This is a genomic window from Bifidobacterium sp. ESL0798 (assembly GCF_029395415.1).
Lineage (GTDB): Bacteria > Actinomycetota > Actinomycetes > Actinomycetales > Bifidobacteriaceae > Bifidobacterium.
This window is the reverse complement of record NZ_CP113914.1, coordinates 346,027-403,697: the sequence shown is the minus strand read 5'-3', so window position 1 is coordinate 403,697 and position 57,671 is coordinate 346,027. Positions and strand designations below refer to the sequence as shown.

Here is a 57,671-nt window from a genome sequence, read left to right as displayed (position 1 = left end):
AGTATCGGGCAACTTATTGATTCAACTACGCTTTATGCGCTTTTCACACTTCAGGAAAGCGGAGCGAGGTCCAGCGGAACGCCGGGGCCCATCGTCGAGGTGAGTGTCGCCTTGGAGATGTAGCGGCCCTTCACGGTGGAAGGACGCAGACGCTTGATCTCTGCGGCCACAGCCTGGAAGTTCTCTTCCAGAGCCTTCTGATCGAAGGACTTCTTGCCGATGATGAACGACAGGTTGCCGTTCTTGTCGACGCGGAACTCGATCTTGCCGCCCTTGATGTCCTTGACAGCCTTGGCCACATCCATGGTCACGGTGCCGGTCTTCGGGTTCGGCATGAGGCCACGAGGGCCGAGCACGCGGCCTAAACGGCCGACCTTGCCCATCATGTCGGGGGTTGCGACCACGGCATCAAAGTCGAGGAAGCCGCCCTGCACCTTGGCGACCATGTCGTCGTCACCGACCATGTCGGCTCCGGCTTCGGCTGCTTCGGTGGCCTTCGGGCCACGTGCGAACACGAGGACCGTTGCGGTCTTGCCGGTGCCGTTCGGGAGGTTGACCACGCCACGGACCAGCTGGTCCGCCTTGCGAGGGTCGACGCCCAGGCGATAGGTGGCTTCGATGGTCTCATCGAAACCGCGTGCAGGCATGCTCTTCAGCAGAGCGATTGCCTCGGAAGCGGTGTACAGATTGCTGCCGTCGACCTTTTCGGCCGATTCACGATATTTCTTGGAATGTTTGTTAGCCATCTGTTTGCCTCCCTCAGCCTTCGACCGTGATGCCCATCGAACGGGCGGTGCCCGCGATGATCTTCATTCCGGCCTCGACGTCACGAGCGGACAGATCGGCCATCTTGGTCTCGGCGATCTCACGGACCTGTGCCGAGGTGACAGTTCCGACCTTGTGGGTCAGCGGGTTGTCGGTGCCCTTCTTCAAACCAGCGGCCTTGAGCAGAAGTGCTGCGGCCGGCGGGGTCTTCAGAACGTAATCGAACGAGCGATCCTCGTAGACGGTGATTTCGACAGGAACAACCTGTCCCATCTTGTCTTTCGTCGCTTCGTTGTAGGACTTGCAGAAGTCCATGATGTTGACGCCATGCGAACCGAGAGCAGGACCGAGCGGCGGCGCAGGATTGGCCTTGCCGGCCTCAATCTGCAGCTTGATCAGCGCAGTGACCTTTTTTCCAGCCATAGAAATGGCTCCTTTTCATTGTCCGTGCGGTACTTACGGTCGCCCACGACACCCTGCGATATATCGAAAAACCTTGGTATATCAAGTGTCACGGGTCTCCTCCCGCAACTGATATTGCTTCTGCTGTGCTAGCGGGTCTCCCCTCCAGACACAAGCTTTCTTATTATCCCAAGTAAGCCCGACAATAACGATGCTGATTCAGTAATCATTATTACTCAAATCAGTAACAACAACCCTGATACAACGATGCCGCAGATCTTGCGACCTGCGGCATCATACTTAACAACTCAATGAATCGAAATCAGACAATCTTCTCGACTTGGCTGAAACCGAGCTCGACCGGCGTGTCACGGCCGAAGATGGAAACCAGCACGGTGAGCTTCTGCGTAGTGGGCTCGACGTCGGAAACCGCACCGGCCATCGTGGCGAATGGTCCGTCGATGACGGTGACCTGATCGCCGACCTTGTAGGAGACTTCGACCGTACGCTTCTTGGCAGCGGCAGGCTTGTCGCCCGCCTCCTTGAGCGCCTCGGAAGCAATCATCGGGGCCATCATCTTGACGACGTCCTTGCGGCTCAAGGGTGCAGGATCCTTGGTGGGTCCCACGAATCCGGTGACGCCTTCCGTCTCGCGGACGATACGGCGAGCGTTCTCGTCAGGCCACATGCGGATGAGCACATAACCGGGCACACGCACGCGGGTGACAACTTTCTTGCCTTTGTCGGTATGCTTCTCGACTTCTTCCATCGGCACTTCAATCTGGAAGATCTGGTCTTCAAGGCCGAAGCTCTGGATACGGGACTCGACGTTGGCCTTCACGCGCTTTTCATAGCCCGAATAAGTATGAAGTACATACCACTTTCCGTCCAGACCGCGCAAGCTCTTGGAGAATTCCTTGACAGCCTTGGCACCGGCATCGTCAGCATCCTCGCCTTCAGCAGTAGCCGCTGTGTCAGCATCCGCTTTGCTATCCGTGTCATCGGTTGCTTCGGCAGCGCCTTCAGCCACCTCAGAACCTTCAGTGGAAACCACGTCTGCGGAATCGTCGGAAGCCTTTTCGGTTTCTCCCGCGTTCTCGATACCGGCAACGGCGTCAACGGCCGCGCTATCAACGCTGGAAGCCGCCGCAGCCTGATCGCCGTCCGGCAAATCAGGCAACGCATCCAAGCCCTCGAGATTTACTTCATTATCCATGCTTTTAGTCACCTTTAAAATTGTCTACGCTCAGCCAAAGATCCAAAGAGTCAATTTGCCGAGACCAAAATCCATACCCGTGACGAGAGCCATCAGCAGCACCACAAAGATAAACACTGCAACCGACCAGCCGGCCAGCTCTTTGGCAGTAGGCGTGACAACCTTACGCAGCTCGTCGATAACCTGCTTGATGAACAAACCGATACGCATGAAAATGTTCGGCTTGACGCTCTCTTCAGACTCTTGTGCCTTCGCCATATCCGTCCTTCGTTCGGCTTGTGATTACTTGGCAGGGAAGGCGGGACTCGAACCCACAACCTACGGTTTTGGAGACCGTTGCGCTACCAATTGCGCCACTTCCCTAGGTGAACTCTGTCTACGATACTCGAAGCACGAGACCACGTGGCATAAACCGCCGAAAAAACAGTGTAGCCTTTTTTCGTGGTTTCGTCCACTCCTCGTGTCGCAGCAAGACCAATTGTGCCGCACCCAAAGAAGGTCCTGGTCCGCCTAATCTCGGGTAGCCATTCAGATTTTCAACTGATCTCACGTAAAACGATATGATTTCAGCCAACCCATTGCTTGAAACGGCGCATGCCCTCAGCCAAGTCATCATCGTCAAGCGCATACGAGAAACGCAGGAAACCGGGAGCGCCGAACCCTTCTCCGGGAACGGCTGCGACGTGGGCTTCGTCGAGCAACAACCCAGCCAGATCGGAAGAGGTCTTGGCGACGCTTCCGCTCTTGCCAAGCGGGCGATTGAGCAGCGCAGTGACATCGGCGAACGCATAGAACGCACCTTTGGGAGTGCGACAGGTCACCCCGTCGACGGCGTTGAGACCGGCGACGATGGCCTTGCGACGCTTGTCGAACGCCTTGCGCATCATGGCGACCGCGTCAAGCGAACCGGAAACCGCCGTAAACGCTGCCTGCTGGCAGACGTCGGCGACATTGGAGGTCATGTGGCCCTGTAGCTTGGCGGCGGCCTTGGCCACCGGAACCGAACCGATGAGCCAGCCGACACGCCAACCGGTCATGGCGTAGGTCTTGGCCACACCGTTCAAAACGATGAGCTGGTCGCGGACTTCCGGCACCACGGCGCCGATGTACGCGGTCTTCTCGCCGTCGTACGTGAGGTGTTCGTAGATTTCGTCGCTCAGGATCCAGATGTGATGCTCTAAAGCCCACTGCCCCACGGCCCGCAACGTTTCTTCGCCCCAAACCGCACCTGTCGGATTCGAAGGGGTGTTGATGAAGATGGCCTTGGTACGTGGGGTGCGCGCGGCCTCAAGCGCCTCGACGGTTGGTTCGAATCCGTTCTCCGCACCGCTGAAAACGATGACCGGCTTGCCGCCGGCAAGTTTCACGGCCTCGGGATAGGTGGTCCAATAGGGGGCAGGAATAATGACTTCGTCGCCGGGATTGACAATGATCTGGAGCGCCTCATACACGGCCTGCTTGCCGCCATTGGTCACTACTACCTGGTCGGGCGAAACCTCATAGCCAGAATCGCGCAACGTCTTCTCGGCGATGGCCTTTCGCAACTGCGGCAGGCCCGGGGTCGGAGTGTAACGATGGTTCTTCGGATCGCGGCATGCCGCGGCGGCCGCCTCGACGACGTAATCGGGAGTCGGGAAATTCGGCTCGCCCGCACCATAACTGATGACATTGACGCCCGCGGCCTTCATCGCCTTCGCCTTGGAATCCACGGCCAGCGTGGCGCTCGGTGCCACGGAATTCACACGATCACTCAACGTCTGCCACTCTGCCATTTTTATCTCCCACGTTTCTCGGTATGTTTTCCCACCACCAGACTAGACCGCTGTGGCGAATTGGTGTATCCGATAGACAAAAACTGAGACGAGAAATGGGAAGGATTACAGCAAGACCAGATTATCGCGGTGAACCAAAGGATGGGCGTATTCCTCGCCGAGCAGGCGCCTGAGCTGGGAGGTGTCGCGGCCGAGAGTGTGCGGAATCTCATCGGAATCGAAACTGGAGAGGCCTTTGGCGATATGATTGCCTTCTTCGTCGTCGATCCAAACGGGGTCGCCGGAGGAAAACTCGCCGTGGACTTCAAGTACGCCGGCGGCAAGCAGGCTGGCCTTGCCTCCGAGCACCGCTTTGATTGCGCCTTTGTCACCAACCAGCGAACCGCGCGGATTCGCGGCAAAACCAATCCACAGGCGGCGTGAGGAATCGCGGTGAGCGGCCGGTGCGAAGGCCGTTCCGGTCGGCTTGCCACCCAACGCATCGGCCACATTCCCCGCGCTGGTCAACACCACGGGGATTCCGGAGCTGACCGCTATCCGTGCCGCCTCGAGCTTGGTCACCATACCGCCACTGCCCACTCCGGACGAGCTGCCACCCACGGAAACCTCGTCCAGGATCTCATCGACGTCTGGCACGAAACCGACCCGTCTGGCATTTGGCTTGGAAGGCGGAGCAGTGTACAGGCCGTCGATGTCAGTGAGCAGGACCAAGGCGTCCGCACGTACCAGATTGGCCACCAGCGTGGAAAGTCGATCGTTGTCGCCGAAACGAATCTCATTGGTCGCCAACGCATCGTTTTCGTTGACAATCGGCACCACGTCAAGGTCGAGCAGCCGGCGCAACGTGCGCTGTGCGTTACGATAACGCGAAGCGTGCATCGTATCGTCGCCAGTCAGCAGAATCTGACCGACACGGACACCGAAACGCGCGAAACCCGTCTCATAATGCTGCATCAGGATGCCCTGCCCAACCGACGCCGCCGCCTGCTGGGTCGAAACATCCTTGGGCCGCGTCGAAAAACCCAACGGTCCGAATCCGGTGGCAATGGCGCCAGAAGACACCAGGACCACGCGCGTGCCCTTGCTGGCCGCATGGCCAATACCTCGACCAATGCGTCGACCTTGCCTGTGTCAAGATGGCCGGAAGACTTGGTCAGCGAGCTGGAACCGACCTTGACCACCACGGTCCGCGCGTTCGCCACCGCAGCTCGTACCTTTGCTTCCGTCTGCATTCCGGTCTCCGACATTTCAGCCACGCTTCGTTATCATCTTTCCATTACCACTCAAAAACCGCCGTATGAAGCTTATTTTTCAGTGGTTTCCTGCTCATCGAAATCGTCGTCGCCGTGGCCACCGAGAATCGCGTGCTCGTCGTGCCGATCGTCGTCAACGCTCGGATCGGCCCAGTGACCGGCCGTTCGTTCCTGACGCATCGCCTCGCGCACGGCGGTTTTGGCGTCCATCATCTCGTGATACTGGCGACGGCGTTCGGCGTTGGTGCGGCGACGGACACGGTTGCCGTCGGATCCGTCATCGAGACGCAGATCCTTGCCACGGGCACCCAATTGGGCACCATCCAGCATTTCCGCGCCGGCGGCGATGGTCGGATCCCAATCGAAAGCGACCGCATTCTCGCCCTTGCCGATGCGTACCTCGTCGCCGGGCTTGGCTCCATGGCGACGCAGCTCGTCCTCGACACCCAAGCCGGCCAGACGGTCGGCGAGATAGCCCACGGCCTCGTCGTTGTCGAAATTGGTCTGACGCACCCAACGTTCCGGCTTCGCACCGGTGACGGTGAACCACACCGCTCCCCTGCGGTTGCTTTCGCGCTCGACGGCGAAATCAAGCGAGGTGCCACGCTCGTCATCGGCACGACGGCGACGACGCGCCGGCTGCTCCAACGGCTTGATGACCACACGCTCTTCGTCGCGCTCGGCTTCTTCGCGGGCCAGCTTTGCGCGCAGCTCGGTCACCATCTTGCCCAGAGCGTAACCGAGTTCCTTCAAGCCCTCGTGCGATGCGGTGGAGACGATGAAGGTCTTCAGCCCCAACTTCTCGAACTCCGGGCGCACGAATTCCGCGAGTTCCTTGGCCTCAGGCACGTCGGCCTTGTTGAGGACGATGACGCGCGGGCGTTCGGGAATCGGGATGACGCCAAGCGGCAGTTTGAGCTTGGCGGCATACTTCGCCAGTTCGTCTTCCAAGGCGTGATAGTCGGAAATCGGATCACGGTCCGGCTCCAACGTGGCGCAATCGATGACGTGCGCGATGATTTCGGTGCGCTCGATATGGCGCAGGAACTCGAGGCCGAGCCCCTTGCCCTCCGAGGCTCCGGGAATCAGACCCGGCACGTCAGCGATGGTATAGCGGTATTCCTCGAGCTTCACCACACCGAGGTTCGGTACGAGCGTGGTGAACGGATAATCAGCGATCTTCGGTTTCGCAGCGCTCATCGCGGCGATCAGGCTGGATTTGCCTGCGGAGGGGAAGCCCACCAACGCCACGTCGGCGATGGATTTGAGCTCCAGAATCACGTCGCGTTCCTCACCCGGTTCACCGAGCAACGCGAATCCGGGGGCACGACGTGTCTTGTTGGCCAGCGCGGCGTTGCCCAAACCGCCCATGCCGCCCGCAGCGGCGACGAACCGGTCACCGGCATGACGCAGATCAGCCAGCTCGCGGCCGGGGTGCTTGGCCTTGCCCTGCGCACCTTTGGCCTCGAAAATCACGGTTCCCGGCGGGACCGGCAGCACTACGTCGGCGCCTTTCGAGCCGTCTTTGGTGTCGCCCAATCCCATCGTGCCGCTCTCGGCCCTGCGATGCGGGACGAAACGATAGTCGAGCAGGTTGTTCGCGTTCGCGTCGGCCACGAAGATGACGGAACCGCCGTCCCCGCCGTTGCCGCCGTTCGGCCCGGCCAGCGGCTTGTACTTCTCGCGCTTAACGCCTGCGGACCCGTTGCCGCCGTCGCCGCCCTTGACATGGACGGTCACTCTATCTACAAAGTCTGTCATAGTTCCTTACCTTACCGATGGGTATTCATCTTCGCATACCCCCGGCGACGAACCTGGGGAATTATCGTTTTGGGCAAAAAGCCAAGCGATAACCCGATACGCCATAAACGCATTACATCTTGAAGTCTTCGAAGCGATTGCTTGATGCACGCCCATTGCCGCTTGGACCGCCGACACACCGTCAATAATCCTACCAACAATCAAAAAGGCCGCACCCCCTCTGGAGATACGACCTATTGATGAAAAAGCTACTTAGCTTGGCTTCTCACTCGGCGACTACGTCGACAACCTTGCGATCGCGGCGAACGCCGAACTTCACGTTGCCGTCGGACAGCGCGAACAAGGTGTGATCCTTGCCGGTGCCGACGTTCTGGCCGGCGTGGAACTTGGTGCCACGCTGACGAACGATGATGTTGCCGGCGACGACAGCCTCGCCACCAAACTTCTTGACGCCAAGGTATTGCGCGCTCGAATCGCGACCGTTGCGGGAAGCGGATGCGCCCTTCTTATGTGCCATTGTCTGTTCCTTTCAGGCTTTGATTGCTCTTACGCTACCGAAATCAGGCGATTGCCGTGATCTTGACAACGGAAAGCGGCTGACGATGACCCTTGCGACGGGCGACACCAGTCTTGTTCTTGAACTTCTGAATGTTGATCTTCGGACCCTTGGCCTCATCGTCAACGACTTCAGCCTTGACGGAAACCTTGGCAAGATCCTTGGCGTTCAGCGTCACCTTGGCGCCATCGACCACGAGCGCGACCGGGAATTCCACGGTATCGCCCTTCTTCGCATTGAGACGGTTAACCAGGATAACGTCACCGACCTCGACCTTTTCCTGATGGCCACCGGCCTTCACAATCGCGTACATATCTCGTTCCTTGCTATTTCGAAAGCTAAACTGCCCAGCACGTCTTCGACTTCCACGGCCAGACACCAGTCTTTTAGAGTACACCGACCCACGTACTAACGTCAATCCATACTAACGGTATGTCCCTACGTTGCACGTGGCCTGGGGTGTTGTGTTCCCAATTTCACAAAAGACAAGTGAAAGCGAAACCGGGAACGTAGCTTTATTACCGTATTATTTCAGCGTAATTTCAGCTTTTGTCGGCCGAAGAATCAGCAGAAGATTCGGAAGACGAATCAGCAGACGAATCCGAATCGGACCCTTCTTCCTTTTCCTCGTCGTTGGCCGCCACCGCAGCCGCGGCGATCTGCGCGAGTTTGGCCTTGACCGCCGGGCTGGAACCCTTCGGCGCCTGCACCTCGGGAGTACTGCCGTGGCCGTGTTTGTTGGTGTGGACGAACGGGTCGCCACCCTTCATCGCATATGGATCGGCGAAATCTGCGGAAATCGTGGGCTCGTCATGGAGGATGAAGCCGCGGCCCTTGCAGGTCGGGCACTCCTCGCTGAACGCTTCCACCAAGCCCTGGCCGATGCGCTTGCGGGTCATCTGCACAAGCCCAAGCGAGGTGACCTCGGCGACCTGATGCTTGGTGCGGTCGCGCGCGAGGCACTCGACCAGACGGCGCAGCACGAGGTCGCGGTTGGCGGGCATCACCATGTCGACGTAATCGATCATGATCATGCCGCCGATGTCGCGCAGACGCAGCTGACGGGCGATTTCCTCGCTCGCCTCGAGATTGCAGCGGGTGACCGTCTCCTCAAGCGACTTGCCCTTGCCGATGAACCGGCCGGTGTTGACGTCGATGGTAGTCATGGCCTCAGTGCGGTCGATGACGATCGAACCGCCGCTCGGGAGGTAGACCTGCCGTTCCATGCCCTTGCGAAGCTGGGAGTCGATCTGCCACTTATCGAACACGTCCTTGCCCTGATGCTCCTCGGGATCCCACTTTTCGAGGCGATCTTTAAGGTCGGGAGCCATAGTGTCGAGGTATTCCTCGATGCGTTCGTAGACGGTGTCGCCTTCGACGATAAGCTTGGAGAAATCATCGTTGAAGATGTCGCGCACCACGCGGATGGCGACGTCGGGCTCGCCCTGCAGGAGCTTGGCGCGCTTGCCGTTGTGATAGAGCTTGCGCTTGTCCTCGATCTTCTGCCACTGGCGCTTGAGGTTCTCGAGGTCCTTCTTCAGCGCGTCCTCGCTGGCCCCTTCGGCCGCGGTGCGGATGATGACGCCCATATCCTTCGGGGCGATCTTGGAAACGATGGACTTCAGGCGACCGCGTTCACGCTCGGGCAGCTTACGGCTCACGCCGGTCATGCCGCCGGAGGGAACGAGCACGAGGAAACGACCTGCAAGCGTAACCTGCGAGGTCAGACGCGCGCCCTTGTGACCGATCGGGTCCTTGGTGACCTGTACGAGCACCGGATCGCCGGACTTGAAGGCGAGTTCGATGCGGCGCGGCTGGCCTTCCAGACGCGTGGCATCCCAATTGACCTCACCGGCGTAAAGCACGCCGTTGCGCGGCTGGCCGATGTCGACGAACGCGGCCTCCATGCTGGGTAGCACGTTCTGCACGCGGCCCAGGTAGATATTGCCGACAGTGGCGACCTCCTGGATATCGGAGACATAATGCTCGACGAGCACGTTGTCTTCGATTACGGAAATCTGGGTATGCTGGCCACGCTCGCGCACGACCATCAAGCGGTCGACGTTCTCGCGGCGGGCGAGGAAGTCCTGCTCAATCAGCTGGTTCTGGCGGCTGCGTTCACGTCGGTTGTCGCGGCGACGTTGCTTCTTGGCCTCGAGACGCGTGGAACCTTCGATGTCGGTGATTTCGTCGATATACTGCTGCTTGCGGCTGCGACGCGAGGTGGAGCGCGATGACGAATCGCGAGCGCTTTCGCTATCGTCACCCTTGGAGCCACGGTGACGACGGCGGCGACGGGTCAGCGGCTGCTCGGCGTTGTCCTCGTCGGATTCGCGCCTGCGACGGCGTGTCTCGCCACGACTCGACGAATCTTCATCGCGCTCGCCGCGTGAGCCACGAGAGCGACTACTGCGGCTTTCGTTCTCGTCTTCCTCATCCTCGTCATCATCACGCTCACTGCGACCGGAACCGCGTCCACTTCGAGTACGACGCGAACTGCGCTCGTTTGAACGTTCACTGCCTCGCCCTCGGCGCGAACGCGCTTCGGACTGTTCGGCTTCAACGTCATCAATCGGACGATAGATGATGTCATCGTCTTCGAGGTCTTCCTCAATCTGCTCAACCTCGTCGGCGGCATGACGCTCTTCGGCATTGAGCCTACGACGGCGATGCGTGCGGCGCTCGGTGCGCTCGGCAGCTTCCTCATCATAAATATCGTCATCAATATCCGACCGGCGCGAACGACGGGAAACACGCGGGGAATTCTCATGGTCATCCTCGTAATCGCGATTGCGACCATTGGCTTTGCCGCGTCTTGAACTTGACCGGCCCCGACGCTCTTCCCGTTCTTCGTCCAAACGGTCATCGTCACGCTCAGCACCACGCCGCGAACGGTTGCCACGCCCGGAACGACGCGATCCGCTCTCGCCATCCTCACCATCCGCAGCTGCGCGGGAACGAGAACGCCGGCGAGGCGCTTCGCTTTCCCCATCATCCTCACCCACGCCGGGAAGCACAGGCTCCTGGAAAAGCAACGACGTCATCGGGCGAGGAGTGTGACGACTTTCGTGACCTTTGGGCAGTCCTTCGACGGCGTCAATGACACGATCCTCGGCAGTTTCGATGCCGGTTTGCGTTTTGGGTTCACCGGATGACACGGAATCGGCAGACCTGGTACGTGACCTTGCACCGCTCGCGCGGCGGCTACGGCTTGAGGAAGGAGCTTCGTTCGATCCATCCTCGGATTCTCCGCTTCTTGTATTTCTCCTGCGCGTTTGCGACTCCTCGTTCGAGTCTTCATCGCTACGAACACGACTACGTGTACGGGTTCTTCTCGTGCCGGATGCCGAAGTCGCGCCGCCACGCGAAGAAGAGACCGTTCCGCTGGCCCTCGTGCCTGGCGCTTCTACGCGTGCACCGGTTCCGTTTTCGTCGGGATTTTCCTCGTCTTTTGCCGATTTGGCGCTTTCGCGTTCCTCGACTTTCAACGCGACGTCGGCACCGGCGGCACCGGCACCACGAACTACACGACGACGAACCGTACGACGACGCGTCGCGGGCTCGTTATCCGCGGATGAGGACGAAGAAGGTAAATTGGTATCATTTTGTGTGGCGTCATCGGCTTGACCGACCCCGCCTCGGGTTACTCTGGGCACAATGCTCCTTGTCGACATGCTGCAACATGTCGGCTCTCTGGCCGTCTACGGCTCTCACACCACGCTCTCACCGCGGCCACGCAACAGTTGCGTTCGTAGTCGGCAATCTAAAAGTCATTACGTTCGTCACGGCGGACACCGGCACTCGCGGATTAGCACGCGAGGGGATCAACGCCATCGGAATTCGGCAACTTGCAGAATCACCAACCTTTATTATACGTCCATCGCGCGTCAATAGGACGCAAACCACGTAAATTGCCCGCGAAGCCTCCACCAAACAATCGATTGACCCGCTAACGCAACCAATCCTCAAGGATGTCGGTAAGCAACACGAGTTGGCTTTCCGGAATCTGTTCATCGGCCTTGTGCGCCAAAAGCGGGGAGCCGGCGCCGAGGTTGACGGCCGGGACGCCGATGGACGAGAAACGGGCGACATCGGTCCACCCGAGTTTGGCCTGCGGGGCAAGTCCCGTTTTCTGCTCGACCAAATCGGCCAGAGATCGCGCCAACGGAGCGTCCATGCCGGGACGTGCCGACGGCGATTCGTCCTTCATCTCGATATCGAAACCTTCGAACATGCCGCCGGTGGCCCTGTGCTCGCCGTTGCCCATCTCGGCCCCGGCATCGGTCCCCATCATCAACGCCTTGGCGGCCGGCAGATCCTTGTCAGGCGCGAAACGATAGTTGACGTGGATGCGGCACTCGTCGGGAATGACGTTGGTGCCTTTGCCGCCGGAGATAAGGGTGGCGTTGACGCCTTCGCGGTAGGTCAAGCCGTCCACCTCGACATCCTGCGGCACGTAGGCGGCGAGCCGGCCGAGGACTTCGGCGGCCTTGTGAATCGCGTTCTCCCCCATCCAGGCGCGGGCGGAATGCGCGGCGACACCGTGGGTGACCACGTCGAAACGCATGGTGCCGTTGCACCCGCCTTCGATGCCGCAATCGGTGGGTTCGCCGATGATGGCGAAATCGCCTTGTATCCAGTCGGGATGGGCACGCGCCACCTTGCCAAGGCCGTTCTTTTCGGCGACGACCTCCTCGTGGTCATAGAAAACGTAGGTCAGGTCATATTTCGGCGCGGTCATCGTGGCCGCAAGATAGAGCATCACCGCGTCGCTGGCCTTCATATCCGTCGCTCCGCGGCCGAACATCACGCGCTGGCCGGGATTCGCGCTCGCCACGTCGTCTCGGATACGCTTGTCCCCCGGCTCAAGCCAAAGCGGTGGGAAATTGTCGATGACAGGAACCGTGTCGAGGTGGCCGGCAAGCACGACCCGTTGCCCTCGCCCAAGCGAGGTGGACGCGACCACCGTATCGCCCAAACGATGAACGGTCAGATGCGACTGCTCGCGGAAGAACGCCTCGACCTCATCCGCGAGCGCCGTCTCGTCGTCGGAAACGGAATACGACCCCATCAATTCCTCGAACAGCCCATCCAGCGCGGCCTCGCGCGTGGATCCCTGCTTTATCATCAGACTCATGGTTTTATCCTAGCGAACCGGCGGCGAGATTTCACACATCCGCCAAATCCGGGACACGACCAGCATTCTCTAATTGTCAGCCCCCGATTGCGAAATCAAATAGATTCCCTACCGTTTGCCAAATTTTGTTTGATGTCGTCGGCCTATAATGTCCTCAAAATATATCGAACGATGGTTCCCTGCTGATTATGTTCTTGAGACGGGTCTTCACAAATCGCCGATCATGAGATTATATTAAGGAGGGCATGGTTTATGTAGGCCGCAGCCAAGGGAGAGAGATTCATGGGTTTGCTGAGCGCGATGCAGGGATTTGTGGTCATCGCCGTCATCATCGGAACCGGCTACGTGGCGGCGCGTTTCAACATCGGCGGCCCGAGCGCGCAGATGGTTCTGAACCGTTACGCGTTCTTCGTCACCAACCCGTTTTTGATGTTCGCAATCCTTTCCAAGGAACCGATTCTCGAAATCTTCCATCCTTCGATCATCGTTGCGTTCTTCTCCGCGCTGGCCGTGGGCTTGCTGTTTCTAATCCTGAACAAATTCTTCTATCACATGGGACCGGCCGACGCGACGGTTGGCGCGCTCAACTCGCTGTACCTGAACTCCAATAACATCGGCCTGCCGATCGCCACCTACATTTTGGGAAATGGGGCGCTGGTGGCACCGATCCTGGTGATGCAGCAGGCGATTTTCACGCCCATCGCGCTGACGGTCCTGGACTACACGACCACCGGCAAGATGTCGGTGAAGAAGGCGCTGATGCAGCCGCTGCATCAACCGCTGCTGATCGGCTCGCTGGGCGGCATCCTCGTCGCGGCCATCACCGCATGGATCGGCTACTACCCCATTCCGAAATTCATCTACGACCCGGTCAACATGATCGGACAGGCCGCGATTCCGATGATCCTGATGGCGTTCGGCATGTCGCTGCGCGGCACCAAACCGATGCAGAACAAGAGCTCGCGTTCCGCGGTCATCGGGGTGACGATCTTGAAGAACGTGGTGATGCCGTTCATCGCCTTCCTCATCGCCAAGTTCATCATGGGATTCACCGGCAAAGTGCTTTACGCCTGCGTCGTGCTCGCGGCGCTGCCGGCCGGCCAGAACGTCTACAATTACGCGGCCCGCTACAACGTCGGCATGACCTTCGCCCGCGACGGTGTGCTGATTTCCACGATTTCCAGCCCCATCATCATAGCCCTCATCGCCGCACTGTTGAGCTGAAAACCGTTACTTATTGCGATAATCGTTAGCCAGAATGTTGAGACGCCCGACGAAATGCGGCCAGTCAGCGTTCATCGCGGTCAACAGCTTGCGGTCGGGCACCTCGCCGACCGGAATCCACGCAATCTCCATGCTTTCGTCGTCGTTGGGGTGCGGGTTGACCTCATGCCCCGGCTTCTCGAAGGCGAAAACCGTGGTGTAGGCCCACGGGCCGTGCTCCTCACGATGCGTGCCGACAACCTCAATGTCCTCCGGGGTGATGTTGGCCTCCTCGTAACTTTCGCGCAACGCACCCTCGATCGGGCTCTCGCCGTCCGCGAGCGCACCGCCGGGAATGCCCCAAGTGCCGCCTTCCGCGCTCCACATCGCACGATGCTGCATGACAATATCGGTGACTTCGCCGGTTTCCTGGCTACGCCGGGCGAGCAACACGCCGGCGGCACCGTTCAGTCCCCAATGGCGACGTCCGCAGGCGCACTGTACCCAGCCATCGCCGGGCTGGTGAACGTTGTCTTTCGGCGGCACGATTGACGCGGCCTGCGCCTCGGCATCGGACTGCGTTTTGGCGGCCGCGGCCTTTGCCTTAGTCCTTGCAGATAGTGATGGCTCACCTGTATCAATATTCTCGGTATTCGGTTTCGTTTTTGTTGATGACGTTTCGATATCGTTATCAGCATTTTCGCCATTTAACGATACCGAAACCGCATCATTCTGCACTTTCAAGCCATCCGCAACTTGCGACGCAGCCTGCGATTGCATTCTTGTTGCAGCCACCTTGCCAAGACCGGTATTCCAAAGATCCGTCCACGCCACGCCCATACTCACGACCATGCGGCGTAGCAACGGCAGACTCAGACCGAGCACGCCGCTCGGGTCGCCCTCGACACCGTCGATGAAAGCGCCGCCGAGCCCCTCCAACGTAAAGCATCCCGCCACTTCCAACGGCTCGCCGGACGCGATGTACGCCTCGATATCTTGGTCGGAATAATCGCCGAAACGCACTATGGCGTGGCTGGATTCAAGCTTCTGCCGGCCGGTGGCGAAATCGATCAGGCAATGGCCGGTCCACAACTCGCCCGACTTGCCACGCATCGCACTCAGCCGTTCGCGGGCGACTTCCGGGGTGTGCGGCTTGCCCAGCGCAACACCCTCGAAAAGGAACATGGAATCGCAGCCGATGATCAGCGGGCCGACCTCGGCCACAGCGAATCCGGGATGCTCAGCCAACGCCTGCTTCATCGGCTTGGCTTCGACAGGCACTTCGACCGCTGAAAAATCGCGGGTCAGCGTTGTTATATCACCGTTTGCGGGTTTCGCCGTACCGGCATTGCGCCCGGCGTTATCATCGTTCCCCTCGGCTTCAAGAGGATAGGCGGTCATCTGCTCGCCGCTGGCACCGAGTGCGGCAGCGGCAACCTGCCGATAGGCCTGATAGACGCTCTGCGCCTTGGCCCGCGCCAGAATCATCACGCGCTGCTCGCAGCTCAAATCCTCGACGGCCACCCCACGAGCCTTCGCCTCGGCGGCCACCGCTGCAGGTTCATCAACATGCGAGACGTGGATGGTCGGGCTAATGCCGGCGGCATTGAGTACATTGCGCCGTGACGGCGACTGCGAGGCGAGAACCAAGGGAATCGACATAACACTCCAAACATTTCACCGGCCACAGCCGGCAGAAGAACAGATCTACGTCTAGCCTACCCAATTCCCGCGCCACGCGTCAGCGCGACTCGAGCTCGACCTGAACGCCTTGGGGGCTGACGGGAAGATGGAGAACGCGCCAGTGACCGCTCGAGAGCTGGGCGGCGGCGATCTCGTCGATCTGCGCCGATGCGTCGCCATAGTGGAGCACCAACACGCACGGGCCGGCTCCGGAGACTGCGGCGGCGAAACCATGCGCGCGCAGTGTCTCGATCAGCTTCCACGACGGTTGCATCAATCCCTTGCGATAGGGCTGGTGAAGCCTGTCTTGCGTGGCGGCGAACAGCAGGGCGTTGGAACGCGAGGCAACGGTGGGATTATCGATATTATCAGAAACCGATAGATTATCATTTGCCGATTGGCTGACGGAATCGTTGACAAGGCTCATCGGATTCATCGCAGCTGGGAGCAGCGCGACCCGCGAGATGTTGAAGACCGCATCCTTGTATGGCAGCTTCTGCGGCAGGGCCTCGCGCGCCTTTTGCGTGGAAAGCTCGAAATCGGGAACGAAGACGGCAGCGGTCATGGCGCTGGAGACCGGATAGTTGACGGTATGGAATCCGGCACGCAGCGGTTCGCCACCGGGAATACCTACGCTCCCGACACCTTCTGCGGTTTGAAAATTCCACGAAACCGTAAGCCCGCCGTAAACCGCGGGAGCCACGTTGTCGGGATGGCCTTCCATCGAGGCGGCCAGCTGGAAAACCGTTTCGCGGTTGAAATCGGCGTCTCCCTGAGCGAAAGCGGCCGCAGCGGCGATGCCTGCGACAATGGCTTCAGCGGACGAACCCATGCCACGAGCCTGCGGGATATTGTTGTGCGCCTCAAGGGTGAAGCCGAAACGCCATAGGCCGAACGCCTCGCAGGCACGTCGGAAAGCCGAGACTACCAGATGCGTCTCATCGCGGGGCAGCGTGTCCTCGCCCTCGCCGTGGATGATTACCTTCGCGGCGGTATCTGAAAAATCGACCCCATTGCATTGGCCGGCCTGACTATTTGGGTTATTCAGATTATCGACTGGCTCATTTTCATTGATAGTAAATGTGAGCTCGTCGTGATAATCCAGCGCCAGGCCGACAGTGTCGAAGCCGGAACCGAGATTCGCACTCGTGGCGGGCACACGGACCTTGACCTGCCGAACTTTCGGCGCCATTCCTGCCATATCCGTCTCCTTGCCTCGCGTCTAACGACTATTACCAACTGATAGCAACAGGATAACGCTGACCTTACGAAACCGAACCTTACATCTCGCGCAAAATCGAGGGCTCGCCGATGACGAAGTCGAACTTGCAGACATCCTCCACCGTTTCGCGCAGCTTGGTTTCGTTGCACTGGTGGGTCACCACGCGCAGGGTCTGCTGCTCGCCCGAATAGCCGGGGTCGTGCGGGGTCGGCTTCAGGTCCTGATTGATGCCGTTGATGGAGACGTTGTGGTCGGCGAAGGTCTTGGAGATCGCGGCAAGGATACCCGGGCGGTCGCAAATACGGAAACGCACGGCGAACGCGGCGCGGGAGGCGTTCAACGGGGCTTTGGGCAGATTCTGGTACATCGAAATCTGCGGACCGGTGCCGCCTTGGACGATATGACGGGCAACAGTGACGATATCGCCCATAACCGCCGAAGCGGTGGGCGCACCACCGGCGCCGCGACCGTAGAACATCAGGTCATCGGCCGCCTGCGCGTGCACGAACGCCGCGTTATAGCTGCCGTGCACGCTGGCGAGCGGATGATTGTCGGGGATGAGCGCCGGGTAGACGCGTGCGGACACGCCATGTTCACCGTTGACCACGACGGCAAGCAGCTTGATGACCTTGTGCTCGGCCCGTGCCAGCGCGATGTCATCGGCGGTGATGTTGGTGATGCCCTCCGTCGTGACGTCATCGATGCTCACCGGCGTATGGAACGCAAGAGACGCTACGATGGCCGCCTTGTTCGCCGCGTCCTCGCCTTCGATGTCACCGGTCGGATCGGCTTCGGCGTAGCCTTTGGCCTGTGCGTCCTTCAACGCCACCTCGAAATCGAGGCCCTTGGTGGTCATCTGGTCAAGAATGTAGTTGGTGGTGCCGTTGAGAATGCCCAGAACGCTGGTGACCTTGTCGCCGACCAGCGATTCACGCAACGGGCGGACCAGCGGAATCGCACCGCCGACGGCTGCCTCGAAGTAGATATCGACGCCGTCCTCCTCGGCGGTGCGATAGATTTCCGGACCGTATTTCGCCAGCAGCGCCTTGTTCGCGGTGACCACGGAAGCGCCGCTTTCGAGGGCCTTCAACACGAGCGTTCGCGCGGGCTCAAGGCCGCCGATCAGCTCGACCAGAATGTCGCTGTGACTGGCAACATATGTGGTGTCTGTGGTGAGCAGTGTTTTGTCGATCCAGGGAAAGTCGACCTTCTCGGGTTCGCGGCAGGCTATGCCGGAAATCTCGAACGGCTGGCCCATCCGTTGCTGAAGTTCGTTCTTCTGTTCCGAAAGAATCCTGGCGACTTCAGAACCGACGGTTCCCACGCCCAAAAGACCCACACGAATCGGAGTCGAGCTGTCGTGAATGCCTTTGCGTAGAACTTCAGCCTCGCTGCCATCGTCCTGCGCTTGCTGCCGCGACGAACCTTCCACCTGACCCATGCTCTCTCCCGTTTCAACCACTTTTATTACATCGCACTTGTATAGACTTACCAATCCTAGGAAATGAATTCGACAGCGATGAAAGACAAATATTGTCAGCTCACGTCGAGGGCGAGCAGATCCTGGATGGTCTGGCGACGGAGCATAAGGTGGGCGTCTTTACTGCTGACGGCGATCACGGCGGGAATCAGGGCCTGATTGTAATTGCTGGCCATCGTACGGCCGTAAGCGCCGGTGACCGGGATGGCGAGGATGTCGCCACGCTTGAGATCGCGCGGCAGGCGGCATTCGTGAACGAGGATGTCGCCGGACTCGCAGTGCATGCCGACCACTCGGGCGAGCATGGAATCCTTGAGGTTGCCGTTTTCGTCCTTTTCGCCGCCACTATCGCGGTTGGCGAGCAGGGCCGTGTAATCCGCACCGTAGAGCGCCGGACGGATGTTGTCGCTCATGCCGCCGTCGACCGAAACGTAGGTGCGTTCGGCGATGGGATTGCCGGCTTGGTCTTTCGTGCCTTTCGGCAACGTCACACGCTTGATGGTGCCGACACGGTAGAGCGTGACGCCTGCGGGGGCGACGATCCAGCGGCCGGGCTCGAAGGAAATGACCGGGGCGGGCATGCCCAGCGCCTTGTTGATCGAAGTGACGGCCTGGGCCAGCCTGCCAAGCTCGACGTCGATGTCCATGGAATCCTCGGCATCGGTGTAAGCCACGGAGTAGCCGCCACCCAAATCGACCTCGGGCAGGGTGTAGGCGTCGGTGGCGTAGAAGGTCTTACGTAAGAGCATCATGCGTCGCGCGGCTTCGATGAACGCGTTGGCGTCGTGGATCTGGGAGCCGATATGCGAATGGATGCCGACCAGCTCGAGGTCGTCCTGGCGCTGGTAGATGTCTTTGAGCACCGCGAGCGCCGGCCCGTCCGCCACGGCGTTCATCGCTTCGGCCAGTTCGCGTTCGGTGTCGGAAACCTTGACATGGCTCATATCGTAGGGGTATTTGATCGAGTAATCTAGCTCGTTGCCACTTGCACAATCAGCGGTATTCTGGGCACTATCACCTACAGTCGCGCCGCCAAGCTTGGCAAGAATATCAAGTATTTCGGATCCGACGCCGGCCGGCAGCAGCGGAACGCCGAATTTCTGGTCTTCGTGCGCGGTGGAGATGTATTCGTGACCGCCGGCGTGGATGCCGGAGGTGACGCGCAGCATGACGCGGGCACGCTTGCCGAGACGGTGCGCGATAGCGGCGATGCGTGCGGGTTCATCGGCCGAGTCGACGACGATTTTCGAGAATCCTTCGCGCACGGCCAGCTCGATCTCCTCGTCGGACTTGTTGTTGCCGTGCAGCACAAGCCGGCGCCCAGGCACCCCTGCGGCAAGGGCGATCTCGATCTCCCCCATCGAGCAGGTGTCGACGGACATGCCGGCTTGGGTGACGATGCGCACGACCTCCTTGGAGAGGAACGCCTTGCCCGCGAAGCTGACGTGGGTGGTCGAGGTGTTGAACGCGTCGGCGGCGGCACGCACGAATTTACGCGCACGGGCACGCACTTCGTCGGTATCGATCAGGTAGAGCGGCGAGCCGAACTCGTCGAGCAACGATGCGGCGCTGTGCCCGTGGAAAGTCAGTTCGCCGTCGCCATTGAACGCTGTCGCTTCCGGCCAAATCGGAGTGATGCCCATAATTTCGTCCCCTCTATTCTTCGTCTGTCACGCAATTTTCAAGCTGTACCTAACGATACCGAAACGCGGTGAAAATGGTGGAATCATCTCAACACAGTGATGTACCTATTGAGCTCGCACAGAGATCAGTCCAAAATTGCAATATCTCGTGTAGCCGACAGGGCCAACGACAAGCTCACTCACCCATTGCAAATCTGCATGGCTACGCCATCTTGCATGATTGCGAACCCATGCTTTTGATAGAACGCCGCGTTCTTGCTTTCCTCCGGCATGACTTCGATGTAGAAATAATCCGCATACCGTTGCTTGACCATCTCAACCATGTGGCCGGCGATGCCTCTGCCTTGATATTCGGGATCGACCAGGACGTAATGCATATAGGCCATCATCGCCCCGTCATCCAAAACGCGTACCAGCCCGGCAAGCCGATCGCCGTCCCACGCGGAAAATACCGTGGAGGAACCCATTAAGGCCTTGTACAAACGTTCCGGATACTTTCCGGAAACCCAGCCGACAGAGAGGAAAAGACGCTCGACCTGCGCTTGCGTGAAACATTTCTCATCCGTAAATCTGATGTCTCCGTCGACCATATTCTCTCCTCTGATTTGCCCTATCGCCTATTGACTTGTAGACAATGATAAATAATGCATAAAAAAATCGGTCACATCATCCCATAACGAGAGACGCGACCGATTCGCCATATTTATCAATCACATCTTGTCGGGCGCGGTGACGCCGAGCATCGCCAGGCCGGAGGCGATGACGCGCTGGACAGCATCATTCAATTGCAAACGAGCTGCGGCACGGGCCGGTTCCGGGCACTTGGCGACGCGCGCGGCCTCGTCCATCTTGCGCTCATCCAAGCCGGTCAGATCCATCGGCACCACGCGCTCGAGGTTGTACCACTTGTGGTACGTGCCGGCGAGCGACTCGAGGTAGTGCGCGATCTTGTGCGGGGCGCGCAGGTCGCCGGCATCGGTGACGACGGACGGCCACTGGGCCAGCGAGCCCAGCACTTCGCCGTCGGCAGGAGTGTCGAGCAACGACAGATCGGCAGCGCTGGCGTCGATTTTCGCGGCTTGCGCGTTGCGATCGACGTTGCAGCTACGGGCGTGCGCGTACTGGACGTAATAGACCGGGTTCTCGTTGGTGTGCGAGGCGAGCACATCAAGGTCGATGTCAACGCTGGTGTTGTAGTCGGTACGGGCCAACGAATAACGCGCGGCGTCCACACCCACGGCCTCCACGAGGTCATCGATGGTGACGACGTTGCCGGCGCGCTTGGACATACGCACGGCCTTGCCGTCCTTCATCACGTTGACCATCTGGCCGATGAGAATCTGCATGTTGACGTTTTGCTTGTCGCCGAACGCGGCGCACATCGCCATCATGCGGCCGATATAGCCGTGGTGGTCGGCACCGAGCATGTAGATGGCCACGTCGGCAGGGTTGATCTCACGGTGGCGCTTGTCGTAGTAGTAGGCGATGTCGGCGGCGAAGTAGGCATACTCGCCGTTGGACTTGATAATGACGCGGTCCTTGTCGTCGCCGTGCTTGGTCGAGGCGAACCAGGTGGCCCCGTCCTTTTCGTAGATGTCGCCGTGGTCGCGCAGCCAGGCGATGGCCTTTTCGACGGCGCCGTCCTGATAAAGGCTGTTCTCATGGAACCAGACGTCGTAGTTGACGCGGAAATCCTTCATCGACTGCTGGATCTCGGCGAACATCATCGGCACCGCGCGCTTGCGGAACTCCTCGCGCTGCTCGGAATCGCCCTCGCCGAGCGCATTGCCGTCCTTGTCCTTGCCGCCGTCGACGCGGGGCAAGGCGAGCACATCGACGCCGTCGGCCTTCGCTTCGGCGATCACACGGTCGGCAATCTCGTTGATATACGTGCCTTTGTAGCCATCGGCCGGGGTTTCCTCACCGTGGGCCGCAGCCACCAGCGACTTGGCGAAGCGATTGATCTGCTCGCCGTGGTCATTGAAGTAGTATTCGCGCACGACCTTGGCGCCGTTGGCCTCGAGCACGCGGGCCATGGAGTCGCCGGTCGCCGCCCAGCGCACGCCGCCGATGTGAATCGGGCCGGTCGGGTTCGCGGAGACGAATTCGAGGTTCAGGGTCTTGCCGGCCAAGTGGTCGTTCAGGCCGAACTTGGTGGAATGTACAGTTTTCGCAGTGGTTGCGGTATCGGTATCGCTATCCTTGCCCTTCCAGACCTCGACGCCCTTATCGACGGGATCGACGTCGAGAGACTGGTCCAGGATCTGCGAGACTACGGCGGCAGCGGAAGCGGAATCAAGCGTGATGTTGATGAAGCCGGGCCCGGCCACCTCAACGGAGGCGATGCCGTCGGCGTCACGCAGCTTGGCGGCGAACGCCTCGGCCAGGTCGCGCGGTTTCATACCGGCCTTCTTGGCCAGCTGCATCGCCACGTTCGACGACCAGTCGCCGTGTGCACGGTCTTTCGGCCGCATCACGGCCAGCTTCTCGACCGGCGGCACCAGCTCGGCTGTCAGATCGCCGGCTTGGCCGGCCTCAACCAGCCCATGTGCAATATCAGAAATAAGTTCACTCAACGCTTCAGGATTCATGCACCTCAGTCTAGCGTGTCTCGGCAACCTTCTGAGTCTCGACCAAATAACTCGAGCCTTATCGAAGGAATCGAAATTTTATATTGATTGCTACTTTGCAAATCCCCACTTTATTAATTTTGAGAATTTGAAACGGTACTACGGAAAGTTTCACTTATACTTGCAACTCTCCGTTTCATATCTGAAGCCCATCGTTAATTATAAAAGACTAAGAAACATTATAAAACTAAGTGCACTTTAGCGAATCTGTGGGCCCGATGGGATTCGAACCCACGACCTTCTGCTCCGGAGGCAGACGCTCTATCCAGCTGAGCTACGGACCCAAACAACAACTCAAAGCATAGCACCGTAGCCGACCAACGGCGTGGCATAAAGAATCACGTTTATACACAGGCAAGTGCACGATGCCGCCATTTCGTCTAGACTTGGACTATGGCCCCTGAAATGAACGACTTCGAATTCGATCGGCGGTTCTTCTGCCGTCAGATGCCCGAGGAACTGGACGATGGCAGCGCGCCGACCCTTATCGTGCAAAGTTACTACGTTCACTCTGATAACTATGCGTTGCGCGTGCGTCTGTCGAGCCGGAAAACCCGTATCGAAATGAACGACGACACCGACGCGATGGCCGCGCTCGACCGATACCGCGACGATTTCACTGAAGCCAGCGTCACCGTCAAAGGCCCATCCGTGGGCGGCACGCGTTATGAGGCGGAGCGCGAAATCGACGTCAACATCGCCGCGGAGCTGATCAAACGCGGCGGGGAGGTCATCATCAAGAACCGTTTCGCCGCGTGGATCGGCGAGGACGGCTGGGACATCGATGTGTTCGGCGGGTCCAACGCGCCACTTGTGGTGGCCGAAGCCAAGCGCAGCCGGCCGGTGACGAACCTGATCATCCCCGATTTCTGCGTCACCGAAATCACCGACCAAGTGCGTTTCTCCAACGATGGACTTGCCAGCAGGCCATTTGCGAGCTGGAACGGGGACTTCGATCGTGAGCTGGCCGAACAAGGTCCCCATTTCGAGCAGATCTACGGCCGCAACCGGCACGAATCATCGACTTCTGAAGCAACCTTCTGACGGCAGCTTCGCAAACATTCACACTAATGAAAAGTAAGGTGCACTTTTCTAGCGGTAACGTCAGAAAAGTGCACTCTGCCGAATCAGGAATAGCCAGTCTCAGTACATCAGCGTCGAGAGGCGACGGCGGGCGGCCTTGAGGCGCGGGTCGTCGGGCTCGGGGATGACGAAGTACTCGAGCAGGCGCTTGCGCACCGGCTCCAGGTCGGCCTTGTGGCCGGCGGCGAGGAAGTCCAGAAGACGCGAGAACGCATCCTCGATCTGACCGCCGATCATGTCGACATCGGCTACGGCAAGCTGCGCATCCACATCTTCAGGATGCTCGGCCGCGGCGGCACGTACCTCTCGCACGTCAGCGCTGCCAGAACGGGCCAGCAGCAAGGCCTTGGAACGTTCGCGGGCGGCCAAGGTATCGTTCGGGTTGGCTTCGAGCACTTGAGCATAGGCCTCGGCGGCACCGGCGTAGTCGCCGTCGGCCGCAAGCTGATGAGCCTGCTGGTGCTCAGGCGGGACCTGCTCGGCCGCATCCGCTCCGCCTTCGCCAGCAGCGGCAGCATCGGCGTCAGGATCGCCAGAATACGGCGCCGTTCCGGTAACCCCGGCCTTCTGGGCCAACTGCACGATCTGCGGCAGCAGGGTGTCGGTGATCTGCGTCAGTTCCTCGCTACTCGGCAGCCCCTCGAGAATCGGCATGGGCCGCCCGCCGATAAGCGCGAACAACGCCGGCGCACCCTTGATCTGGAAGGCTTGGGCGATACCCGGCTCCGCATTGATGTCGATGCGGGCAAGTTGCAGCTGGCCCTTCATGGCATTGACGGTATCCCCGAGCTTCTTGGCCATGGCAAACAGGCGATCGTCGGTGGAAATCCACAGCAAGAGCACCACCGGATAGGTGGCGGAAGTCTGTAATACAGCCTGGAATGTGGACTCGGTAACGTCGATGACATAACCACCCGCGCTCGGTGCGCCGCCTGCCTGGCCCGGTTCAGACTGCACCTGATGCTTAATCGAACTCAAATCGACCGCGCCCGCCAAGGAAATGCCCGGATTCGTCTGGGGCTTATTTGCTGCTGCCAAAAGTGCCTTCTTTCTTGCTGCGTCGGCTCGACACAGGAATCGCTATCTGCCCGATATGCATATAAGCACAAGTCTAATCTACCTGTCGCCCGACCCGCAGAGTGCTGCTTTGTCTGTCGGCGGACCATAGGAATAAAGAAAATCGCGGCAATAAAGGAAACAAAGCGATGCCGATAATTATCCGATTGTAATCATCTGGCTACGATTCTCCAACTATCTTCCGCGCAACCCGACAAGCGCAACAAGAGCCAGAATCGACGGCCTAGAGCGCTTCGACCTTGATCGGCTGACGTTCGGCGCCTACCGCGACCACCTTTTTACCCGATTTGGCTGGAGGAACATAAAAAGCCAGAATGTTGACATACGTCACCTTCATGGTGCCGGTGGCCTTGCCTTGGCCGAATAACGCGCGCTCCGCGTCGCTGGCAGGCTGCGATTCACGGCCCTCACCGGCGATGCGTGTCCATTCCGAATTGATCTGCGAGACCACCAGGTCGCCGCCTTCGCTTGAACGCATCACCGCGATTCCGTTTTTAATCGGCATGAAAGCCTGAGTCTGCGTGCCATGGTTGCGTTCCATGCCCTGCTGGACCGTTGCGGACAATTTGTCAAGATCGTCACGGAAATAATCGTTGTTGAATTTCGACGCGAACTTGCTCTGCTGCCCGTGCGTCAAAACGTCCGCATACTCATCCACCGCCTGTTGCGGGGTCATCGACAATCCGGAATCATCCGGCGTCCCCATATTGGCACCGATCGAGGGGATGGCGAATTCCGGAAGCTTCGCGCCCTGGAAGAGTCTCACCACGCCCCACAGTTTGTAATTGGTTCGCGGGCTACGCTGCGTCATCACCAAAAGCCGCTTGGACTGCTGGTCCTGGGTCGTGGTGGTGATCGAGAACACCGAACGCGGCCAACCCGACTGGGTGGGAATGATCGTCTGAGCGATGTCCTTCGGAATAGTGGCCTTGGGATCGATCGCACCGGTTGCCTGGGCAATCGACAGCTCGCTGGTACGCACTTCAAGGGCCGGGCCGGTCACCCGCGCCGATAGTCCGTCCGGGCTTTTGGCGTTGTCCGAAGCGTCAAGAACGTCCAGCGTCGCCTTGCGTATCGCCTTTTCCTGCGCTTCGGTGATATCCGGTGTCTGGGTCGACGATTCGGCCCCCTGCGGCTTCGGGGGCCGCTCGCCGCACGCGGCAACGCCGACCAGAGTGGCTGCAGCGATCGCCACGGCGGTCAATGCTCTCAACAGTTTCTTCGTACTCATTCCGTTTCCCCGTCCCCATGCGCATTTGACGCTTCGCCGGTTGCTTCCGAATCGGCCTGGGCGGGCCCGGCCTCGCCGTTCGTCGTATCGTCGTTCGTATCACTGCTCGTCGTATCGCCGTCTGACGTTTCGGAAGAGAAACGAGCGAAATAGTCACGGAGATCGGCCGCCGAAATCACCGTGGTCTCGGCCTGCGCGTGGTCCTTGTCGATTAATTCGTCAGCGCTTGAGGCCGTGCGGGCCTCGCCATTTTGAGTGTTTGCATGTTCGGCGTTGCCGGATTCGGAGTCGCCCTCCTGATGCTCAAGCGACACGGCCACGCTGGCAGTTCTGAAGTCGGCATCCTTTTCTTCATGGCCATTGGCATTGTTGGCGTCATCTCGATCACCAGCATCGTTGCGCTTGTCGCTGCCATCGCGATTATCGGCACTATTGGCACTACGGAGATGATCATCACTGGTATCACTGGCCGCGGCATGCCGCGAATGCCTGCCTACCGAAGCCGACGACGCAGTGGCATCCGATTCGGATTCCTGTTCCGGTTTGCCGCGGTGCCGGGCGAAACGGCTCATGTCTTGATGATTTTCATCAGCATCTGCAGCATCAGCATCTTCGTGCGCCTGCGTGAAAGCCGCATCCGTGGCAGCCGGCTCGCTGGAATCTTCCGTTTCGGAACTCTGAGGTTGGTCAGTTTCAGTTTCAGTTTCGCCGGTTTGTCCGGCGGATGGGCCGTCAAGAACCTGATGAGAATCGGACGCGGCTTCTTCTGCGGTATCCGTGGTATCCGTTTCGCCTTCAGCGTCTTCGTCCGTGTCGTTGCTCATCTGCATATCGGCCACAAGATTGCGTCTGGTCGGGTCGATGATGCTGGGTGCCGAGACCTCGGCGTCCGAATTCCCGTCTCCTGTACCGGCAGATAGCAGCGATCCGTTACTCGCCGCACCAGCCCCGCTATCTTCAGCCGAGGACGAGGCCCCAGAACCCGCGAGATCGGAAGGTTGAATCTTATGAGACGGACGATGGTTATGGCTCGAGTGCACCAGACTTCTGCGGAGCACGGCGATGCTTCCGGTCATCGCCTCGGAAATCGAAACTTCTTCGGCCTTCGCCTTCTTGCGCCTCTCACGACGCTTCGCACGCTTGCGCTTGAACGATTCGTTGGCCATGATCGCGAAAAGCGAGGCGGATAATATGGTCAGCACCACGCACACGCCGGACGCGACGAAGAACGGCACCGCATGATTGGGAACACGATCGCGCAACCAATGCATGGTGATGGTGACGCTCGGCCGCGCCGATTTCCTCGCAGACGCGCCCATGTCGACGACCATCACCTGATCGCTTCTCACGTCATTGAGGTTCAGCTTCATCGCGGAATCGCCGCACTTCACGCTCGTCCACATATCCGAATTCTTGAAAGCGATCTCGTCGCCGCCTGCCACGGTCTCGATCTTGGGCCCCATAGCGGTTTTGGTGGAGAGCCTCTTCCAATCATCCAGACCGGTCACTCGTACGTATTGCTGACCGGCGATCCAGCCGGTGGCGTCTTTGGCGTTGCCCAAGGCCACGCAAGTCTGCGCTGCGGATTTTGCTGTTTTGGTTTTATGGGACTTTGTTGCTTGGGCTTTATCGGATTTGGCTGAGGCCTGTGCCCGGTCGCCGTGAGCGCTCACTTCTATATTGACGGATTTGGCGAGTAGGTTCAACATCCCGGAATCGGTGACAACGTAACGGGCTCCGGAGATCGAGGTGGTCGCACTGACCTCACGCGCAGGTTTCCAAACCGTCATGTTCAAGGCGCCCAAGACGATGAACAACACCGCGAGAAGGCCGAAAATCGGCGCGACAACGCCACGCATGATCACCGCGTGTTTAGTCGGCTTTGCGTTGTGTTTAGTCTTTTTATCCTGTTCTGAAGTCATATTGCCTTATATTCTACAAGGTCTATCCGATAGAATTCTGTGAACGATTATCACAGTATTACATCATTGTATACAGAGTAAATCACACTTTTAGGCCCGATTCTGTGATTTACTCTGTAAGCTCACGACGGATACAAAGCAAATCACACTTTTGAGCCGAATTCTGTGATTTACTCTGCATCGCAGGGACAGCTGCAGAAAAAAACACATCTCCAACACGGCCAATCACCATCAGCCAGCCAGCGATATCCGCTCAGCCATCTCCGACTATGCGCTAAATCAAGGTTCAGGGCTAATGTGGTGAGCCATGAGCAACAAACACACCCGAACTTTCGGCCGCATTCTCGCCGCAACCTGCGCCATCGCCCTGTCATTCGGCTTGGCAGCTTGCGAATCAAACAGCGGCAACAGCAAATCCTCAGACACCTCTGCCGGCACACAGATGGCCGGCGTCAAGGCAACCGGTGCGCTTGGCAAAAAGCCGAAAATCACCTTCCATACCCCGATGAGCGTGGTCAACAATTCCTATGTCGTGCTGCAAAAAGGCAACGGCCCGGCCATTCAAAAAAACAATCATGTCTGCATCCAGGGCATCGCATTGAACGCCAAGGACGGCAGCGAGATGATGAGCACCTGGGAGAAGAACACACCCGACTGCTCGATGGTGATGAACGAGGACGGTACGGGCAAAACCTATTACAACGTGCTCAAAGACCAGAAGATCAACTCGACCGTCGCTTTCGGCATCAATGACCACAACAAGAACAGCACCTCATACATCATGGCGATCACCCTCGTCTCGCAATCCAAGCCGATAACGCGGGCCGAAGGCACCAAGGTGACGGACGTTCCCGCGAACCTGCCGAAAGTGACGCTCGGTGAAAAAGGTGCACCTTCCATCGATTTCAACGGTTACAAACCAGGCAACGACCTCGTCGTCCAGCCGCTGATCAAGGGCAAGGGCAAGAAGGTGGCCGCCACCGACACCATCGATGCGCATTACACCGGCTGGGTGATGGACAAGGACGGCAAGCCGTCGAAGTTCGATTCCTCGTGGGATCGCGGCAAGTCCTCGCAATTCTCGCTGCAGCAGGTCGTCGATGGTTGGAAGAAGGGCCTTGCCGGACAGACGGTCGGCTCGCAGGTGCTGTTGGTCGTTCCCCCGGATTTGGGTTACGGCAAGACCGCACAGGCCAAGATTCCCGCCAATTCGACGCTCTACTTCGTGGTCGATATACTCTACGATTACGGGCAAATGCAAGGCCAGCAGTGATTTGGTTGCAGGAATCCGACAATTAAATCAGGACAGAAATTCCCGGACATTCGCCATTGTATGTTGTCCGGGAATTTTGTATCTTGCCTCACTCCATACAGATTTCGCTTTGGGGGCTATAGACCAAACCCCGGTTATACCAACTCTTTTGGCCCGCAACCCGATTCGGCCGAATTAGATAGACAGATAAACTGCAACAAGACCCCAGAAACAGAACATCGAATTAAAAGTCCGGCACGTTTTTATTTAGTGCTGATTTTCATCAGAACAAGCGCAGACTGTCGTCATCGGTGCCCTTCATGTCCTCGTAATCGAGGATAAGGCAATCAAAACCGCGCTCGGTGGCCAGGACACGAGCCTGCGGGGTGATGGTCTGGGCGGCGAACATACCGCGGACCGGGGCGAGCAACGGATCTTTGTTGAGCAGTTTTACGTAACGAGTGAGCTGTTCGACACCATCGATACCGCCATGACGCTTGATTTCGATGGCTACGTGCTGGCCGTTGCCGTCGATGGCCATGATATCGACCGGGCCGACGGGCGTAGGAAATTCGCGGCGCACCAGTTTCGCGCCCTTGCCGATCCGCTCGATCTGAGCCGCCAGATAATACTGAAGATGATCTTCCACGCCGTCCTTGATGAGCCCCGGGTCCTCCCCCAAATCGTAGGTCTCGTCGGAATAGACGTGCTGCACCGTCACTTCTAGGACGTCGGTCGATTTCTGCGAGGCGACACGAAAGACCTTTTCGGGCAATGGTTCGGCATTCGCATCGGCATCGATATCGGTTTGAACAGAATCCTTCGCGGCGATGTCATCTTCCGCCCCTGGCACTGTTCCGACATTTTCCTCTTGACTTGACGACACCATTACATCGTCTCTGTTGTTCGTTTCGGGTTCCGGGGTCACCTCACGGATGCTGCAAGGCGCGGCCATCCAGTTGAGCGGCTTGTAGGAACCGAGCTCGGAAAAGATCAGCAGGCTCTGGTCGGCCTTGATCATGAGCACACGCTTGGCCATGGGCAATGAGGCGTTGAGGCGCCCGGAATAGACGGCAGAGCAGTCAGCAACAATAATTCGCACGTTGGCTACCTTACCCGAGCCTCTGGGCGAAACCCGGAAGTTCGACTCATCATAACCCGAGGAAACATTCGGTTACCTTTTGGACAAGTCACTCATCAGGCAGCGAAGGGATAGCAAAAGTGGAGGCATCGAATGTATCGATGTCTCCACTTTATTGACGAAAGTTGCCGACAAACAGCCCATTGGCCAATCAGTCGTTGGTTGCCGTCGGATCCTTCTTGGTGTCCACGCCGGTTTCCACGGCGACGGTCAGAGAGTTGGAATCGAACGACGCGAATCCGTCGGTCACCTCGAAGCTGTGACGGTTGCCGTCAACGTCAATGGCCGAAACCGTGCCCTTGTCGATAACCGTCAGAATCGGCTCGTGGTCGGGCAGAAGACCCATACCACCCTCGCTGGCGGGGATGGAAACGGACTTCGCGACGCCGCTCCACAAGGGACGGTCGGAAGCGACGATATTCACCTTCATCGTGGAGCCAGCCATCACGCATATTCCTTCTGCATGTCGTGCCACTTGTGCTCGAGGTCATCGATACCGCCGATGCCGCTGAACGCCTGCTCGGGCACGTCGTCATACTTGCCGTCGCAGATGCGCTTGAACGCCTCGACCGTCTCGTCAGCCTTGACATAGGAGCCTTCCAAGCCGGTGAATTTCTTCGCGACATAGAAGTTCTGGCCCAGGAACTGCTGGATCTTACGGGCGCGGTTGACGGTGGTCTTGTCTTCCTCACCGAGCTCGTCGATGCCGATCAGGGCGATGATGTCCTGAAGTTCCTTGTTGCGCTGCAGAATCGCCTTGACGCGGTTCGCGGTGTCGTAGTGTTCCTGGCCCACGTAGCGCGGATCGAGGATTCGCGAGGTGGACGACAGCGGGTCGACGGCCGGGTAGATGCCCTGGGAAGCGATGTCACGAGAGAGCTCGGTGGTCGCATCCAAATGGGCGAAGGTAGTGGCCGGGGCCGGATCGGTGTAATCGTCGGCAGGCACGTAGATGGCCTGCAACGAGGTGATCGAGTGGCCACGGGTCGAGGTGATGCGCTCCTGCAGTGAGCCCATCTCATCGGCCAGATTCGGCTGATAGCCCACAGCAGACGGCATACGCCCGAGCAGCGTGGAGACCTCGGAACCCGCCTGCGTGAAGCGGAAGATGTTGTCGATGAAGAGCAACACGTCCTGGTTCTCGACGTCGCGGAAGTACTCGGCCATCGTCAGAGCGGTCAGCGGCACGCGAAGACGCGTCCCCGGGGGCTCATCCATCTGGCCGAAGACCAACGCGGTCTTCTCCAAAACGCCTGCGTCGCCCATCTCGCCAATCAGGTCGTTGCCCTCGCGGGTACGTTCGCCGACGCCTGCGAATACGGAGACACCGCCGTGGTTCTGCGCCACACGCTGAATCATCTCCTGAATCAGCACGGTCTTGCCGACGCCTGCGCCGCCGAAGAGGCCGATCTTGCCGCCCTCGACGTACGGGGTCAGCAAATCGATGACCTTGATGCCCGTCTCGAACATCTTGGTGCGGCTCTCGAGCTGGTCGAAGGCCGGCGGATTGCGATGGATGGACCACCGCTGCTTGATCTCGATATGCTCGTCGGGCTTTGCGTTCAGGATATTGCCCGTGACATCGAATACATGTCCCTTGGTCACGTCGCCGACCGGCACCTCGATGGGGCCGCCCGTATCGGTGACCGTCGCACCGCGCACGAGGCCATCGGTAGGCTTCAAAGCGACGGCACGCACCGTGGAATCACCGATCTGCTGCTCGACCTCAAGGGTGATCTCCTTGACGGTCTCGCCTTCGGTGTCTCCCTCGTTGCCGATCTTGACTTTCAGGGCATTGTAGATGTCGGGCAGGTGCCCCGCCGGAAACTCGGCGTCGATCACTGAACCCTGGACGCGCGTCACACGTCCGGCATTCAGATCGTTCGCCTTGTCGGCGGAGGTCGCGCTGGACTGAGCCGTTGACTCGTTTTGTGCCATAAGCGTTCCTACTCTTCCTCTTTGTTCAGCGCATCTGCGCTGCTGATTATCTCAGTAAGTTCCTGGGTGATCGAAGCCTGACGCGAAGCATTGAGCTGGTGCGTAAGGGTATCGATCAGGTTGTTGGCGTTGTCGGTCGCTGTGTGCATGGCGTTCTGTCGGCATGCCGTCTCGGAGGCGGCCGCGGTCAACAGGCATTCATGGATACGCGACTGCACATACTTCGGCAGAATCGCATCCAGGACCTTGTCGACGTTCGGCTCAAACGTATAGAGCGGCGACAGCTGATCGCTTTTCGCCACCGATGTCACATCCCCGGCTTCCGTAGCCGCCGAAGAATCGGCCTGCCCGTTTCCGGACTTAACGTCATCGGCGGGTTGAGCCGCGGCATTGGCATCAGGCTTGCGATCGTCGCTTCTGACCAGTTCGACCGGCAGCATGCGCAGCACACGAACCTTCTGCACCACCATGTTCACAAATTCCGTGAAGACGATATACAGCTCGGAAACACCGCCCTGCGCAGCCGTTTTCATATAGTCGTCCAACAGCCGGTTGGCGATTTCCCTGGCGGTATCCGCGCCCGGCTGATCGGTGTTGCCTTCCCACGTCGCCGCGATCTGGCGATTGCGGTATTGGTAGTAGGAAACCCCACGACGGCCATAAACGTACAGCAGAGGTTGCTTGCCCGCTTCGTCGAGGCGAGCGAGCAACGATTCCGTCTCGCGGATGATCGACGAGGTATAGGCACCGGCCATACCGCGATCCGACGTCAAGGCGAGAACGGCGACCCGAGGGTTGTGTTCCGTAGACTTGACAATCGGATGATCGATATCGGTATGTGCGGCCAGCGCCTGGACGGCATCGAAAATCGCGTCGCTATATGGCTTCGCGTTGAGCGCCACAGTACGAGCCTTGGCGATATGCGAAGAAGCGATCATCTCCTGTGCGTTGAAGATCTTGCCCAACGACGTGGTGGAGGTGATGCGTGATTTCAATCCGAGTTGCGAAGCCATGGGTTACTTATCACCCGCCACAATCTTTTCCTGCTCAATCTTGGTAGGAGTGGTGGCGACCGGCGACTTTACGACCAAAGGCTTGCCGGCCTTGGTCACATAGTTCTCACGGTATTTCTCGACAGCCGCATCCAGAGCCTTCTCCGTGTCAGCGGTGAAGTTCTCGGTGTCACGAATCGTCTTGAGGATGTCGGTGTTGTGCTCGAGATAATCCAACAGACCGTGCTCGAAAGGCAGCACGTCGACGATTTCCAGATCATCGAGCTTGCCGTGGGTGCCGGCCCACACGGAGACGACCTCCTGCTCCATCGAATACGGAGAGAACTGCGGCTGCTTCAACAGCTCGGTCAGGCGCGCGCCACGTGTCAACTGCGCCTTGGAAGCCGCATCCAGATCGGAGGCGAACATCGCGAAGGACTGCAACGAACGGTACTGCGCCAGCGAAATCTTCAGCGTGCCGGAAACCTTTTTCAATGCCTTGGTCTGGGCCGCGCCACCGACGCGGGAGACCGAGATGCCGACGTCCACTGCGGGGCGCTGGTTGGCATTGAACAGGTCGGACTGCAGGAAGATCTGGCCGTCGGTGATGGAAATGACGTTCGTCGGGATGTAGGCGGACACGTCGTTCGCCTTCGTCTCCACAATCGGCAGACCGGTCATCGAACCGCCGCCAAGGTCGTCGGAGAGCTTGGCGCAACGTTCGAGCAGACGGGAATGCAGATAGAAGACATCGCCCGGGTAGGCCTCACGCCCCGGCGGGCGACGCAGCAGCAGGGAAATCGAACGGTAGGCCTCGGCCTGCTTCGACAGATCGTCGAAGACGATGAGGACGTGCTTGCCGTGATACATCCAGTGCTGACCGATGGCCGAGCCGGTGTAGGGGGCAATGTACTTGAAACCTGCGGAATCGGAAGCCGGGCTGGCCACGATGGTGGTGTATTCCATGGCACCGGCCTCTTCGAGGCTCTGACGCACGGAGGCGATGGTGGAGCCCTTCTGGCCTACGGCCACATAGATGCAGCGTACCTGCTTCTTCGGGTCACCGCTCTCCCAGTTGCTCTTCTGGTTCAAAATCGCATCGATCGCGATGGCCGTCTTGCCGGTCTGGCGATCGCCGATGATGAGCTGGCGCTGACCACGGCCGATCGGTGTCATCGCGTCAATGGCCTTCAACCCCGTGGAAAGCGGTTCCACAACGGGTTGACGATGCATCACATCCGGGGCCTGCGCCTCGAGAATCCTGCGGCCTTCGCTTTTGATTTCACCCAAGCCATCGATCGGTTTGCCCAGAGGGTCAACCGTACGCCCGAGGTAGCCGTCGCCGACCGGCACGGAAAGCACCTCTCCGGTGCGCCGTACCTCCTGGCCTTCCTCGACACCTGCGAAGTCGCCGAGGATAACCACGCCGATCTCGCGGGGATCAAGGTTGAAAGCCAGGCCGAGCGTGCCGTCTTCGAACGTCAGCAGCTCGTTGGCCATGCAACCAGGCAGTCCCGTTACATGCGCGATGCCATCGCCGGCCGTCGCGACAAACCCCACCTCTTGGGTGGGAGTGTCACTGGGCTTGTACGAATCGACGAAATCGTCGAGGGCCTTTCGCACACTCGCAGGATCAATGGTAAGTTCTGCCATGATCACTCCTTATTGATTAATTTGTTGACTGATAAGTCTTGGTACAGGTGCCGTTTGAAGCACCTTGTTGTTTTCTCGATGTCCGGCGTACCGCTCACATCTCCGTACTCACTTTTCGGCGTAGCTGCAACAGCTGAGCGGCAACGGTGTTATCCGTGACGTCCGCCCCGATCTGCACGCGCATCCCGCCCAAAACCGAGGGGTCGACCGATGAATTGATATGCACCGGACGGCCAAGCCTGGCCGAGTAGATTGCGGCGAGCCGCTTGATCTGGGTCTTGTTCAACGGCGTGGCCGTGGTGACGGTGACCATCGATTCGCCCATATGATGGGTGAATTTGGCGATAAGCCACTCAAGAGTCACCAGGAAGCGACGATGACGCGGATTGGCAACGGCATGTTCGGCCAATCTCATGGTCACCTTGTTGAGCTTCGAATCGGCGAAAACCGCGTGCAAAAGGTCCAGACGCGCCTTGGCCGGTGCAAATTCGTCGGAAAGCTTGGAACGCAGCACCGACATCTTGAGCAACGCGGAACGCATTTCCGCCAATTCGATGGAGACCGCAAGTGTGCTGTCGGTCGCATCGGCGTAATACATCATCCCGTCGACGGCAAAGTCCTCAACAGCGTTGGCGATATCACGAACCCGGCTCCAATTGCGCGAGACCAGATCATCGAGAATCTCCACCGTCAAAGGATCGGCCTGATCGGCAAGAATGGCCTTGACAAGTGCCTGCTTGTCGGCAGTGGGCCGGGAAGGGTCGGTAAGTGAACGCTCCACCTGTGCATCGTGGTCGAGCAGATTGGTAACGACGAACAGCTCCTCGCCGATTCGCCACGCGCCCTCCCCCTTGTCCTTCAATTTCGGAGCCAGGGAATCACGCGAAGTGCGATCAGCGCTGAGTGACGCTTCTCCTCGCATTGCTCACCTCACCTTCTTTGGATGAATACTGTTTCAAATCCATGTGCCGCAACATATTCCGATGGTTGACGGAACATATCACTTCGTACTGTCTGTTTTCTTGTCGAGATCGTCAATCATGCCGTCGAGCATGTTGGTCTGCACGTCGCTGTCCTCGAGCTTGGCGCCCAGAATCTTGCCGGCGAGAGCCGTGGCCAATGTGCCGACCTCGCTCTTCAGCGTCACCATCGCCTGCTGTTGCTGCGAGGCTATCGAACGCTGGGCGTTCGCGGTGATCTGCTCGGCTTCCTTGTCCGCACGGGTGTGGGCGTCGGAAATGATCTTCGTCGCTTCGCCGCGGGCGTTGTCGGTGATCTTGGAGGCATCGACACGGGCATGGTTGAGCTGGTCCTCATACTTTTTCTTGGCCAAGTCCGCATCTTCCTTGGCTTTTTTGGCCTTGGCGATGTTGCCTTCGATCTTTTCGGCACGTTCGTCGAAAATGGCGTTGAACTTCGGCATGAAGAATTTGTAGAAGAACACGGCGACTATGGCAAGAATGATCAGGGACCATACGATGTCATAGACCTTCGGAATAAACAGATCAATACCGCCGTCTGCAAGTGTCACCATGAAGTCCTCCTTTCACGTTTTGTTGCTGTTTGTACTTTCTTGCCAAGTTATGAGACTACTTGATAAGCAGAGCCACGAAGCCGAGCAGGCCGAGAACCTCGACCAGTGCCAAGCCGATGAACATGATCATCTGGATCTTGCCGCTGACTTCGGGCTGACGTGCCGTGGACTCCATGGCCTTGCCGAAGAGAATGCCCAGACCGAGGCCAGGACCCAATGTCGCCAGACCGTAGCCGATAACGCTCAGGTTGCCAGAAACCGCTGCGAGAGTGATGATATCCATTTGTTTTCCTTTCTAACGGGATGGATTCACGTTAAAAACTTGAATTCTTTTTGTCACGTTTTGTTGTTGGACTATCGAGGGCCTCTCACTCGTCCGGATAACTCAGGTTGATATAGACCGTTGCAAGAATCGAGAAGACGTAAGCCTGCAGGAACGCTACGAACACTTCGAAAAGCGTCATTACGATGCCACCGAGGAACCATGCGGCGCCCACGGGAATGCCGACCATCTTGTTGGCGGACTCGATCATCCAGAACTGGGCGAACGCCAGGCAGGTAGCGACCGTAAGGTGGCCGGAAATCATGTTGGCGAAAAGTCGAATCGTCAGCGACGCCGGGCGGATGATGACCAACTCGAGCAGCTGAATCGGAGCCAGAAGGATGTAGACCGGCCACGGCACTCCGGGGGTGAAGCATTCATCGCGGATGTAGCCCCAAAGTCCCTTTTCACGGCACGCAGTGACCCAATACTGCACCAATACCCAGATGGCAAAGACCAACGGCATGGTGATGGTGGCCGTCGCGGCCATGTTGGCCCCGGGGATGACACCGAAAAGGTTGAAGAAGAAAATCGTGAAGAACAGAGTGGTGATCATCGGCACGTAACGCTTGCCACGCAACTCGCCCATGGTCTCGTAGACCACGCTGTTGCGTACGAAGTCCATGCCGAATTCGATCAGACCCTGCCAACGGCCGGGAATGAGCTTGGCACGGGCCGCGGTCAGGCCCAAAATGATGAGCAAGAGAATCGTAGCGACGATGCGGATGAGAATGATGCGATTGATAGCAAATGGCGTGCCCTGGAAAAGGATTTCCGGAGGCAGGAAGTCGTTGACACCCGGCAAATCCGCACCGGACGCCGACGCCAACACCATATTCGCGCCAACAGCTTCGATCATGTGCCCTCCCCGATTTATCTTGAGGCTACCAGTCTATTCCATCTAAAGGAAATGAAAGTGTCGCGTTCCACAAATCGGTGCAAATTGCTGACAATCTCACTTCTCGGGTCTTCTGTGACAAGAAATTATGCTGAATTTGACACACTCGGCACGATTCTCGACTTTGAATGACCGGTGATGATTGTACGTCGCTTTTGCGAAAAATTGTAAATCAGGTCACAATTACGGCCAATACCAGTATTTACGGATAATCATTAACATCAATAGACAGTTTGATGTCGAGATATTTCAGCCTTTAACTGCGTTGGGGATAAGGCCATATCCGTCATTTTCAAGCGGTTTGAAACAATCGTTACGCGGAGCACCGGGCTCGTGCCGAATGGAGCGGTCGGTACCCAATTTCTTCTCTGCGCGAAGTTCGGGAACCTCTTTGAGATCGTACGGCGTGGTTTCGTAGACCCAGTTGAGCCAGTTGCGCCAAAGCAGATTCGCATGGGCCCGCCACGAGAACAGCGGTTCCATCGTGGGGTCGTCGTGTGGGAAGTAGTTGGCCGGGAAGGGCACGTTCGTCAGGCCTTTGGCCTTGTCGCGCTCGTATTCGTCACGCAACGTGTATTTGCCGTATTCCCAGTGACCGAGCACGAAGACCTCGGAAAAATCGCGTGCCGCGATGAGTCCCGAGCCGGCCTGTGGCCCCCAGGTGAGCACCTGCAGGTCTGGATTCTTCGCGATATCGTCCTCGTTCATACCGGCGACACGCGAATGCGGCTGCAGCGAAATCTCGTCGAATCCGTTGGTGATGAAGCAATACTCATCCTGCAGATATTGCGGGAACACGCCGAAAAGCTTTTCCCTGAAATTTTGCTTGCGGATCCCGTAACGGTAGTTGAGGCCGGCCATCGCGCCCCAACACAGATACATCGTCGAGAAAACATGGGTCTGCGCCCAATCGAGAATCTGCTTCAACTCGTCCCAGTAATCGACCTGTGCGAAATCCAGCTGCTCCACCGGCGCGCCCGTGACCACCAAGCCGTCATAATAATTGTCTTTGAACGAGTCGAAGTTCTCATAGAACTTGAGCAGGTGATCGGCGCTGACGTGAGTGGACTCATGGGTCGAGGTCTTCATGAAATCGATGTCGACCTGCAGCGGGGACTTGGAAACCAGGCGCAGCAACTGCGTTTCCGTCTCGATTTTCTTGGGCATGAGGTTGAGAATGACCAACTTGAGGGGACGGATTTTCTGCCGTTCCGCTTCAGGCTTTTCGATGGCGAAGATCCGTTCGCTCTCGAGTATTTCACGCGCAGGCAGTCCACTGGCAATCTTGATAGGCATGGTTCCATTATGGCCGCACTTCTGCCCAGTTTCTGCCCTGACAGCAAAAAACTCGCCGAAGATTTGACATTTGCGTCATTATCCGTAATGTAGATAACTGCTGTCTTAAACAGCCGTCGCGGGGTGGAGCAGTTCGGTAGCTCGCTGGGCTCATAACCCAGAGGTCTCAGGTTCAAATCCTGACCCCGCTACCAATAGCCCAGAATCTCAACGATTCCGGGCTTAATTATTTTTTGAATGAGGTAAATAGCAGCGTAACAATCAGCGATAGATGCGTCGGGATATCTGACGTGGGTGTGGAATTCGTTCCAGTCGACGCCGGTGCCGATGCCGGGCTCGTAGCCCAGAATCTCAACGATTCCGGGCTTAATTATTTTTTGAATGAGGTAAATAGCAGCGTAACAATCAGCGATAGATTTATAAGATCGGGTTATAGGCCATTTCGTGGTGTTTTAGAATCCGTTTTCTAGTCGGTAGCGTTGGGGTATCTGGTCGGGGTGTGGAATTCGTTCCATTCGACGCTGGTGCCGATACCTGGCTCGTCGCCGGTCCTTGCCTCGTCCCGCGTCCCCGCTTCCTTAGCCCGTTCGGCCTTCCGTCTGGCATGCCCGAGGTAGCCGTCGAGCGCCGCCGCGAGATCGGGGCGTGGACTGCGCATGTAGCATTTCCATTCGCACGCGCGCATCATGTGGTGCCGGGGCATGCCGCGGTGGTCGTCGAGCACGCGCTTGACGGGCGCGTTGATGCCGCCCTTCGAGGCGGTCGGTGTCGCGGGGCACGGGCCCTCCGGCCAGGAGCTCGGGATCGGTATGAGCGAACAGGCTCCCGTCCCGGAACAGCCTTTCGAGCCTCTTGTAGCAGAGGCGGAGCCGCTCGTGCGTCCACCGCCACTTCCTTCCCGCCGCGCGCGAGGGGTCCTGCCTGGCGGTGGTGCGTTCGCTGACCATGCCCCTCCACCGCTGGTACCACGCGTTGAGCGTCTCGCCCCGCCTCGCCGCATCCTCGGCCGTGCGCACCCCGAACAGCCGGGACGACAGCTTCCGCAGCTCCCTGGCGGCCTGGGTCCCGGGTCTGTGGGTGAGGTCGCGGTTCGTGTCGCGGTGCACGTGCACCAGGCAGCGCTGCAAACGGGTTTCCGGCCACTCCGCGCCGGCCGCAGCCGTCATGCCGTGCATCCCGTCTCTGACCAGCACGTCCGGGGCCGGCACCCCATAGAACAGGGCACGGTACTCGGCTATCGACTCGTGGGCGCACCAGCGGATACGGGCCACCAGGCCCGTCGTGCCGTCCATGAGCACCAACAGGCACCGGCCGTTGACGTACGTGCCGTCCTCTCCAGGACATGGCTCTTCGCCCCGGGCAATGGGGATCACGGGGCGACCTTCCAGCACCACCGGCGGCCGCGGCGAAAGGAACGGCCCTCCTCGGCCAGGGTATGACCGCCCAAAAGGCGCGTGACGAACGAATCAAGCTGCCGCAGCATCACGCGCCGGCCCCTGGGGTCGCGGCAGACGCTGTTGACCGAGCATTCCGGGCAGCGCCACAGCTGCGCGCCGGCCCCGGTCCTGCCGTGCCGTATCATCTGCCCGCCGCAGCGCGGGCACCGTTTCGCTTTCTTCGATCTCGTCCTCACACGGTTCAGGACTACCGGAAAAGCCCCCTAAAAACACGGGGAAAAATAACGGCACGAAACACCTACTCCCACAAGGCCAACCCCCGATCTTAAGCACCACATTCTGGCCTATAACCCGGCCATCGACCACGCCAAGGCCGTCAGCAAGGACCCGAACACCAAGAACCGATAGCCTTCAAACCTTCGAAAAGGGAGCGGCACAGCGGATCAAGTCCGTTGCGTTGCTCCCTTTTCTTTTCAACGACTGTTTCTGAGTGTTCCATAAACGGTCGTTTACGGAACAAGTCCGATCCATCCCGGTTCCGACCAAGTTTGTTACGCTTTGGACGTACCATAACCCATACCGTATTCAATGTCCGATATAATGGAAGTGTAACGGGTTTCGGTACGAAAGGATTCGAAATGCTGATCGGATACGCCAGGGTCTCCACGCTGGAGCAGAACGAAGACCTCCAGGTGGACGCGCTCAAGAAAGCAGGCTGCGAGAAGATATACACCGACCATGCCAGCGGCGCGAAGGAGCACCGGCCTCAGCTCGACGAGATGCTCAGAGCGCTTCGCAAGGGCGACACCGTCATCGTCTGGAAGCTCGACCGCATGGGCCGCAGCCTCCAGAACCTCGTCACCCTCATGAACAAGTTCAACGACATGGGCGTGGGGTTCAAAAGCCTGACCGAGAACATCGACGCGACCACCTCGGGCGGGATGCTCGTCTACAACATCTTCGCGGCCATGGCCCAGTTCGAACGTGATCTGATCCGCGAGCGCACCAACGCGGGCCTCCAGGCCGCCAGACGTCGAGGCAGGAAAGGCGGGCGCAAGCCCAAACTCACCCCGGCCCAAATCAAGAGGGTGCGCGAGCAGTACGACTCCAAGGCCGTCACCGTCAACGAAATCGCCAGCCAATACAACGTCGGACGCACCACCATCTACCGCGCACTCGACAACACCAAAAACAATTAAACCTTAAATTAAAATTGTAAAAACTAAAACAAAAGTCAACTAGGCAACAACTATTTTAACGGGAAGCGCCCCAATCATTATGGGGCGCTTGGCAAGCTACCTATGCTCCAGCCAATCATACAGCCAGACGCATGCCACAAGAATAGCAATCGCCGCTAATGCTGAACCGGAGTCCAACCTAGCGATGAGCAGTGGCAAGCCCATCGATGCCAACTCCAAGATAGTCGGAGTTCCTTTATCCTTTTTATGGTCATCTTTTTGTTGCATAAGATGCCCTTTCGCTTTCGCATTTGTTCGTCGTCGTTCACACGGGATCGTGCGAATAACCAGTCACAGCTTCGATCTCAAGGAAACTGTGATATTTTCAGTATACTTCACATATTTTTTAAAAATGATATATACTAAAACTGTTGGAATTGGCGGTCTCAACTATTAGAAGTCATGAAGATAATATCCGATTGATTTCCGATGGTGCTCAATTTCAATAGGGCATGGCTTATGTCCTGCAAGTAGCATAGATAAATATAGGAAAAAATATAGATAAGAAAAAATATATGATAGAAAAATATAGATATTTAAAAATAACACCGTATGGTGGAATTTATTTCTATATTAATCATCAACTAATTATCTAGTTACGTTGATTATTCAATAATCGATGTTAACGGTGAGGGTCAATAACCAAAATTATTGGCCCTCATTGCTTTTATACGTCACCATCACCATTTGAGTGCAAGCTACTCTGCGAACATATCAAATTCGTTCTTTTGATTATATACAAACAAGACAAAGTAAAAACAGAAGTCAACGTTTCCATTCAACTAAACTACTTGAAAATTCCGAGACTTTATCGACAAAATTGCTATCCAACATGACATTGATATCTTAATCAACTAGAACCAAAGAAGTACCCGGCACGGGTCACCCCACGCCGGGCCGGCCCTAACTAACGGCTAAGCCACCTCCAGATAACGATCAGCCCGCAACCGACAACGATCGCGAGCAGCACGTCCACCACCGCGTTATCCGCGTTGGCCGCCAGAACGACGACCAGCGCCACGATGGCCTGGATAGCCTCAGGCCCGTCAGAGCCCTTCCTTTTATGGGACATAATTGAATGTCCTTTCAATGTATGCCGCGCCACGATGGACGCGGCGAGGTCATGCCCGGAAAACCGCATGATTGCGCCTGCAAAAGCAGAACGCAACAGGCTCATCCTACCGCGAAAGATGAATATCATACCTTCGATGATATAATGTCTCTATTGGTTGTGGCGTCGGAAACCTTCCGGACCATTAGGCGGGCAATAAAGCTTTTACCGGAAGGGGTCACAACTGATATTGGGATGCAAGTCCTTTTCAATGTATGCCGCTGGCCCCGATGTTCGGAAACGAATACCGGGGCCAAGGTGTACCCGGCCTCCTTAAAATCCTTGCCCACTTTTTGCCCACAAATTGCCCACAATTTATTAAAAACACAATAATCCCGGCAAATCGCAGTAATCACATAATCGTTGGAATTTCAACGTTTCTACGCTAAAACCGCTGATCCCCAATAATCCAATATAGAGTTCAACTCCCCCTACTTGCACCACAGCGAAATCTACAAGAACTGGAACCACAACCGAGCATGGTACGGAACCTGATCCTCCCACTATATTGTCTCGCCTTTTACCCAAATATGAACCGCACAATCTGTCACGAGAATGCGTCCAAGAGATCAGAGTCCATGTAGTTGCGCCTTGGATCGCTTCCCTCGAGCCAGTCGCGGGTGTCCTCACCTTTCTCCGTAAGCGCGAGGCTGACGCGCGCCCCGTTTGCGGCCAGAGATTCCTCTATCAGATTCTTCTCGTTGAATTTGTCCTTGATGCGATTCCAGCAGCGATCCGTGACATGGACGCTTCCGTCGTAACCTAGTCTCTTTACAAAGGACGCACAGAAGACCTCCCGGATGTTCCGTTCGTCACCGGGTGAGGTAGTGAGACTGTCTGTCAAGAGGCGGAAGATAATCGACTCTTTCAGATTACACGAGACCGTATGCGCTATCGGCGATCCATTCGCACCGTCGATTACGACGGGCAATAAGTGAATACTGAGCAACGAGGCCTCGTTGATGTTGAACTGGGGCTTCGTACGCGGTTGGACAGCAATCAGTTTCCGCCCCGTCCCGACATTTTGCGCCGTTTCGATCTTGAGTTTTCCGTTTAACTCCTTGTTGGCCTTCTCCAGCTCGGCCGCATGCCGGGAAAGCTCCTTGTTCTGTTCCCTCAGATCATCGATTTCTTTCCTAAGGGCACCGATCTGATTCTGCAGGCCGTTTGCATTGCCAACCGCGTCGTCCCCGTCGTCTGCGCTAGTGTGTCTCCTCGTGGGCGCATCTACGCCGGATATAAGTTCATCAACAGCCTTCCTTGCCATCGTGGCTAGGCCGGCTATGTCGTTATAGTTCCACTCGTTGAGATTCACCTCATGCAACAATTCAGCCCGCAATGAGTCCAACCGTGTGCGCTTCTCGTTTTCCTTGCCGCATCCCAAGTACTGTTGATCAACCTGGCTGTTGGGAATGTTGTCGAGCTTGCAGATGAACGGAATCACGGGTTTGCCGAGACTTTTGGCCATTCGGTACTCATATTCCGTGTAGCTCATGTTCTTCAGACGGCCGACGGGATCACCGTAGCGCCCTGCAAGGATCAGCACGACCAAGTCACTGTCCTGAAGCTGTTGCCTGATGTATTGCTCTTGCGGGGTCCCAGACGAGCTGAACTGCTCCATACCGACAGGGATTAGGTCACGGCCCTGCAGGGCTGAGAGCACCTTCGCTCTGTGGTCCTTCAAATCCTTTGATGTCGAACTGACGAACACTTGATACTTCTTCCTTGCCGTCTTCGTTGATCTCATCGGTATCATTCGATCTCATTCCTGATTGTTCATAGAGCCACTGGTTTTAGATTACCTCTCTTGAATCCAAAAGAACGGCCTTCTCGCAAGGTCTCCCTCTATGACTGGGAGAGTGAACTGCGCCGATACGGCATCACTCCATCGGGTCCTTGTCAGATCTGTAACGTCGCCCGCCTTGTCGGGGATGGCATCGCTATAATCAAGGTCGCACAAAATGAAACCGAAAGGAGGGAACGCGACGACGGCGAAGGTCAAGTACTGCCTGTCCTTGTAGATTACTGTAATCCAATCGGAGAAGATGCTCGGGCCGGTCAGGTCGGGCAGCAGGTACATGTGCAGGCGGTAGCGCTCCGGGAAACGATTGTCTTCACAGTTAAGCAGGTAGTCTCTGCAGTCGGACATGCCGCCCGGCGTTGTTACGGTGCAGAAGTTGGAAACGACCTGTTTGGAAAAAGCCAGAGCCTGCAGACTACTGGCAGTCATCTGGCAGAGTCTGTGCTCATGGTCAATGGCAATAAGATGTCTGTCGGGGTTACGGATCCCGTATACAGAAGCCAGAAGGAATTTATCAAACGGACGAACATAGTGATTGCCGAGGTAGCTGTTACAATCACGACACAGCGTCTGAAAGCCCAAACCTCGCTGTTGCTGCCGATACTTCAGGCCTCCCACGTTGCCGGTTCCGAAAGAACCGGCCTCAATGGCCTCCTCGCCAGAATAGACCAGCACCTTATGCCTGTTACCGACCGACTGTGGCGGTATATGCTCGAAACTCAGCAGCTTGTTTTGGCCGCACACGTGGCATTCGCCAGTTCTGCCCTTATTTGAGGAGCCTGTTTCGTTCGTCATCATCAGTCTTCTTTCACACGCTAAGCGGTACAGGCAAGTGAGACTTTCCCCACTAAGCGTCAGCAAGGAAACACACAGCTAGCATACCACGCCCACAATGTGAATACAGAGATGATGTATGCAGAACGGAAGCGCCACACTTACTTTTTCCAAGGCCCGTATGGAGTGGTAATCTGCTCAATTTCTTTAGAAGTAAGTGGCGACCACGAAAGGCCACGTTTCTTGTTTTGTATCTGTTTATACAAGGTCAGCATGTCTCGGTAAAACGGCATCGACCGATGGTGAGAATTGCCATGGTCTGAATGTTCCATCATATCTTGGTATACATCCGTCCACCTCTCGTTATCATTAAGGAACTTAATGTAGCCAATTGCATAGTTTTCACGCGGATCAGCTAAATCAAAACCTCTGCAATGTATGTCATTTCACACTGTTCGGGCATTTGCTTCTTCTCTTTGTCGGTCAACGCATTATAACTGCTAAGCAAATCTCTAAACATTTCCATGACGTCATTGATCTCATTGGTCTGCCGTGCTGACAGCTCTGGCGCCAGGAACGGCAAACTATTAGTGTATTCAGCCGCATAACCCTGCTCAAGCGCCTTCGCAGCTTTCTCATACACTTCACTCTGCCACTTCAGATCATTCCCCTTCAGAACTTCGCCAGTCTCTTGATCCCGGTTATCCACAGCTGCCGCTATACGGTTCAGTGTGCTCAGTATGAGACGAGAAGGCACATCAAGCGAGTAAATCGGAACAAAATCCTCCATCTCTACATCGCCCTGCGCATCAATCTTCTGCTCTCCGTCATTCCGGGCTTTATCCAATGCCGCAGCGTTATGAGGCTTCTCGGCATCTAACAACTCGTTTAATGAACGTATGATGACCTCCGATCTGTTGCTGCCTGTCTGTTTCACATAATCGTCAAGCCTTTTCTTAAGATCCATGTCAATTCTCGCCGTGACTACGACCATATTCTTTTTCAAACTGCCTTCTTCTTGCTTCAAAACAATTCCTTTCATTCGAACTTAATATTGTATACGGTATTATATTACTATATATATTTGTCAATTCCTCAATAGCTCGATATTTTTCACTTCAGCATTCTTTATTAATTGAACCATGCTGTACTTCTACTATCAGCGATAGGAATGAAGACATGACAGCTTCAAAGGCAAAAATAGAGCCAGGCGGAACAAGTATCGACAGGGCGAAGATGCGCAAGGAGAACGGTTCTTATGTGTTCGATTGGCGTATACGACTCATGGATGGGCGGCTGTTGACACGACGCTCCCGGGGCAAAACCATTGGAATCGCACGACGACGGGCCAGGGAGAGTGCCGCCGAACTGTTGCGATCAGGAGGCCAAAAGACCTGGAAGACCACTGACCTGATGAACGATTACATCAGTGAGGTAAGCATCCCTGCAATAGAGTCGTCCAACCTTCGCAAGAACACGAAACTGCGTTATACCGCGGCAGCCCGGCAGCTTCTTATAGCCTATAAGACAGATCAGAATACCGAAGGGTACACGATTGCGGGAGGAACCACCTTCAAGACGCTCGAAACCGTTCTGAGATCCATAGCCCAGGAACACGGCAAGGAAAGCGCCCATCACGCAAGAACCGTGCTCAGCAAGTACGTTCTGCAAAGCATGGTGAGGGACGGTCTTGTGGAGAACAACCTGCTGCTCAAAGAAAGCATTGATCTGAATCTGCCGGAGGACGAGGACGATAGAGCAATCACGCGAGGAGGACATGCGCTCACACTCACCCAATACACAAGCGTTGTGCAGACGCTGCTCACCAATGGTGCCAGAAGACGGTATCAGCAAACCCAAACAAGGGAGATTCGGGCTGGAAGACCGTGTTGCCAAGAGACGGAACACAATAGACCTTACGCTTTTGCAGGCGGCAACAGGTCTGAGAGTCGGCGAGGCGAACGCGATTACATGGCAGGACATCAGTTTCGGACATGATTCGCAAGCTAACGTACATGTTTCGAAAGCATTGTCCAAGACCCACAAAATGCGAGACGTGCCGGTACTCATACCCGCTGTTGTCGAACGGCTGCAAACACGCAAGGCTGCGTCTAAAAATGATTCCGATCACGTCATCGGCGCACCCACTGACGCCTCTAAAATCTGGGACGCTCGGAACCGCTCAAAAGCCGTCGCAGGCCTCTACCGCGAGCTTGCACAAAAACTCGGTATACCTCTACTGGAAACCGCACGATCACATGTATGGAGGGCAACCCTCAACACCATGCTTCTGGGATCAGTACCGGAAATAATCCGCGCGGCCTACTTCGGACATACACAAGAGGTCAACAGGGATTCATACACGGACACAACTAATGTCGCACCGATGCTTAAGTCCTTCAACCAGCTCTTCACCCAACTCGCCATAGCCTAAAAAATAGCAGCGTAAATGTCAGCGATAATATCGTGACTTACAGTGACACAGAGTGACGTTAAACCATGGTTATCCACCATATAAACCATTGATATTGTTGACTTTCTAGTATAATCATGACATCCAGTTACAACCAGTGACAAAGCTATGTTACAACCCAGAGGTCTCAGGTTCAAATCCTGACCCCGCTACCAAAAGCCCGGAATCTCAACGATTTCGGGCTTAATCATTTTTCGACAACGCTGAAGTGCACTTAAATGTACGCCGCAACCTGAGACCTCCGGACCTGAAACCTTCTGGATCATTGGGCGAGCAATAAAGCTTTTACCGGAAGGGGCCGTAGCCGGCAAGGCATAAACAGCCTTTTATACGAGCCATCGGCCCTGATGTTTGGAAACGAGCATCGGAGCCGAGGTATATTCAGCGCAGATCGCTGACCACAGCTACGGTGGCTTACATGCGGGAATCAGAAAAGGCGTGTCATCCACTCTTCAGTGGACGGCACGCCTAAGCTTGCAGGGGAGGTTTGCTCCCTGCTCGTTAAGTGGACGGTGGCCAGACGCCATGGTCGCTTAGCGAGTTGAACGACTAAACGGAAGCCGACTCTAGGGCGATCCTCCGCTTGCCATCTGCGCTTGCAGTAACCTACATCGACAGTCAAGGACGACCACACGCTCTCGCGCTTCGTATGCCTTATCTGTGCCAATCTCAGCTACTATTGACAGTATAGTTAGCAAGTACGAGAGGAAAAGCAAGTTCATCTCAAAGATGAATAGGCTAGACTATGAATTGTTGCAAATACTGGGTTGAATTTTTAAAAATTTAGGAAAGTTCTCCCTTTATTAAAAATAAGATACCGTAATTGAAAAAATTAGTTCACTTAAATCAATGAAACATTATTAAAGTAATATATTACTCTATATTAGAGAAATTAAAATAGTGTATACTAAAATATAATCTAGTAATGCATTGAATGAGATTGGATTTATGAAACATGCCAAGCAGATTTACCTATCAGGTTGATTCCACCTCATCTGGAATGGCTCTAAGAATGGAACAAGAAACGGGGAGAAAAGAGATACCTATCACCAGAGACTTCGTCAGACGCGATGACGATGAAGTGAAAAAATTATCGAAAATAAATGATGCGGAAAAACTAAAAATCGCACTTAACGAAAAACGCAAAAGTAAAGACATGCCACCATTGGCAAATCTTATCAATGCAAGCAGGAAAGCAGGCAATGTACCTGTGTTGCTGTATCTCGCCTTACTGTGGAGATGCACTAAGCCCCCGTATGAAACAAAAGGAATTCCGGCGGCGGCCTGGGCTCGTTTGCTTGGTTTGGACAACCCTCAAACCGCTGGCGCAAAGAGAATTTACAATGCGATGGCGATACTTGAAAAGAATAAGCTGATCTCAACCGACAATCGAGGAAGAGGCAACATCGCTAACATTGTTCTTCTCGATTCCCGGGGAACCGGAGGTTCATATCGCCGACCTTACGATGAATATCGTATAAATAAAGAAAATTTATATTTTAAGGTTCCGACCAGCCTATGGGTTCACGGAAAAATGCAGAAACTCGGGAGCCCGGGGATAGCTATGCTGCTTATTTTCATTGCCGAGGGCGCTTATCGTAAAGAGAACAACAATAATTTGGGATATAGCTTTCCCCATAATGCATTCGTTATCAGATACGCCATTTCGGCTGCTACACGCACCAAGGGCACTAAAGAGTTGGAAAAAGAGAAATTGCTTAAAGTCACCAAAAAGCATGTCGGCGAAGACTCCTTTAGCGTTACCCGATTAAGGACATACTATAAATTGACGATTTAGCGAAGAACCGGGAACAGTATTAAAAGCAAAGCCAATATAAAACAGCTATACAGGTTATGGGATAGCCAATCCAGGACGAAAATCGACAACTGACAATCCGACAATGCCACTACAACGAGATAACCGGCCGATACGACATGTCTGCGGAATACAATGAGCTGCACACAATGACATAAAAGGAGACAAGCAGCCGTGGGAATCTTCTGGATATTATTCATCGTCGTGTCCATCGTCGGCATCGCCGTGTGCCGAATCTTCAAATTCATTGCGGAAATCGTCGTGTTTGCGATCGTCGTCCTGATCCTACTTTTTGCCTTGCTCTTCTTCGGCCTCTCGCGCGAAAATAAAACCGACAAGGATAACGAGCCTCCGCTCGAGGAAAAGCCGGAAAGCCGCATTTCAAGAGATCCTGCAAACAACACCCCGAAAAAGCCGTTTGCACCGCTCGGCTTCCCCGCGAACAAACGCAGGGCCGCACGGGTAAACGCCAAATACCAAAAAGAAAAAAAGAATCGGTCGACAACACCGGCGAGACCACGTTGCAGGTGCCGTATTACCGTTGCCCTCCGCCAAAAGCCATCAAACGTTTCTTCGCGAAATATCTGAGATTCTCTGGTCGTTCGAGCCGAAGCGAATATTGGTGGTCGGATTTGCTTATTTTGGTTGTCGGCCTCGCGTTGCTTATCATTGACAAAACCGTTCTCGGCAGGAACGGGAGTCTGCTCGATGTCATCTGGATACTTGCGATCTTCGTGCCCATACTCGCTGTAAGCATTCGTCGACTCCACGACTCCAACAAATCGGGATGGTGGATATTGCTACCGATGGTTTTAATCGCCGTCAGCGCCATCATTGTCGTCACCGCCTCTTCTGTTGCAAATGCAAGTATCGGCACGCTGGTTTTGAATACCGGGCATGCCGGTTCCGGTATCGCTTTTGCCGTAGGCATCGCCGGAATCATTGATTTCATAGCTGCTGTTTCTTGGATTGTGCTTATGACGCTTGCACCGAACCCGGCTGGGGCACGTTTCGACAAGGACGATCAATAAGTCTGCACTGCGGATATGGGATGAGGAAAATTGAAAACGGTGAAGGCAGCAAACTGTGCTGACTGCTGCAAAGGCACATCACCCCTGCCCCAGAACCGGAATCCGTTCAATGCGGCATCCAAGAAGAAGTATTAATGTGATTCTTCAACACGCATGCCAACGGTTATGACGAAAACATCGCGTGAACCGTAAACAAAAGCGGTCGGTTTGATTGGCCTTTGAGCAAATCAAACCGACCGCTTATCCTACAAAACCGTTATCGCTTTCCTTCCTATTTGGCGGTTTTGGTGGCAGTCAGGTCGTAAATCGTCACGCCATCGACCGTTTGGGACTTGAAATTGGCCTTGACCCATGTGACGATCTGGCCGGAGGCGTTCGAGCCGCCCATCTGGTTGCCGCCCATGCCGCCGCCCATTCCGCCTCCGCCGATGTAGTAATGGATCTTGCCCTCCCTGACATAACGCTTGAACTGCGCGAGCGTCGGGCTCGGGTCGGAGCCGTTGAAGCCGCCGATCGGCATGACCGGCTTCTGCGTAGCTAACTGGTAGCCGGACGCGCTCTGCGAACCCGTGGCCGCGGCAATCCATGTATATTGGTCGGCATCCTTCATCAGGAGCTTTTTAAGTTTGGTTCCGACCGAACTCGCGCCATCACCGCCAAGCAGACCGCCTGCGCCGCCGTGACCACCACGAGCGCCACCTTGGTTTCCACCGAACTGATTGCGACCGGACTTGCCAGAGCCCGTGAAACCGTTTTGCCCATTCTGGCTGCCCTGACCACTCTGTATACTTCCGCTGTTTTTGCCGGTTTGGCCATTCGTACCAGGCACTCCTCCGGTGGTGTTTCCGCTGGAATTATTAGAACCGGTGGAACTATTGGAATTATTCATGGATAGGCCACCGAACTGGCTGGAACCACGGTTGCCGGGAGCAGCGAGGCCATTGGCATTGTTCGCGCTGTTGGCACCGTTGGCACTGTTTCCGCCGTTGGTGCCGCCCTGGTTGTTCTGGTCGTTCTGGCTAGGCATAGCACCACCGAAACCACCTTGACCCTGACCTTGCTGGCCTTGACCGGGCATACCGCCTCCGGGACCGCCCTGGCCTGCGGGACCGCCGCCGGGTCCGCCCATCGAACCGGAAACCTCGGGACCAGCAGTGACTATCGATCCGTGATGACCGGTGGCGACTGTGTAACCCGCCCAGGCGGTTGGGCCCGCGTAGAGCGCGAGCATCGCCAAAGCAATACCAATCAGACCAATCTTGCCGACCACTTTGCCACCAGCGCCGGAACGCAGGGCGTGCAGCGAACGTATCGGAAGCAAAGCGATGGCGGAAACCAGCAGCGCAAGCGTTGACAGACCTCCGAGAACAAGCACTGCGGGACGCAACCATGGCAGCCAAGTCGAACGGGACAGCAATTGCGCGGCCCACAACGTGTTGACGAGCACCAGAACCGTCGCTAATAGACGCGACCACAAGGTGCCTCGCCGTTCCCATAGACTTTGCACGGCCACAGCGACCATCACGGCAACCGCTGGAGCAAGTGCCACAGTGTAATACTGATGGAAAATACCGCTCATGAAACTGAACGTCAGCCAAGTGACGGCGAGCCAGCCGCCCCACACCATCACGCCTGCGCGGCGCATATCCGTGCGGCGCACGCGAATCGAAACAGCAAGGCCAATAAGGATGCCGGCAAAGGCGATCGGCGCGAGCCAAGAAATCTGGGTGCCATAGACGCCATCGAAAAGGCGCGTGATGCCGGTTGTTCCCCACATACCACCACCCTGACCGCGGCCGCCGTGACTTTGGCCGCCGCCAGCACTTGGAGCACCGCCGGGACCACCACCCATACCGGTCATCGCACTATAAGCATTGCCGAGCGTTTCGGAAATCTTGCCACCGCTAGCTCCAGTTCCCGCGTGGCCGGTTACATGGCCGCCGCCACCTCCGGGAACCACAGAACCCGTCTCGTTGCCGGTCAAGCGGCCGAAGCCGTTGTAGCCGAAGGTGAGTTCGAGGAACGAATTGTTCTGAGAGCCGCCGATATACGGCCGGGAGCCGGCAGGAACGATGACGGTGAGCAGGACCCACCAACCGGCGCTGACCACCATCGAGGCGAGCGCAACAAGGCTGTCAACCAAACGCCGCCAGAATTTCGTCGGCGAGGCAATCAAAATCGCGAGCGCAAAGCCCGGAAGAACAAGGAAGACCTGCATCTGCTTGGTGAGGAAGCCGAGGCCGATGCATACGCCGGCGAGCGCCAGCCACAAGGTGCGTCTGCGATTGCCTTTGCGATCGGAATCGTATTCCAACGCGCGGAGCACCAAAGCCGAAGCGGCAATCATCAGCAGGACGAGTAGTGCATCAGGATTATCGAAACGGAACATCAGCGCGGCCACAGGGGTCAGCGCGAGCGTCGAACCGGCGATAATGCCAGCCCAATTGCCCCAATACCGGCGAACCGAAGCGTATAGCAGCCAAACGCTCAGCACCCCGCATAGCGCTTCCGGCAGCAGCAGAGCGAACGAGTTCAGGCCGAACGCCTTGATGGAAAGCGCCATCAGCCACAGGGCGGCCGGCGGTTTGTCGACCGTGATGGAATTCGCAGCATCGGACGAACCCCACAGGAACGCCTCCCAGTTTTTCGAGCCGGCTTGCGCTGCGGCCGCGTAGAACTCGTTGGCAAAGCCGTTGGCCGTGAGGTTGACGAACATGATCGCCACGCTCACCACCATCATGATGCCGAAAGCGAGCCAATCGACCCAAGTGCGTTTTTGGGCGATGGAATGCCGGACCGTGCGCACCGGGTCGGCGGAGACGAAACGGCCTCCGGGAATGCCGGTGAAGGCCGATTTGATGCGGCCGAAAGTACCGGAACGTTGGCCGGAATCGGCCTGAGCCATGTCCGTGGTTTTGGACGAGTTGGACGAATCGGCTGAGTTGGCAGAATCGTTGGGATTGCCGTAATTACTCGTGGCCGAAGAAAATCCGGGGTCACGCTCGGCACCGTTCAGGCCTGAATCGCCTGGTTGGTTTGGCATGTCGTTCATGGATGTGTCCTTTATTGATACGATTAGATGAGTGAAGCGGCAAGTTCGCGCCGCATCCGTTTGATGCCCACAAGGTCTTTGCGGACGGTGTCGGGAATGTCGACCGTCGTGCCCGCGTCCTCGACCCAGCGCACCGGGAATATATAGGTAGGTAGGTTGTAAGTCTGGGCGAGCGTCAGAAGCTCGGTGTCGAAGAACCACTCGTTGTCTTGTATTCTCGGCAGCAGAAATTCGGCGGCATTCGCGCTGATTGCCTTGAAACCGCACTGCGCATCCTCGAAGGTGACGCCCAAGGCCGTTCGCAACAAGGCGTTGTAGCTCCGGGAGATGAACTCTCGCTTGGCAGAGCGTGTGACGTGAGACTCATCGAGCAGACGGCAGCCGCTCGCCACTTCGGCTTGACCGCTCAAAATCGAGTTGACCAGTACGTCGGTCAGGCGGATATCGGTGGAAAGGTCGACGTCCATATACGCCCGGACTTTGGCTTGAGATTCGCCCCACGCCAGTTTCAGCGCCCGACCTCGGCCCTTTGCAGGAATACGGATCGCGCGAATGAATTTTGGATATTGCCGGCCAGATTGACGGCAATCGGCCAGGTATCATCAGTGCTCGCGTTGTCGGTGATGACGATGTTCCAGCTGTATAGCGGGAAATAGGACGGCTGGGATTGCGCCAAGAACCGGCTATTACGCGACGAGGCAAGGAACCTCATCAAGGCGAGAACCGAGTCGGCGAGTTGCTCCCGCTCGTTGTAGACGGGGATGACGATATCGACATCCACATACGCCGGCTTTCCCACACGCTCGGCGATGGGGACAAGGTTGGGAGGGTTGGGCAGGTTACGCCCGGTCTTCTCGGTTACGTTGATGGAGTGGAAACCATGTTGTGCCATTTGCGGCTGCTGTTGTGTTGTCATAATGACAGTACACACGACGATTTTGGATATACACTCAGGCAATCGTGGGACGAAGCCCGAAACCTGTCGCCAATACTATGGAAGTTTGCTGAGCGTTATCTGAATGAGATAAATCGGTAGCTCGTCGTTGAAACGACTGTTATATATCACCCGTCCAATGTTGCAATGACGCTGCAAAAAGCATGAAAAATGACCCCGGAATAGACCGGGGCCATTATCAAATCGCATATTCTTCTATTGTTTAAAGTCGCGCTCACCTCATGCTTCCCGCAACGTCGTATCGGCAATGGTTAACGAGGCGCCCGAGTCTTCCGAAGCCGAGCTTCCGGCGACACCTGACACCGAGCTTCCGGAGCTGGAAGAAGTATCCGTTTGTGATGAGCTTGTCCCCCTGGAACGGCTTCCGGAGGAATCGGACATACCGCTACGGGACTTTCCGGAGTGACTGCCGCTGCCGCTGTTTTGAGAATCGGAACCACCGAACATATCCGAGCCGTCAGCCGAACCCATTGAATCGGATTGATTCGAATCGTCGGACGATCCGGAGCCGTCAGGTTGCTTGGAATTTCCAGACAATCCGGAACCATCCTGCCCGGACTGACCGGACTGACCGCTTCCTTCCATGGATTGACCGCTGGCACCGGGCATCTGTCCCATGCCTCGACGGCCCTGGCCCGAAGGCATCTGGCGTTCCATTTGCTGGCCTTGCGAAGGCACCACCGATTTCGCGGTGGCGAACCCTCCGATCGCACCGCCCGCCAAGCCGCAAACGAGGGCGATACCGATAATCGCGCCCCACATCTTGCCGGAATGTCCCTTCGGCTTCTGACCAAGGTGGGCCAATGGGTTGTTAGCCGTATAACTCCCGGTACCGCCCGGCCGACCATTGGCAGCGAAGCCATTGCCACCCATTGGCTGCCCGTTCGCGGCGAAACCACTGGCACCGGCTGGATTGCCATTCGGGGCAAAACTCGGTCCACCTACCGACTGACCATTGGCACCGAAACTTTCGCCACCGGCTGGCTGGCCGTTTGGACCGAATCCCTCACCGTTGATCGACAGATAAGGCGGGTATCCGGCAGTGGCGGCAGTATCCGCACTATCGTTCCCACCGACGTTCGCATTCGCAGGCCTGTCGCTGCGCATGTTCATGGTCGCGTCAGTTGGGGCCTTAGCATCGCTTTCGCCATTTTTGGCTTCACCGTTCACGTACATTTCACCATTTGCGTTCTCGTTCTTCGTCGTATCGACATTCTTGTTATCGTTCGTGTTCTTGTCCATAATGATGTTCCTGTTCATATTCTTATGCGCCTGAGCGGTATCGCCAGACGAATCGGATGACTGTCTATCGACGACACGGACACCGGCAGCCCACAAATCGCAAGTGCCCGTATCGTCTCGGCCGAAGGGCGGTGAAACGGATGTCTGTTTTCCGCCTTTGCGTGTCGGTTGGTTATATTGAACAAGGTCATCATGGGCGGGCGCTGTGGCGAAACCCAAGAAATTCCGCTACTTTCGGCAGATATTCTTGAACGTAAGCTGAATGGTTGCTGAATTTGATTAATTTGCAGAACCGGGAGTCCGGGGATTCCAAACTTTCGGAAACCCCGGAAACAAACGGTACCGGCACTTCACGTCACCGATGCCGAGGGCAGTATCGGTCGCGCTTGAGCACTTCCAACAGAAGTGCACCGAAGAGGAACGCGCCCGCGACAAGCAGCAACAGGGTGATGGATGCCCCGCTGATGACCAGAGCAGCGGGAACGGGAGCAGGGGCGGAAGCAGGATTATCGATCTTGCGCAAACCGTTCCAATCGTCAAGGTTGGAGGACACCGGCTGCATCACATTCATGGTCTGACCTCCGATTCTGACGGTCTTCGCATGCAAATCGCCCGAACCCGGAAGCCACGTTTCGGCAATGCCGGGTACTTGGCCGGCCACCATCCCGGAAGAATCGGCATCACCCGAAGTCGGCCCGCCGGTTTTTCCTTCTTCGGCTGTTTCGCCGGCCAAAGAAGCCGAACCTTCGCCGCCATGAGTGGCAGTCCCCTCGTCCTCGGAACCATGCGCCCAAGGATTCGTATCCACGTCCTGAAGAGGCACGAGCGGAATACCGGTGACTTTCGCCCGATCCATATGCCTTGCCGTGACGTCTTTCAACGTGCCGACCACATCGACATGCTCTCCAGGTTTGAGCACCAGGCTTGACCATCCGTCCGGATATCTGAAACCGGTCACTGCACCATCGCCGGCAAGAGTCGTGTCACTGATGTTCAGGTCGCTGGCCTTGAACAACGCTCCATGCCCGCCCTCGTCGTCACTGGTGTTGGTGATGGTGAAGACGATTTCGGTGTCTCCTTGCACGTTGAGCGCATCATTTGGATCGTCACGGTCGCCTGCGGACCAGCCACTGGACTTGTCCCATTTTTCGATATGCAGCGAAGGAACAAGCTCCGGCGTTCGGGTCCACACGACATTGGACTCGTTCACCCGACCGTTAAGGGTCTCGGTGAACTTGTTTTCATGACGGTCGGTCGGCTTCATCCGTTTCACCTGGATATAGGCACGCCACCCTTGCTCGTGCGCAATATCACGCGAAACGAGTTGACGATAGGATTGCGTTGCGGTTACGGTAATCCGCATATGCCCGACTTGTTTGGAAACGCCGGCCGCGGAATCGCGAAGCGAAATACCGCCATCATCGGCCACAAGAGTAAACAGATCGCTGCCGAATTTACCGATCGCCTCGAATCCGTTGCCCGCGATCCTCTCACCTTCGTGGGCGATTACGTTGCCATCCGAGCCACGCAGATCCCGCGTCGCGTAGACGGCCCATTGACCGGTGTACTGATCGTAATCCGGGTTAAGATCGTCGACGATATTCCATTCATTGACTTCGGGATAGGCTCGGTTCGCCGGCAGTACGGAGCTATCCAACTGATAGAGGAACGCGCTGTCCTTGTAGACGCTGGAACCGCTCACGGATTCACCGCCGACGC

At 56.9% G+C, this 57,671-nt stretch carries 46 protein-coding genes, 3 tRNA genes and 2 pseudogenes (1 of these 51 running past the window's edge); 9 read left to right on the top strand and 42 right to left on the bottom strand.

What is annotated here, in order from left to right:
• Nucleotides 1-50: 50 nt before the first annotated feature.
• The 12 genes and pseudogenes from rplA to dapE all read right to left on the bottom strand — a co-directional run bounded on the left by rplA (nucleotide 51) and on the right by dapE (nucleotide 12,862).
• A complete protein-coding gene (gene rplA / locus OZX74_RS01555) occupies nucleotides 51-746 on the bottom strand; it encodes a 50S ribosomal protein L1 (RefSeq protein WP_277156840.1) in 696 nt (231 codons plus the stop codon).
• A gap of 13 nt (nucleotides 747-759) precedes the next feature.
• On the bottom strand, nucleotides 760-1,188 hold the full coding sequence (gene rplK, locus OZX74_RS01550) for a 50S ribosomal protein L11 (RefSeq protein WP_277146190.1): 429 nt from the start codon (nucleotides 1,186-1,188) through the stop codon (nucleotides 760-762).
• A 301-nt stretch (nucleotides 1,189-1,489) separates the two neighbouring features.
• Nucleotides 1,490-2,383, bottom strand: coding sequence for a transcription termination/antitermination protein NusG (gene nusG / locus OZX74_RS01545; protein WP_277156839.1), 894 nt, complete (start codon nucleotides 2,381-2,383; stop codon nucleotides 1,490-1,492).
• Between the two features lie 30 nt (nucleotides 2,384-2,413).
• A complete protein-coding gene (gene secE / locus OZX74_RS01540) occupies nucleotides 2,414-2,641 on the bottom strand; it encodes a preprotein translocase subunit SecE (protein ID WP_277156838.1) in 228 nt (75 codons plus the stop codon).
• Between the two features lie 29 nt (nucleotides 2,642-2,670).
• A tRNA-Trp gene (locus tag OZX74_RS01535) sits at nucleotides 2,671-2,746 on the bottom strand.
• 203 nt (nucleotides 2,747-2,949) lie between these two features.
• Entirely contained in the window at nucleotides 2,950-4,155 is a 1,206-nt protein-coding gene (locus OZX74_RS01530) for a pyridoxal phosphate-dependent aminotransferase (protein WP_277156837.1), read from the bottom strand.
• A 105-nt stretch (nucleotides 4,156-4,260) separates the two neighbouring features.
• Nucleotides 4,261-5,387: pseudogene (gene proB / locus OZX74_RS01525) on the bottom strand (glutamate 5-kinase).
• A gap of 72 nt (nucleotides 5,388-5,459) precedes the next feature.
• The gene (gene obgE / locus OZX74_RS01520; RefSeq protein WP_277156836.1) at nucleotides 5,460-7,169 is read right to left on the bottom strand and encodes a GTPase ObgE; all 1,710 of its coding nucleotides are present in this window, start codon (nucleotides 7,167-7,169) and stop codon (nucleotides 5,460-5,462) included.
• 265 nt (nucleotides 7,170-7,434) lie between these two features.
• Nucleotides 7,435-7,686 (bottom strand): 50S ribosomal protein L27, encoded by a 252-nt coding sequence (gene rpmA / locus OZX74_RS01515; RefSeq protein ID WP_277146184.1) that lies wholly within the window; start codon nucleotides 7,684-7,686, stop codon nucleotides 7,435-7,437.
• A gap of 43 nt (nucleotides 7,687-7,729) precedes the next feature.
• Entirely contained in the window at nucleotides 7,730-8,038 is a 309-nt protein-coding gene (rplU, locus tag OZX74_RS01510) for a 50S ribosomal protein L21 (RefSeq protein ID WP_277156835.1), read from the bottom strand.
• A gap of 229 nt (nucleotides 8,039-8,267) precedes the next feature.
• Entirely contained in the window at nucleotides 8,268-11,381 is a 3,114-nt protein-coding gene (locus OZX74_RS01505) for an Rne/Rng family ribonuclease (RefSeq protein ID WP_277156834.1), read from the bottom strand.
• Between the two features lie 293 nt (nucleotides 11,382-11,674).
• Complete coding sequence (gene dapE, locus OZX74_RS01500; RefSeq protein WP_277156833.1) at nucleotides 11,675-12,862, bottom strand: succinyl-diaminopimelate desuccinylase; 1,188 nt, start codon at nucleotides 12,860-12,862, stop codon at nucleotides 11,675-11,677.
• A gap of 282 nt (nucleotides 12,863-13,144) precedes the next feature.
• On the opposite strand from dapE, the gene OZX74_RS01495 reads away from it, so the two are divergent.
• Nucleotides 13,145-14,086 (top strand): AEC family transporter, encoded by a 942-nt coding sequence (locus OZX74_RS01495; protein ID WP_277156832.1) that lies wholly within the window; start codon nucleotides 13,145-13,147, stop codon nucleotides 14,084-14,086.
• A gap of 6 nt (nucleotides 14,087-14,092) precedes the next feature.
• Here OZX74_RS01495 and OZX74_RS01490 read toward each other — a convergent pair whose 3' ends face one another.
• From OZX74_RS01490 to OZX74_RS01460, 7 genes are all read right to left on the bottom strand, one after another.
• Nucleotides 14,093-15,727 carry a Maf family protein gene (locus tag OZX74_RS01490; protein WP_277156831.1) on the bottom strand — a complete coding sequence of 545 codons (1,635 nt, stop codon included), beginning with the start codon at nucleotides 15,725-15,727 and terminating at the stop codon, nucleotides 14,093-14,095.
• Between the two features lie 79 nt (nucleotides 15,728-15,806).
• Nucleotides 15,807-16,940: a homoserine kinase gene (locus OZX74_RS01485; RefSeq protein WP_277157372.1), complete on the bottom strand. Its 1,134-nt coding sequence runs from the start codon at nucleotides 16,938-16,940 to the stop codon at nucleotides 15,807-15,809.
• Between the two features lie 88 nt (nucleotides 16,941-17,028).
• Complete coding sequence (locus OZX74_RS01480; protein ID WP_277157371.1) at nucleotides 17,029-18,336, bottom strand: homoserine dehydrogenase; 1,308 nt, start codon at nucleotides 18,334-18,336, stop codon at nucleotides 17,029-17,031.
• 170 nt (nucleotides 18,337-18,506) lie between these two features.
• Nucleotides 18,507-20,093 (bottom strand): diaminopimelate decarboxylase, encoded by a 1,587-nt coding sequence (locus OZX74_RS01475; RefSeq protein ID WP_277156830.1) that lies wholly within the window; start codon nucleotides 20,091-20,093, stop codon nucleotides 18,507-18,509.
• A 179-nt stretch (nucleotides 20,094-20,272) separates the two neighbouring features.
• Nucleotides 20,273-20,683, bottom strand: coding sequence for a GNAT family N-acetyltransferase (locus OZX74_RS01470; protein ID WP_277156829.1), 411 nt, complete (start codon nucleotides 20,681-20,683; stop codon nucleotides 20,273-20,275).
• 120 nt (nucleotides 20,684-20,803) lie between these two features.
• A complete protein-coding gene (argS, locus tag OZX74_RS01465) occupies nucleotides 20,804-22,684 on the bottom strand; it encodes an arginine--tRNA ligase (protein ID WP_277156828.1) in 1,881 nt (626 codons plus the stop codon).
• 249 nt (nucleotides 22,685-22,933) lie between these two features.
• Nucleotides 22,934-23,007, bottom strand: a tRNA-Arg gene (locus tag OZX74_RS01460).
• Nucleotides 23,008-23,116: 109 nt separating this feature from the next.
• Here OZX74_RS01460 and OZX74_RS01455 point away from each other — a divergent pair.
• Nucleotides 23,117-23,767: a hypothetical protein gene (locus OZX74_RS01455; RefSeq protein ID WP_277156827.1), complete on the top strand. Its 651-nt coding sequence runs from the start codon at nucleotides 23,117-23,119 to the stop codon at nucleotides 23,765-23,767.
• Between the two features lie 99 nt (nucleotides 23,768-23,866).
• Here OZX74_RS01455 and OZX74_RS01450 read toward each other — a convergent pair whose 3' ends face one another.
• From OZX74_RS01450 to OZX74_RS01440, 3 genes are all read right to left on the bottom strand, one after another.
• The gene (locus tag OZX74_RS01450; protein WP_277156826.1) at nucleotides 23,867-24,844 is read right to left on the bottom strand and encodes a tetratricopeptide repeat protein; all 978 of its coding nucleotides are present in this window, start codon (nucleotides 24,842-24,844) and stop codon (nucleotides 23,867-23,869) included.
• Between the two features lie 262 nt (nucleotides 24,845-25,106).
• Entirely contained in the window at nucleotides 25,107-26,114 is a 1,008-nt protein-coding gene (locus OZX74_RS01445) for a hypothetical protein (protein WP_277156825.1), read from the bottom strand.
• On the bottom strand, nucleotides 26,111-28,036 hold the full coding sequence (locus OZX74_RS01440; protein WP_277156824.1) for a hypothetical protein: 1,926 nt from the start codon (nucleotides 28,034-28,036) through the stop codon (nucleotides 26,111-26,113). Before OZX74_RS01440 ends, OZX74_RS01445 begins: the two co-directional genes overlap by 4 nt.
• 307 nt (nucleotides 28,037-28,343) lie before the next feature.
• On the opposite strand from OZX74_RS01440, the gene OZX74_RS01435 reads away from it, so the two are divergent.
• Nucleotides 28,344-29,309, top strand: coding sequence for an FKBP-type peptidyl-prolyl cis-trans isomerase (locus OZX74_RS01435; RefSeq protein ID WP_277156823.1), 966 nt, complete (start codon nucleotides 28,344-28,346; stop codon nucleotides 29,307-29,309).
• A 262-nt stretch (nucleotides 29,310-29,571) separates the two neighbouring features.
• Here OZX74_RS01435 and nucS read toward each other — a convergent pair whose 3' ends face one another.
• From nucS to metA, 10 genes are all read right to left on the bottom strand, one after another.
• Nucleotides 29,572-30,390 (bottom strand): endonuclease NucS, encoded by an 819-nt coding sequence (nucS, locus tag OZX74_RS01430; protein WP_277156822.1) that lies wholly within the window; start codon nucleotides 30,388-30,390, stop codon nucleotides 29,572-29,574.
• Nucleotides 30,391-30,580: 190 nt separating this feature from the next.
• The gene (locus tag OZX74_RS01425; RefSeq protein WP_277156821.1) at nucleotides 30,581-30,874 is read right to left on the bottom strand and encodes a F0F1 ATP synthase subunit epsilon; all 294 of its coding nucleotides are present in this window, start codon (nucleotides 30,872-30,874) and stop codon (nucleotides 30,581-30,583) included.
• Nucleotides 30,874-32,367 carry a F0F1 ATP synthase subunit beta gene (gene atpD / locus OZX74_RS01420; protein ID WP_277156820.1) on the bottom strand — a complete coding sequence of 498 codons (1,494 nt, stop codon included), beginning with the start codon at nucleotides 32,365-32,367 and terminating at the stop codon, nucleotides 30,874-30,876. Before atpD ends, OZX74_RS01425 begins: the two co-directional genes overlap by 1 nt.
• Nucleotides 32,368-32,375: 8 nt before the next feature.
• On the bottom strand, nucleotides 32,376-33,380 hold the full coding sequence (locus OZX74_RS01415) for a F0F1 ATP synthase subunit gamma (protein WP_277156819.1): 1,005 nt from the start codon (nucleotides 33,378-33,380) through the stop codon (nucleotides 32,376-32,378).
• A 3-nt stretch (nucleotides 33,381-33,383) separates the two neighbouring features.
• Entirely contained in the window at nucleotides 33,384-35,012 is a 1,629-nt protein-coding gene (gene atpA, locus OZX74_RS01410) for a F0F1 ATP synthase subunit alpha (RefSeq protein WP_277156818.1), read from the bottom strand.
• A 94-nt stretch (nucleotides 35,013-35,106) separates the two neighbouring features.
• Nucleotides 35,107-35,934, bottom strand: a complete 828-nt coding sequence (locus OZX74_RS01405; RefSeq protein ID WP_277156817.1) for a F0F1 ATP synthase subunit delta — start codon at nucleotides 35,932-35,934, stop codon at nucleotides 35,107-35,109.
• 78 nt (nucleotides 35,935-36,012) lie between these two features.
• Nucleotides 36,013-36,543 (bottom strand): F0F1 ATP synthase subunit B, encoded by a 531-nt coding sequence (locus OZX74_RS01400; protein WP_277157370.1) that lies wholly within the window; start codon nucleotides 36,541-36,543, stop codon nucleotides 36,013-36,015.
• A gap of 58 nt (nucleotides 36,544-36,601) precedes the next feature.
• The gene (gene atpE, locus OZX74_RS01395; RefSeq protein WP_277156816.1) at nucleotides 36,602-36,829 is read right to left on the bottom strand and encodes an ATP synthase F0 subunit C; all 228 of its coding nucleotides are present in this window, start codon (nucleotides 36,827-36,829) and stop codon (nucleotides 36,602-36,604) included.
• Nucleotides 36,830-36,914: 85 nt separating this feature from the next.
• Nucleotides 36,915-37,727, bottom strand: a complete 813-nt coding sequence (atpB, locus tag OZX74_RS01390; protein WP_277156815.1) for a F0F1 ATP synthase subunit A — start codon at nucleotides 37,725-37,727, stop codon at nucleotides 36,915-36,917.
• A gap of 288 nt (nucleotides 37,728-38,015) precedes the next feature.
• Nucleotides 38,016-39,062 carry a homoserine O-succinyltransferase gene (gene metA, locus OZX74_RS01385; protein WP_277156814.1) on the bottom strand — a complete coding sequence of 349 codons (1,047 nt, stop codon included), beginning with the start codon at nucleotides 39,060-39,062 and terminating at the stop codon, nucleotides 38,016-38,018.
• A gap of 117 nt (nucleotides 39,063-39,179) precedes the next feature.
• Between metA and OZX74_RS01380 the strand changes: the two genes are divergently transcribed.
• Nucleotides 39,180-39,256, top strand: a tRNA-Met gene (locus OZX74_RS01380).
• Nucleotides 39,257-39,528: 272 nt separating this feature from the next.
• On the opposite strand, the pseudogene OZX74_RS01375 reads toward OZX74_RS01380, so the two are convergent.
• A pseudogene (locus OZX74_RS01375) lies at nucleotides 39,529-40,695 on the bottom strand (IS1249 family transposase).
• Nucleotides 40,696-41,097: 402 nt separating this feature from the next.
• Here OZX74_RS01375 and OZX74_RS01370 point away from each other — a divergent pair.
• Nucleotides 41,098-41,658: a recombinase family protein gene (locus OZX74_RS01370; protein ID WP_277156813.1), complete on the top strand. Its 561-nt coding sequence runs from the start codon at nucleotides 41,098-41,100 to the stop codon at nucleotides 41,656-41,658.
• A gap of 946 nt (nucleotides 41,659-42,604) precedes the next feature.
• Here the strand turns inward: OZX74_RS01370 and OZX74_RS01365 are convergent.
• From OZX74_RS01365 to OZX74_RS01350, 4 genes are all read right to left on the bottom strand, one after another.
• A complete protein-coding gene (locus OZX74_RS01365; RefSeq protein WP_277156812.1) occupies nucleotides 42,605-42,769 on the bottom strand; it encodes a hypothetical protein in 165 nt (54 codons plus the stop codon).
• Nucleotides 42,770-43,355: 586 nt separating this feature from the next.
• Entirely contained in the window at nucleotides 43,356-44,564 is a 1,209-nt protein-coding gene (locus OZX74_RS01360) for a DUF4062 domain-containing protein (protein WP_277156811.1), read from the bottom strand.
• Nucleotides 44,565-44,606: 42 nt separating this feature from the next.
• The gene (locus OZX74_RS01355; protein ID WP_277156810.1) at nucleotides 44,607-45,407 is read right to left on the bottom strand and encodes a hypothetical protein; all 801 of its coding nucleotides are present in this window, start codon (nucleotides 45,405-45,407) and stop codon (nucleotides 44,607-44,609) included.
• 391 nt (nucleotides 45,408-45,798) lie between these two features.
• Nucleotides 45,799-46,410 (bottom strand): YfbU family protein, encoded by a 612-nt coding sequence (locus OZX74_RS01350; RefSeq protein ID WP_277156809.1) that lies wholly within the window; start codon nucleotides 46,408-46,410, stop codon nucleotides 45,799-45,801.
• A gap of 152 nt (nucleotides 46,411-46,562) precedes the next feature.
• On the opposite strand from OZX74_RS01350, the gene OZX74_RS01345 reads away from it, so the two are divergent.
• From OZX74_RS01345 to OZX74_RS01330, 4 genes are all read left to right on the top strand, one after another.
• Nucleotides 46,563-47,381, top strand: a complete 819-nt coding sequence (locus OZX74_RS01345; protein ID WP_277156808.1) for a hypothetical protein — start codon at nucleotides 46,563-46,565, stop codon at nucleotides 47,379-47,381.
• A 1,487-nt stretch (nucleotides 47,382-48,868) separates the two neighbouring features.
• Nucleotides 48,869-49,654 (top strand): hypothetical protein, encoded by a 786-nt coding sequence (locus tag OZX74_RS01340; RefSeq protein WP_277156807.1) that lies wholly within the window; start codon nucleotides 48,869-48,871, stop codon nucleotides 49,652-49,654.
• Between the two features lie 192 nt (nucleotides 49,655-49,846).
• Entirely contained in the window at nucleotides 49,847-50,260 is a 414-nt protein-coding gene (locus tag OZX74_RS01335; RefSeq protein ID WP_277156806.1) for a hypothetical protein, read from the top strand.
• Between the two features lie 44 nt (nucleotides 50,261-50,304).
• Nucleotides 50,305-50,703 carry a DUF805 domain-containing protein gene (locus tag OZX74_RS01330; RefSeq protein ID WP_277156805.1) on the top strand — a complete coding sequence of 133 codons (399 nt, stop codon included), beginning with the start codon at nucleotides 50,305-50,307 and terminating at the stop codon, nucleotides 50,701-50,703.
• A 271-nt stretch (nucleotides 50,704-50,974) separates the two neighbouring features.
• Here the strand turns inward: OZX74_RS01330 and OZX74_RS01325 are convergent, their stop codons facing one another.
• The 5 genes from OZX74_RS01325 to OZX74_RS01305 form a co-directional block, all read right to left on the bottom strand.
• Nucleotides 50,975-53,755, bottom strand: a complete 2,781-nt coding sequence (locus tag OZX74_RS01325) for a glycosyltransferase family 39 protein (RefSeq protein ID WP_277156804.1) — start codon at nucleotides 53,753-53,755, stop codon at nucleotides 50,975-50,977.
• Nucleotides 53,756-53,778: 23 nt separating this feature from the next.
• The gene (locus OZX74_RS01320; protein ID WP_277156803.1) at nucleotides 53,779-54,222 is read right to left on the bottom strand and encodes a hypothetical protein; all 444 of its coding nucleotides are present in this window, start codon (nucleotides 54,220-54,222) and stop codon (nucleotides 53,779-53,781) included.
• 41 nt (nucleotides 54,223-54,263) lie between these two features.
• A complete protein-coding gene (locus tag OZX74_RS01315) occupies nucleotides 54,264-54,647 on the bottom strand; it encodes a glycosyltransferase (RefSeq protein ID WP_277156802.1) in 384 nt (127 codons plus the stop codon).
• Nucleotides 54,648-54,929: 282 nt separating this feature from the next.
• Nucleotides 54,930-55,952: a hypothetical protein gene (locus OZX74_RS01310; protein WP_277156801.1), complete on the bottom strand. Its 1,023-nt coding sequence runs from the start codon at nucleotides 55,950-55,952 to the stop codon at nucleotides 54,930-54,932.
• Nucleotides 55,953-56,307: 355 nt separating this feature from the next.
• On the bottom strand, nucleotides 56,308-57,671 hold the end of the coding sequence (locus tag OZX74_RS01305) for an LPXTG cell wall anchor domain-containing protein (protein WP_277156800.1). Its footprint extends 4,072 nt past the window's final position; 1,364 of the gene's 5,436 nt are visible here — the last part of the coding sequence; its start codon lies beyond the right edge, outside the window — the gene reads right to left on this strand; its stop codon occupies nucleotides 56,308-56,310.

Excerpts from the sequence above, each read along its gene's own strand:
- OZX74_RS01475 (WP_277156830.1), bottom strand. The coding sequence starts at position 20,093 with ATGGGCATCACTCCGATTTGGCCGGAAGCGACAGCGTTCAATGGCGAC.
- atpA (WP_277156818.1), bottom strand. The coding sequence starts at position 35,012 with ATGGCAGAACTTACCATTGATCCTGCGAGTGTGCGAAAGGCCCTCGAC.
- OZX74_RS01315 (WP_277156802.1), bottom strand. The coding sequence starts at position 54,647 with ATGGCACAACATGGTTTCCACTCCATCAACGTAACCGAGAAGACCGGG.
- atpD (WP_277156820.1), bottom strand. The coding sequence starts at position 32,367 with ATGGCACAAAACGAGTCAACGGCTCAGTCCAGCGCGACCTCCGCCGAC.
- argS (WP_277156828.1), bottom strand. The coding sequence starts at position 22,684 with ATGAATCCTGAAGCGTTGAGTGAACTTATTTCTGATATTGCACATGGG.
- atpB (WP_277156815.1), bottom strand. The coding sequence starts at position 37,727 with ATGATCGAAGCTGTTGGCGCGAATATGGTGTTGGCGTCGGCGTCCGGT.
- OZX74_RS01530 (WP_277156837.1), bottom strand. The coding sequence starts at position 4,155 with ATGGCAGAGTGGCAGACGTTGAGTGATCGTGTGAATTCCGTGGCACCG.
- OZX74_RS01310 (WP_277156801.1), bottom strand. The coding sequence starts at position 55,952 with ATGGACAAGAACACGAACGATAACAAGAATGTCGATACGACGAAGAAC.
- OZX74_RS01490 (WP_277156831.1), bottom strand. The coding sequence starts at position 15,727 with ATGTCGATTCCCTTGGTTCTCGCCTCGCAGTCGCCGTCACGGCGCAAT.
- OZX74_RS01360 (WP_277156811.1), bottom strand. The coding sequence starts at position 44,564 with ATGATACCGATGAGATCAACGAAGACGGCAAGGAAGAAGTATCAAGTG.
- OZX74_RS01365 (WP_277156812.1), bottom strand. The coding sequence starts at position 42,769 with ATGTCCCATAAAAGGAAGGGCTCTGACGGGCCTGAGGCTATCCAGGCC.
- OZX74_RS01470 (WP_277156829.1), bottom strand. The coding sequence starts at position 20,683 with ATGGTCGACGGAGACATCAGATTTACGGATGAGAAATGTTTCACGCAA.
- rplU (WP_277156835.1), bottom strand. The coding sequence starts at position 8,038 with ATGTACGCGATTGTGAAGGCCGGTGGCCATCAGGAAAAGGTCGAGGTC.
- rplA (WP_277156840.1), bottom strand. The coding sequence starts at position 746 with ATGGCTAACAAACATTCCAAGAAATATCGTGAATCGGCCGAAAAGGTC.
- OZX74_RS01370 (WP_277156813.1), top strand. The coding sequence starts at position 41,098 with ATGCTGATCGGATACGCCAGGGTCTCCACGCTGGAGCAGAACGAAGAC.
- atpE (WP_277156816.1), bottom strand. The coding sequence starts at position 36,829 with ATGGATATCATCACTCTCGCAGCGGTTTCTGGCAACCTGAGCGTTATC.
- OZX74_RS01435 (WP_277156823.1), top strand. The coding sequence starts at position 28,344 with ATGAGCAACAAACACACCCGAACTTTCGGCCGCATTCTCGCCGCAACC.
- OZX74_RS01345 (WP_277156808.1), top strand. The coding sequence starts at position 46,563 with ATGACAGCTTCAAAGGCAAAAATAGAGCCAGGCGGAACAAGTATCGAC.
- OZX74_RS01445 (WP_277156825.1), bottom strand. The coding sequence starts at position 26,114 with ATGAGTACGAAGAAACTGTTGAGAGCATTGACCGCCGTGGCGATCGCT.
- rpmA (WP_277146184.1), bottom strand. The coding sequence starts at position 7,686 with ATGGCACATAAGAAGGGCGCATCCGCTTCCCGCAACGGTCGCGATTCG.
- metA (WP_277156814.1), bottom strand. The coding sequence starts at position 39,062 with ATGCCTATCAAGATTGCCAGTGGACTGCCTGCGCGTGAAATACTCGAG.
- OZX74_RS01325 (WP_277156804.1), bottom strand. The coding sequence starts at position 53,755 with ATGAACGACATGCCAAACCAACCAGGCGATTCAGGCCTGAACGGTGCC.
- OZX74_RS01425 (WP_277156821.1), bottom strand. The coding sequence starts at position 30,874 with ATGGCTGGCTCCACGATGAAGGTGAATATCGTCGCTTCCGACCGTCCC.
- secE (WP_277156838.1), bottom strand. The coding sequence starts at position 2,641 with ATGGCGAAGGCACAAGAGTCTGAAGAGAGCGTCAAGCCGAACATTTTC.
- OZX74_RS01485 (WP_277157372.1), bottom strand. The coding sequence starts at position 16,940 with ATGGCGCCGAAAGTTCGGCAGGTCAAGGTCCGTGTGCCCGCCACGAGT.
- OZX74_RS01440 (WP_277156824.1), bottom strand. The coding sequence starts at position 28,036 with ATGACTTCAGAACAGGATAAAAAGACTAAACACAACGCAAAGCCGACT.
- OZX74_RS01495 (WP_277156832.1), top strand. The coding sequence starts at position 13,145 with ATGGGTTTGCTGAGCGCGATGCAGGGATTTGTGGTCATCGCCGTCATC.
- OZX74_RS01405 (WP_277156817.1), bottom strand. The coding sequence starts at position 35,934 with ATGCGAGGAGAAGCGTCACTCAGCGCTGATCGCACTTCGCGTGATTCC.
- OZX74_RS01415 (WP_277156819.1), bottom strand. The coding sequence starts at position 33,380 with ATGGCTTCGCAACTCGGATTGAAATCACGCATCACCTCCACCACGTCG.
- dapE (WP_277156833.1), bottom strand. The coding sequence starts at position 12,862 with ATGAGTCTGATGATAAAGCAGGGATCCACGCGCGAGGCCGCGCTGGAT.
- obgE (WP_277156836.1), bottom strand. The coding sequence starts at position 7,169 with ATGACAGACTTTGTAGATAGAGTGACCGTCCATGTCAAGGGCGGCGAC.
- OZX74_RS01320 (WP_277156803.1), bottom strand. The coding sequence starts at position 54,222 with ATGGACGTCGACCTTTCCACCGATATCCGCCTGACCGACGTACTGGTC.
- OZX74_RS01340 (WP_277156807.1), top strand. The coding sequence starts at position 48,869 with ATGGAACAAGAAACGGGGAGAAAAGAGATACCTATCACCAGAGACTTC.
- OZX74_RS01455 (WP_277156827.1), top strand. The coding sequence starts at position 23,117 with ATGGCCCCTGAAATGAACGACTTCGAATTCGATCGGCGGTTCTTCTGC.
- OZX74_RS01355 (WP_277156810.1), bottom strand. The coding sequence starts at position 45,407 with ATGATGACGAACGAAACAGGCTCCTCAAATAAGGGCAGAACTGGCGAA.
- rplK (WP_277146190.1), bottom strand. The coding sequence starts at position 1,188 with ATGGCTGGAAAAAAGGTCACTGCGCTGATCAAGCTGCAGATTGAGGCC.
- nusG (WP_277156839.1), bottom strand. The coding sequence starts at position 2,383 with ATGGATAATGAAGTAAATCTCGAGGGCTTGGATGCGTTGCCTGATTTG.